General features: G+C 64.2%; 52 protein-coding genes and 1 tRNA gene (2 of these 53 running past the window's edge). 28 read left to right on the forward strand and 25 right to left on the reverse strand.

The genetic code is table 11. The features are described 5' to 3' along the window. Positions 1-732: the 3' portion of an amino acid ABC transporter substrate-binding protein gene (locus tag MH112_RS09615; RefSeq protein ID WP_296567042.1), read on the forward strand. The gene continues 366 nt to the left of window position 1, outside the view; only the last 732 of its 1,098 coding nucleotides appear in the window; its start codon lies off the left edge, out of view; it ends in the stop codon at positions 730-732. On the opposite strand, the gene MH112_RS09620 is transcribed toward MH112_RS09615, so the two are convergent. The 4 genes from MH112_RS09620 to MH112_RS09635 all read right to left on the reverse strand — a co-directional run bounded on the left by MH112_RS09620 (position 729) and on the right by MH112_RS09635 (position 4,381). After that, positions 729-1,199, reverse strand: coding sequence for a GNAT family N-acetyltransferase (locus MH112_RS09620; protein ID WP_296567044.1), 471 nt, complete (start codon positions 1,197-1,199; stop codon positions 729-731). The genes MH112_RS09615 and MH112_RS09620 overlap by 4 nt on opposite strands. A 62-nt stretch (positions 1,200-1,261) precedes the next feature. Beyond that, positions 1,262-2,107 carry a 3-mercaptopyruvate sulfurtransferase gene (gene sseA, locus MH112_RS09625; protein WP_296567046.1) on the reverse strand — a complete coding sequence of 282 codons (846 nt, stop codon included), beginning with the start codon at positions 2,105-2,107 and terminating at the stop codon, positions 1,262-1,264. 2 nt (positions 2,108-2,109) lie between these two features. Beyond that, a complete protein-coding gene (locus tag MH112_RS09630) occupies positions 2,110-3,108 on the reverse strand; it encodes a cysteine synthase A (RefSeq protein ID WP_296567048.1) in 999 nt (332 codons plus the stop codon). Positions 3,109-3,163: 55 nt separating this feature from the next. Beyond that, complete coding sequence (locus MH112_RS09635) at positions 3,164-4,381, reverse strand: cyclopropane-fatty-acyl-phospholipid synthase family protein (protein ID WP_296567186.1); 1,218 nt, start codon at positions 4,379-4,381, stop codon at positions 3,164-3,166. 236 nt (positions 4,382-4,617) lie between these two features. On the opposite strand from MH112_RS09635, the gene kdsA reads away from it, so the two are divergent. The 4 genes from kdsA to MH112_RS09655 are packed head-to-tail and all read left to right on the forward strand — an operon-like array spanning position 4,618 to position 9,166. After that, complete coding sequence (gene kdsA, locus MH112_RS09640) at positions 4,618-5,469, forward strand: 3-deoxy-8-phosphooctulonate synthase (protein ID WP_296567050.1); 852 nt, start codon at positions 4,618-4,620, stop codon at positions 5,467-5,469. Between the two features lie 11 nt (positions 5,470-5,480). Next, entirely contained in the window at positions 5,481-6,935 is a 1,455-nt protein-coding gene (gene rfaE2, locus MH112_RS09645) for a D-glycero-beta-D-manno-heptose 1-phosphate adenylyltransferase (protein ID WP_296567052.1), read from the forward strand. Further along, positions 6,932-7,933, forward strand: coding sequence for an ADP-glyceromanno-heptose 6-epimerase (rfaD, locus tag MH112_RS09650; protein ID WP_296567053.1), 1,002 nt, complete (start codon positions 6,932-6,934; stop codon positions 7,931-7,933). The genes rfaE2 and rfaD overlap by 4 nt, the downstream gene beginning before the upstream one ends. A 54-nt stretch (positions 7,934-7,987) precedes the next feature. Next, complete coding sequence (locus tag MH112_RS09655) at positions 7,988-9,166, forward strand: DUF3089 domain-containing protein (protein WP_296567055.1); 1,179 nt, start codon at positions 7,988-7,990, stop codon at positions 9,164-9,166. A gap of 14 nt (positions 9,167-9,180) precedes the next feature. Here MH112_RS09655 and recG read toward each other — a convergent pair whose 3' ends face one another. Further along, complete coding sequence (recG, locus tag MH112_RS09660; protein ID WP_296567057.1) at positions 9,181-11,256, reverse strand: ATP-dependent DNA helicase RecG; 2,076 nt, start codon at positions 11,254-11,256, stop codon at positions 9,181-9,183. A 163-nt stretch (positions 11,257-11,419) separates the two neighbouring features. Between recG and MH112_RS09665 the strand changes: the two genes are divergently transcribed. Both MH112_RS09665 and mfd read left to right on the forward strand, forming a co-directional pair. After that, on the forward strand, positions 11,420-11,713 hold the full coding sequence (locus tag MH112_RS09665) for a succinate dehydrogenase assembly factor 2 (RefSeq protein ID WP_296567059.1): 294 nt from the start codon (positions 11,420-11,422) through the stop codon (positions 11,711-11,713). 37 nt (positions 11,714-11,750) lie between these two features. Then, on the forward strand, positions 11,751-15,200 hold the full coding sequence (gene mfd, locus MH112_RS09670) for a transcription-repair coupling factor (RefSeq protein WP_296567188.1): 3,450 nt from the start codon (positions 11,751-11,753) through the stop codon (positions 15,198-15,200). 26 nt (positions 15,201-15,226) lie between these two features. On the opposite strand, the gene MH112_RS09675 is transcribed toward mfd, so the two are convergent. After that, entirely contained in the window at positions 15,227-16,543 is a 1,317-nt protein-coding gene (locus MH112_RS09675; protein ID WP_296567063.1) for a diguanylate cyclase, read from the reverse strand. Positions 16,544-16,678: 135 nt separating this feature from the next. Here MH112_RS09675 and MH112_RS09680 point away from each other — a divergent pair, with 135 nt between their 5' ends. From MH112_RS09680 to MH112_RS09690, 3 genes are all read left to right on the forward strand, one after another. Beyond that, entirely contained in the window at positions 16,679-17,452 is a 774-nt protein-coding gene (locus MH112_RS09680) for an SDR family NAD(P)-dependent oxidoreductase (protein WP_296567065.1), read from the forward strand. A gap of 88 nt (positions 17,453-17,540) precedes the next feature. After that, entirely contained in the window at positions 17,541-18,680 is a 1,140-nt protein-coding gene (locus MH112_RS09685) for a CaiB/BaiF CoA-transferase family protein (protein WP_296567067.1), read from the forward strand. Between the two features lie 218 nt (positions 18,681-18,898). After that, complete coding sequence (locus MH112_RS09690; RefSeq protein ID WP_365786836.1) at positions 18,899-19,852, forward strand: YihY/virulence factor BrkB family protein; 954 nt, start codon at positions 18,899-18,901, stop codon at positions 19,850-19,852. On the opposite strand, the gene MH112_RS09695 is transcribed toward MH112_RS09690, so the two are convergent. Further along, positions 19,809-20,057 (reverse strand): sulfurtransferase TusA family protein, encoded by a 249-nt coding sequence (locus MH112_RS09695; protein ID WP_296567069.1) that lies wholly within the window; start codon positions 20,055-20,057, stop codon positions 19,809-19,811. The genes MH112_RS09690 and MH112_RS09695 overlap by 44 nt on opposite strands. A gap of 171 nt (positions 20,058-20,228) precedes the next feature. Between MH112_RS09695 and MH112_RS09700 the strand changes: the two genes are divergently transcribed. The 5 genes from MH112_RS09700 (at position 20,229) to MH112_RS09720 (ending at position 27,916) form a co-directional block, all read left to right on the forward strand. Beyond that, a complete protein-coding gene (locus MH112_RS09700) occupies positions 20,229-22,757 on the forward strand; it encodes an ATP-binding protein (protein WP_296567071.1) in 2,529 nt (842 codons plus the stop codon). A gap of 381 nt (positions 22,758-23,138) precedes the next feature. Further along, on the forward strand, positions 23,139-25,904 hold the full coding sequence (locus MH112_RS09705; RefSeq protein WP_296567072.1) for a YdbH domain-containing protein: 2,766 nt from the start codon (positions 23,139-23,141) through the stop codon (positions 25,902-25,904). A 35-nt stretch (positions 25,905-25,939) separates the two neighbouring features. Beyond that, on the forward strand, positions 25,940-26,134 hold the full coding sequence (locus MH112_RS09710; protein WP_296567073.1) for a YnbE family lipoprotein: 195 nt from the start codon (positions 25,940-25,942) through the stop codon (positions 26,132-26,134). Between the two features lie 9 nt (positions 26,135-26,143). Further along, complete coding sequence (locus MH112_RS09715; RefSeq protein ID WP_296567074.1) at positions 26,144-26,524, forward strand: YdbL family protein; 381 nt, start codon at positions 26,144-26,146, stop codon at positions 26,522-26,524. A gap of 15 nt (positions 26,525-26,539) precedes the next feature. After that, positions 26,540-27,916 carry a deoxyribodipyrimidine photo-lyase gene (locus MH112_RS09720; RefSeq protein WP_296567075.1) on the forward strand — a complete coding sequence of 459 codons (1,377 nt, stop codon included), beginning with the start codon at positions 26,540-26,542 and terminating at the stop codon, positions 27,914-27,916. Between the two features lie 115 nt (positions 27,917-28,031). Here the strand turns inward: MH112_RS09720 and MH112_RS09725 are convergent, their stop codons facing one another. Further along, positions 28,032-29,132 (reverse strand): 2OG-Fe(II) oxygenase, encoded by a 1,101-nt coding sequence (locus MH112_RS09725; protein WP_296567077.1) that lies wholly within the window; start codon positions 29,130-29,132, stop codon positions 28,032-28,034. 237 nt (positions 29,133-29,369) lie between these two features. Here MH112_RS09725 and MH112_RS09730 point away from each other — a divergent pair, with 237 nt between their 5' ends. Both MH112_RS09730 and MH112_RS09735 read left to right on the forward strand, forming a co-directional pair. Beyond that, positions 29,370-30,905: an ATP-binding protein gene (locus MH112_RS09730; protein WP_296567078.1), complete on the forward strand. Its 1,536-nt coding sequence runs from the start codon at positions 29,370-29,372 to the stop codon at positions 30,903-30,905. Continuing rightward, on the forward strand, positions 30,902-31,594 hold the full coding sequence (locus MH112_RS09735) for a response regulator transcription factor (protein ID WP_296567080.1): 693 nt from the start codon (positions 30,902-30,904) through the stop codon (positions 31,592-31,594). Before MH112_RS09730 ends, MH112_RS09735 begins: the two co-directional genes overlap by 4 nt. Here the strand turns inward: MH112_RS09735 and arsC are convergent. Together arsC and MH112_RS09745 are read right to left on the reverse strand one after the other, a co-directional pair. Beyond that, on the reverse strand, positions 31,591-31,998 hold the full coding sequence (gene arsC / locus MH112_RS09740) for an arsenate reductase (glutaredoxin) (protein ID WP_296567083.1): 408 nt from the start codon (positions 31,996-31,998) through the stop codon (positions 31,591-31,593). The two genes, MH112_RS09735 and arsC, sit on opposite strands and share 4 nt — an antisense overlap. A gap of 14 nt (positions 31,999-32,012) precedes the next feature. Continuing rightward, positions 32,013-32,342 (reverse strand): metalloregulator ArsR/SmtB family transcription factor, encoded by a 330-nt coding sequence (locus tag MH112_RS09745; RefSeq protein ID WP_296567084.1) that lies wholly within the window; start codon positions 32,340-32,342, stop codon positions 32,013-32,015. Between the two features lie 103 nt (positions 32,343-32,445). Here MH112_RS09745 and MH112_RS09750 point away from each other — a divergent pair, with 103 nt between their 5' ends. Further along, entirely contained in the window at positions 32,446-33,021 is a 576-nt protein-coding gene (locus MH112_RS09750; RefSeq protein WP_296567086.1) for a TetR/AcrR family transcriptional regulator, read from the forward strand. Between the two features lie 39 nt (positions 33,022-33,060). Here MH112_RS09750 and MH112_RS09755 read toward each other — a convergent pair whose 3' ends face one another. From MH112_RS09755 to MH112_RS09780, 6 genes are all read right to left on the reverse strand, one after another. Continuing rightward, positions 33,061-33,849: a tetratricopeptide repeat protein gene (locus MH112_RS09755; protein WP_296567088.1), complete on the reverse strand. Its 789-nt coding sequence runs from the start codon at positions 33,847-33,849 to the stop codon at positions 33,061-33,063. A 112-nt stretch (positions 33,850-33,961) separates the two neighbouring features. Continuing rightward, positions 33,962-34,399 carry a hypothetical protein gene (locus MH112_RS09760; RefSeq protein WP_296567091.1) on the reverse strand — a complete coding sequence of 146 codons (438 nt, stop codon included), beginning with the start codon at positions 34,397-34,399 and terminating at the stop codon, positions 33,962-33,964. Between the two features lie 670 nt (positions 34,400-35,069). Further along, positions 35,070-35,867, reverse strand: coding sequence for an alpha/beta hydrolase (locus MH112_RS09765; protein ID WP_296567093.1), 798 nt, complete (start codon positions 35,865-35,867; stop codon positions 35,070-35,072). After that, on the reverse strand, positions 35,864-36,829 hold the full coding sequence (locus MH112_RS09770; protein WP_296567096.1) for an aldo/keto reductase: 966 nt from the start codon (positions 36,827-36,829) through the stop codon (positions 35,864-35,866). Before MH112_RS09770 ends, MH112_RS09765 begins: the two co-directional genes overlap by 4 nt. Further along, positions 36,829-37,770, reverse strand: a complete 942-nt coding sequence (locus tag MH112_RS09775; RefSeq protein WP_296567099.1) for a phytanoyl-CoA dioxygenase family protein — start codon at positions 37,768-37,770, stop codon at positions 36,829-36,831. The genes MH112_RS09770 and MH112_RS09775 overlap by 1 nt, the downstream gene beginning before the upstream one ends. Before the next feature lie 456 nt (positions 37,771-38,226). Continuing rightward, positions 38,227-38,316, reverse strand: a tRNA-Ser gene (locus tag MH112_RS09780). 115 nt (positions 38,317-38,431) lie between these two features. On the opposite strand from MH112_RS09780, the gene MH112_RS09785 reads away from it, so the two are divergent. From MH112_RS09785 to MH112_RS09815, 7 genes are all read left to right on the forward strand, one after another. Then, the gene (locus MH112_RS09785) at positions 38,432-39,031 is read left to right on the forward strand and encodes a septal ring lytic transglycosylase RlpA family protein (protein WP_296567102.1); all 600 of its coding nucleotides are present in this window, start codon (positions 38,432-38,434) and stop codon (positions 39,029-39,031) included. A 93-nt stretch (positions 39,032-39,124) separates the two neighbouring features. Next, positions 39,125-39,763, forward strand: coding sequence for a dTMP kinase (gene tmk, locus MH112_RS09790; protein ID WP_296567194.1), 639 nt, complete (start codon positions 39,125-39,127; stop codon positions 39,761-39,763). After that, on the forward strand, positions 39,756-40,760 hold the full coding sequence (locus MH112_RS09795; protein WP_296567104.1) for a DNA polymerase III subunit delta': 1,005 nt from the start codon (positions 39,756-39,758) through the stop codon (positions 40,758-40,760). Before tmk ends, MH112_RS09795 begins: the two co-directional genes overlap by 8 nt. A gap of 9 nt (positions 40,761-40,769) precedes the next feature. Beyond that, positions 40,770-41,555, forward strand: coding sequence for a TatD family hydrolase (locus tag MH112_RS09800; protein ID WP_296567197.1), 786 nt, complete (start codon positions 40,770-40,772; stop codon positions 41,553-41,555). Further along, positions 41,552-42,388, forward strand: coding sequence for an MBL fold metallo-hydrolase (locus MH112_RS09805; RefSeq protein ID WP_296567107.1), 837 nt, complete (start codon positions 41,552-41,554; stop codon positions 42,386-42,388). Before MH112_RS09800 ends, MH112_RS09805 begins: the two co-directional genes overlap by 4 nt. Continuing rightward, positions 42,385-42,993, forward strand: coding sequence for a formyltransferase family protein (locus tag MH112_RS09810; RefSeq protein ID WP_296567110.1), 609 nt, complete (start codon positions 42,385-42,387; stop codon positions 42,991-42,993). Before MH112_RS09805 ends, MH112_RS09810 begins: the two co-directional genes overlap by 4 nt. Positions 42,994-43,103: 110 nt before the next feature. Next, on the forward strand, positions 43,104-43,493 hold the full coding sequence (locus MH112_RS09815) for a hypothetical protein (protein WP_296567112.1): 390 nt from the start codon (positions 43,104-43,106) through the stop codon (positions 43,491-43,493). Positions 43,494-43,743: 250 nt separating this feature from the next. Here MH112_RS09815 and MH112_RS09820 read toward each other — a convergent pair whose 3' ends face one another. Further along, complete coding sequence (locus MH112_RS09820) at positions 43,744-44,022, reverse strand: HU family DNA-binding protein (protein WP_296567114.1); 279 nt, start codon at positions 44,020-44,022, stop codon at positions 43,744-43,746. 187 nt (positions 44,023-44,209) lie between these two features. Between MH112_RS09820 and MH112_RS09825 the strand changes: the two genes are divergently transcribed. The 3 genes from MH112_RS09825 (at position 44,210) to mazG (ending at position 46,525) form a co-directional block, all read left to right on the forward strand. Next, the gene (locus MH112_RS09825) at positions 44,210-44,980 is read left to right on the forward strand and encodes a TIGR00730 family Rossman fold protein (RefSeq protein ID WP_296567116.1); all 771 of its coding nucleotides are present in this window, start codon (positions 44,210-44,212) and stop codon (positions 44,978-44,980) included. A 116-nt stretch (positions 44,981-45,096) separates the two neighbouring features. Then, positions 45,097-45,630, forward strand: a complete 534-nt coding sequence (locus MH112_RS09830; protein WP_296567118.1) for a hypothetical protein — start codon at positions 45,097-45,099, stop codon at positions 45,628-45,630. 82 nt (positions 45,631-45,712) lie between these two features. Then, positions 45,713-46,525, forward strand: a complete 813-nt coding sequence (mazG, locus tag MH112_RS09835) for a nucleoside triphosphate pyrophosphohydrolase (protein WP_296567119.1) — start codon at positions 45,713-45,715, stop codon at positions 46,523-46,525. Here mazG and hflX read toward each other — a convergent pair. The 8 genes from hflX to dusB all read right to left on the reverse strand — a co-directional run. After that, positions 46,522-47,853: a GTPase HflX gene (gene hflX, locus MH112_RS09840; RefSeq protein WP_296567121.1), complete on the reverse strand. Its 1,332-nt coding sequence runs from the start codon at positions 47,851-47,853 to the stop codon at positions 46,522-46,524. The two genes, mazG and hflX, sit on opposite strands and share 4 nt — an antisense overlap. Beyond that, entirely contained in the window at positions 47,850-48,095 is a 246-nt protein-coding gene (gene hfq, locus MH112_RS09845) for an RNA chaperone Hfq (protein WP_296567123.1), read from the reverse strand. The genes hflX and hfq overlap by 4 nt, the downstream gene beginning before the upstream one ends. A gap of 99 nt (positions 48,096-48,194) precedes the next feature. After that, positions 48,195-49,058, reverse strand: a complete 864-nt coding sequence (locus MH112_RS09850) for a D-amino-acid transaminase (RefSeq protein WP_296567127.1) — start codon at positions 49,056-49,058, stop codon at positions 48,195-48,197. Between the two features lie 2 nt (positions 49,059-49,060). Further along, positions 49,061-50,452, reverse strand: a complete 1,392-nt coding sequence (locus MH112_RS09855) for a sigma-54 dependent transcriptional regulator (protein ID WP_296567129.1) — start codon at positions 50,450-50,452, stop codon at positions 49,061-49,063. Beyond that, positions 50,442-52,685 (reverse strand): PAS domain-containing sensor histidine kinase, encoded by a 2,244-nt coding sequence (locus MH112_RS09860; protein ID WP_296567130.1) that lies wholly within the window; start codon positions 52,683-52,685, stop codon positions 50,442-50,444. Before MH112_RS09860 ends, MH112_RS09855 begins: the two co-directional genes overlap by 11 nt. 91 nt (positions 52,686-52,776) lie before the next feature. Further along, entirely contained in the window at positions 52,777-54,198 is a 1,422-nt protein-coding gene (locus MH112_RS09865; RefSeq protein WP_296567133.1) for a sigma 54-interacting transcriptional regulator, read from the reverse strand. Then, entirely contained in the window at positions 54,195-55,310 is a 1,116-nt protein-coding gene (locus tag MH112_RS09870) for an ATP-binding protein (RefSeq protein ID WP_296567135.1), read from the reverse strand. The genes MH112_RS09865 and MH112_RS09870 overlap by 4 nt, the downstream gene beginning before the upstream one ends. After that, a protein-coding gene (dusB, locus tag MH112_RS09875) for a tRNA dihydrouridine synthase DusB (RefSeq protein ID WP_296567137.1) crosses the window boundary here: on the reverse strand, positions 55,307-56,185 show its 3' portion. The gene runs 129 nt beyond the window's last position; 879 of the gene's 1,008 nt are visible here — the last part of the coding sequence; its start codon lies off the right edge, out of view — the gene reads right to left on this strand; it ends in the stop codon at positions 55,307-55,309. The genes MH112_RS09870 and dusB overlap by 4 nt, the downstream gene beginning before the upstream one ends.

The following is a 56,185-nucleotide window of genomic DNA, read 5'->3' on the forward strand; positions in this document are numbered from 1 at the left end:
CTTTCGCGCAACACCTCCTGGACCCTGTCGCGGGATGCCGGGCTCGGCCTCGATTTTGCGGCGATCACCTATTACGACGGCCAGGGCTTCCTGGCGCCGCGCTCCTTGAACCTGACCAGCGCCGACGAGCTGAACGGGGCCCGGATCTGCGTGCAGGTGGGAACGGCCGCGGAGACCAACCTTGCGGACTATTTCCGGGCCCGGGGCCTTGAGTTCACCCCAGTGACCCTGGACGATGAAGGCGCGGCCCGGGCGGCCTATGAGGCTGAGACATGCGATGTGTTTACCGCCGATGTATCGGCCCTCGCCTCAGCCCGATCTCTGATGAGCAATCCCAACGCCCATGTGATCCTGCCCACGGTCATCTCCAAGGAGCCCCTGGGACCCGTGGTCCGGCAGGACGATCCAGCTTGGACTGATATCGTCAGATGGACCGTTAATGCTCTGATTATTGGGGAAGAACTCGGGCTGACATCATCCACAACAGAAGAGGCCCGTGAGGGGGGCGTGGACCCAGAGGCCCGCCGTCTTCTCGGGGTTGAAGGCAACCTGGGTGCCTTGCTTGGGCTGGAGGCCGACTGGGCCTATCAGGTCCTGACCCAGGTGGGGGCCTACAACGAGATCTTCCGCCGCAATCTGGGGGCGGACTCAGGTTTGAAACTTGAGCGGGGCTTGAACGCCCTCTGGAGCGCGGCTGATCCCGGTCTGATCTACGCGCCGCCCGTGCGCTAGAGCCAAAGAACCATGGCGCACCTGCGGGCGGGGTCTAGCCCGCGGGTGGCCTCTCGATCCAGATAGGCCTGCAGGGCGCCGCGCGCATTATCACCCTCGACGATTGCGAAGCCCGCTGAAGCATAGAAGGGGGCGTTCCAGGGGGCGTCGCGGAAGGTGGTGAGGCTTAGGCCTGCCAAACCCTGCTGCCGGGCTTCCTGGATGGCGAAATCCAGCAGGCGGCGCCCGAAACCTCGGCCCTGATGTTCGCGATGGACATCAAACTCCAGGATATGCAGGCGGTTCTCTTCGAGCCGGGCCGCCAAAAAGGCCACTGGCGGTCCACTCGGCTCGGACATGACCCAGAGCAGGCCTTCGGCCATGATGGGGGCCCAGATCTCGGCCGGGGTGAAGTCGATGGCCGTGTCGACCGTCTCGCCCTGAAAGACCTCCAGACCCTCGTCCCGAAACAAGGTGGCGGCTGACATTTCGATCCCGGGTAGTTGGGAAAGATCCTCCGGCCGAGCGGGGCGGACGATCATCTCGCGGCTCACGGCCCGGTCACTATAGGGGTATCTGGCCGGCCGCCCCACTCGCTCCAGGACCCGTCATAGATCGGGACCTCATCCAGCCCCAGGCGAGCCAGGGCCAGGGTCAGGACCGCCGCACTGACGCCAGAACCGCAGGTCGTGATGATCGGACGCTGCAAATCTATGCCTGCCGCAGCAAAGGCCGCCCTCAGGTCGTCTGGGGAGCGAAGGGTCCCTTCAGGGCCGACCACGGCGCTCCAAGGCAGATTGCAGGCACCGGGCATATGCCCTCCGCGGAGGCCAGGCCGGGGCTCTGGGGCCGCGCCTGAGAACCGCCCTGCGGGACGGGCATCGAGAACCTGAATGTCGGGGGCCTCAAGGGCGTCGCGCACCTGGCCAAGGTCGCGAACCAGATGCGACTGGAGGCGGGCCTCGCTCTGAGAAGGGCGAGGGGCAGGATCACCGGTCTCCACCGCATGACCGGCTGCGCGCCAGGCCTTGAGGCCGCCATCAAGCACGGCGACCTGGGTGAAACCCATAACCCTCAAGGTCCACCACACCCGCGGCGCCGAGAAGATCCCGTGGCCGTCATAGACCACGATCCTGTCATCGGGATGTAGGCCGAGGGCTGCAGCTTCCCGGGCGAAGTCGTCTGGGGGGGGCAGCATGTGGGGCAAGTCGCTCGACCGGTCGGCGATCTGGTCGATGTCGAAGAAAACCGCGCCAGGAATGTGGCCGGCCTGAAACTCCGCCAGGCCAGGCCGATTCTCGGCGGGCATGTACCAGGTGGCGTCCACCACCCGGAGATCAGGGTCACCCAGGTGCTTTGCCAGCCAGTCCACGGAGACGATGGGGCTAAGGTGCATGCTCAGAGCCAATGCGGAACAGGCAGGCCTTTTTCCGTCAGGAAGGCCTTGTTGAAGATCTTGCTCTGATAACGCGCGCCCTGGTCGCAGAGGATGGTGACGATGGTGTGGCCCGGCCCGAGGTCCTTGGCCAAGCGGATGGCACCGGCCACATTGATACCCGTGGAGCCGCCCATCACCAAGCCTTCATGCTCGACGAGGTCATAGATCACGGCCAGCATCTCCGCATCATCGATACGATAGGCGCGGTCGACCTTCAGGCCCTCGAGATTTGCCGTGATCCGGCCCTGGCCGATCCCCTCGCTGATCGAGCCGCCTTCGGCCTTCAACTCACCGGTCGTGTAATAGGCATAAAGGGCTGCGCCATGGGGATCAGCCAGGCCGATCTGGACGTCAGACTTCTTTGCCCGCAGCGCCTGGGCGACACCGGCCAGGGTGCCGCCTGAGCCGACGGCGCAGATAAAGCCGTCCACCTTACCCTCGGATTGACTCCAGATTTCCGGGCCAGTGGTTTCGGCGTGCGCCCGGCGGTTGGCGACATTGTCGAACTGGTTGGCCCAGATGGCCCCGTGGGGCTCGCTGGCCGCGAGTTCCTCCGCCAAGCGGCCGGAATAGCGCACATAATTGTCGGGGTTGGCGTAGGGGACGGCGTCAACCTCCACCAGTTCGGCACCGAACAGGCGGATGGCGTCCTTCTTCTCCTGGCTCTGGGTCCGGGGGATGACGATGGTTGCCTTATAGCCCAGGGCCTTGGCGACCATGGCCAGGCCTATCCCGGTATTCCCCGCGGTGCCCTCGACGATTCGGCCACCGGGCCGCAGCAGGCCCTTGGCCTCGGCGTCACGGACGATGTAGAGCGCCGCGCGATCCTTGATCGATTGCCCAGGGTTCATGAACTCCGCCTTACCCAGGATTTCGCAACCGGTCAGGTCGCTGGCCCGGTTGAGGCGGATGAGCGGCGTATTGCCGATGATGTCGAGTACGCTGTGTGCCACGGTCATGCCCGTTATTTAGAGCCGAGCCAGGCAGGCGAACAGGGGTAAGGGCGGCCTGTGCCTAGGTTTTCGTGAGGGCCAACTGAATCACATTGGTGCGTTCGGTGCGGAAGCCTGCCTCGCAGTAGCCGAGATAGAACCGCCAAAGACGCCTGAACCGGTCATCAAAGCCCTGGGCTTCGATCTCGGGCCATGCAGCTTCGAACTCGCGCATCCACTCCGCGAGGGTGTCGGCATAGTCCTGGCCAAAGCGGCTGAGCTCGTCCCACTCAAGTCCACAGGCCTTGGTTTCAGCCCGCAGGCGGGTCTCGCTGATCAGCATGCCGCCGGGAAAGATATAGCGCTGGATGAAGTCGGCGCGGCGGCGATACCCCTCGAAGAATTCGTCCTTGATGGTGATGATCTGAAGCCCAGCCCGTCCACCGGGTTTCAGGGCACTGGCGATCTTGCCGAAGTAGCTGGGCCAGTACTTCTCACCCACGGCTTCGAACATTTCGATGGAGGCGACCCGGTCGTAGGCACCCGTGACGTCGCGGTAATCCACCAGCTTGATGGTCGCCCGCTCAGTCAGGCCCAGGTCGAAAATCCGTTTGGCGGCGAAGTCATATTGTTCCTGGGAAATGGTGATGGCGGTCACCTTTGCGCCCACCTCGCCGGCGGCGAAGGCGGCAAATCCCCCCCAGCCGCAGCCGATCTCCAGGACATGATGATGGGGCTGAAGACCCATGTGCTGGGCCAAGGTGCGATATTTGTTGATCTGGGCTTCGGCCAGGGGTTGGCCTGCATGGGCATAGCGGGCCGCTGAATAGGTCATGGTGGAGTCCAGCCACCGGGAATAGAAGGCGTTGCCCAGGTCATAATGGGCATGGATGTTCTTCTTGGCGCCCGTGCGGCTATTGTCCCGAAACAGGTGCAGGACCCGGTTCAACATCCACATCAAGGGAGCACCCAGGGCCAACCGCTCGATCTTGTCGAAGTTCAGGCTGAAGACGCACAGCAGGGCCGCCATGTCCGGAGTCTCCCACTGGCGGGCCATGTGTCCCTCGGCAAACCCGATGTCTCCGGCCGCCAGCACGCGGTTCATGAAGGCGTAGTCGCGGATGAGCAGGCGGCCCGATGGGCCGGGCTCGGGTCCGACCAGGTCCAGTTCCCGCCCGGTGGGCAGGACGAATGTCAGGGTTCCGACGGTCCAGTTCCTGGCCAGAAGACCAAGGGCGCTCCGGAAAGCGGCTGGTGCCCCCCGCAGCTCTGGCGCCCGGCGAAGCGCCCCCGGCGCCATGGCAAGCTCGACCAGAGATGACGAGTTATGGGCGATGGTCATCGTCGCTTACCCCCCGTGTCGGAACATAAACTAGCAAAAGTGGCCCATGGGCGCGACACTCGCCCGAACCAGACTGTACGACCTTAACGCTGCGCCGGACGCAATCGTCGTGACCGTGACGCGGGATTTCCGGCTTGTGAAGCCGTAAGCCCGGCGCCACTTAGACCCAGGTCTTTTCACCCCAGGGATGCCCCATGGCCGCACTCGAACTCAAGCGCTGGAACCTTCCCATCGGTGCTGGCCATCCCCTGGTGGTGATTGCGGGCCTCAATGTGCTGGAAGATCTGGAGCTGGCCCGGGATGCCGCCCGTCACCTGAAGGCGGTCTGCGGCGAACTGGGGCTGCCCTATGTGTTCAAGGCCAGCTTTGACAAGGCCAACCGCTCCTCCATCCATAGCTATCGCGGTCCAGGGCTCGAATCGGGTCTGGAGGTCCTTCGTCAGATCAAGGCGGAGTTCGACGTTCCCATCTGCACGGACCTCCATGAGATCGATCAGGCCGAGCCCGTCGCCGCCGTGGCCGACCTGGTTCAGATCCCCGCATTCCTCTGCCGTCAGACCGACCTCGTGGTCGCCACGGCCCAGGCGACCAAGGCCGCAGGGGGCTTGCTTCATGTGAAGAAGGGCCAGTTCCTGGCCCCGTGGGACTGCCGCAACATCCTCGATAAGATCAAGGAGGCGGTGGAGGTCGACATGACCATCCTGTGCGAGCGGGGGGTCAGCTTCGGCTACAACAATCTGGTGGTCGATATGCTGGGCATTGCCGAGATGCAGGCCCTGGGTGCGCCTGTGACCATCGATGCCACCCACGCGGTCCAGTTGCCAGGGGCCAACCCCAAGTCCAATGGCGCCTCCACAGGTGGGCGCCGGGCCGGCGTACCGATCATCGCCAAGGCCGCGGTAGCCGCCGGTGCCGACGGGGTGTTCCTGGAATTCCACCATGATCCGGACCGGGCGCTCTGTGATGGTCCCAGTTGCCTGCCGCTTACGGACGCCGCGCCCTTGCTGCGGACCCTGAAAGCCCTTCGCGACGCCGTTCAGGCCTGAGGACCTCGCCGATGGATCTGGCCGCCCTTCAGCACTTGCTGTCCACCCTGCATGGCGTTCGCGTCGCCTGCGTCGGCGATCTGATGATTGACCGTTTCGTCTATGGGGAGGTGACGCGTGTGTCGCCGGAGGCCCCGATCCCCGTCCTGGCGCGGCAGCGAGAGATGGTCATGCTGGGCGCTGCAGGGAATGTGGCGCGCAATGTGGCCGCCCTTGGCGGCCATGTCTGCCTGGTCGGCCTGGTGGGCGGCGATGCGCAGGGGCACGAAGCCCTTCGCCTTGTGGCGGCAGAGTCGGGCGTCGAAGGGTTTGTTGTCACCGATGCCACGCGACCGACCACGCTCAAAACCCGCTTTGTTTCCGGTGGCCAGCAGTTGCTGCGGGTGGACGAGGAAGTCGCCGGTGCTGCAGTGGGCGAGGTTGAGGAACGACTGGTTCGCACCATCCGCGATGTGGCCGCTGATGTGGGACTGATTCTGCTGTCGGACTACGGCAAGGGCGTGGTGACGCCGGCCGTGATCGCCGCCTGCCGGGCGGCCGGTGCCCGGGTGATTGTCGACTCAAAGGCCCGCAGTTTCGCTCGCTATGGCGAGGTGGACATCATCAAGCCCAATGCGGCGGAGCTTGCCCATGCCACAGACATGCCGACCTCCACAGATGCGGAGGTCGCGGCGGCCCTGGCCCATGCGCTGACCCTCTGTGAAGCCCGCGCGATCCTGGTGACCCGGTCAGCCAAAGGGATTTCCCTGGCGGTCCGAGATCAGCCGGTACGCCATTTTCCGGGTACGCCAAAGGAAGTGTTTGACGCCTCTGGCGCCGGTGACACCACCTTGGCGGCCCTGGGCCTGGCCCTGGCCGCAAACGCCACCATTGAGGATGCCGCCGCCTTCGCCATGCTGGCCTCCGGCGTGGCCGTGGGCAAGGCGGGCACGGCGGTGGTCAGTCCTGGAGAGCTGATTGAAGCAGCCCTGGCCGCGCATCAAGCCCCTGCCGAAGCCAAGGTCAGCACGCCTCAGCGCATGGTCGAGGAAGTTGTGCGCTGGAAGGCTCGGGGCCTGAAGGTCGGCTTCACCAACGGCTGCTTTGACATTCTGCATAAGGGCCACGTGGCCTATCTCAACCAGGCGCGGGGTTGGTGCGACCGACTGATTGTCGGCGTCAATGACGACGCCTCGGTGCGCCGGCTGAAGGGCGAAAGCCGGCCGGTCAATGATCTGGAGAGCCGGGCGGTGGTGCTGGCAGGGCTAGGTGCGGTCGATCTTGTGGTGCCCTTTGAAGCAGATACCCCCATGGCGCTCATTGAACTCGCCCGCCCCGACGTGCTGATCAAGGGGGCGGACTATTCCGAGGAACAGGTGGTCGGCGCAGCCGAGGTGAAGGGCTGGGGGGGCGAGGTTCGACTGGCCCAAATCGTGGATGGCTATTCCACCACCGCAGCCTTGAGCCGGATGCAGGAGAAGGCATGAGCCGCCGAATCGTTTTCGTCACCGGCGGTGCCGGTTTCATCGGCTCCAACATTGTCGCCCGTCTGGCGCAGGACCGCAGCCTGGACGTGGTGGTTTGTGATCGGCTGCGAGAGGCTGAGCTTGGCAAGTGGCGTAACATCGCCAAGCATCCGATCGGTGACTTCGTCGCGCCAGAGCAGATGTTCGAATGGCTCGAGAAGCGCTGGCGCGATGTGGAGCTGGTGGTTCACATGGGGGCTGTGTCCTCCACCACCGAGCCGGACGCCGACAAGATCGTCTCCTCAAACTTTGGCTTGTCCCGAGACTTGTTCCGTTGGTGTGCCGACCGGCAGCGAAGGCTGATCTATGCGTCGTCGGCGGCAACCTATGGCGATGGCCAGTTGGGCTTTGGTGACGACAACGACTTTGAAGCCCTTGCGGCCCTGCGCCCGCTCAACACCTATGGATGGTCCAAGGCGCTGTTTGACACCTTTGCGGTGCGTCAGGCGGCCCGAGGTTATGCGCCCCCGCAGTGGGCCGGATTGAAGTTCTTCAACGTCTACGGCCCCAATGAGGGCCATAAACAGGCCATGAAATCCGTCGCCGCGCAGATCTGGCCAAAGGTCCGTGACGGTCAGGGTGTTCAGCTGTTCCAGTCCCATCGGGAGGGGATCGCTGACGGGGGGCAACTGCGGGATTTCATCTATGTCCGCGACGTAGCCGATGTTGTGGCCTGGTTGGCAGCCAATCCGCAGGTGAATGGGGTCTATAACCTGGGTTCGGGCGAGGCGCGGAGCTTTGCCGATATGGCGAGGGCGGTTTTCGCCGCTGCAGGCCGGGCGCCGGAGATTGACTATATCCCGATGCCGCCGGCCATCCGTGACCGCTACCAGTACTTCACCCAGGCGCAGATGAGCCGGCTGCGCCGGGCGGGCTATGAGACACCGTTCACATCCCTGGAAGCGGGGATCGGCGACTATGTGACAGGCTACCTGTCGCAGTCCGACCCCTATCTCTAGGGCGGGGGTTCACGGCTGATTTCTTCGGGGCTCCGAAGGCGCTAAGCTTGCTGCATGGCCGATGTTTCTCGACGTACCAGGCTCTGGCTCATGGGCGCGGCCCTGCTTCTGGTGGGGCTGGTGATCACCAGCGCCGTGGTCTGGCGCGATGACATCCTGCGGACAGGGCTTGATCCCAAGGAGCCCTTTCAAACCTATGAGCCGCCGACTGTGCCCCAGTACGGTCAGAGAGAGGCTTGGAGCTTGCTGCCTGCTCAGCCTCAGACCTGGGGGGATGATGACCCGCCGGCTGACGTCTTCTTCGTGGGGCCAACCAGCTATGATGGCGGTGGCCACTGGAATGGGCCAATTGATGATCCTGGTGCCGACCAGTTCTTCCGGCGCACGGTGGGCCCCAACTATGTGGGGCCTTTCGTCCGGATGGGCCGAGTGTTCGCCCCGCGTTATCGCCAGGCCAGTCTCTATTCCATGCTTACCCTGCGCGATGATGCCCGGGAGGCGCGGCGGTTCGCCTATGGCGATGTGCGTGAGGCCTTCGCCCACTATCTGAGCGCCTATAACCACGGTCGACCCTTTGTCATCGTTGGGGTGGAGCAGGGGGGAACCCTGGCGGCGCGGCTTTTGGCTGAGGTAGTGGCGGACGACCCGGACCTTAGCCGTCGCCTGGTGGCGGCCTATCTGATCGAGACCGCCGTGCCGGCCGACTCGCCGCCGATACCGCTTTGCCGTCGGCCGGAGGAGACGGGCTGCCTGGCGGCATGGGTGTCAGCCTATGAAGGCGATCGGGAGCGCGCTCAGATGCTTCGGGACCGTTCCCTGGTCTGGAGCAACGGGGATCAACTGGTCAATCTGCAAGGACCGGCTGCCTGCTATAACCCTTTGCTGGGCGCGGTGAGTGAGGTTGAGGCACCGGCGCGGCTGGCCAAGGGCGCGACCAATGCGACGAACCTGGAGTGGGGGGCCAGGCCGGCGTTGCAGACCCGTCAGGTTAGCGCAACGTGCGAGGCGGGCATCCTCCGTGTGACTCGGCCACGTTCGGCGGCCTTCCGTCCTACAGGATCCTGGGCAAACCGTAGAAAAATGCCTGGATACAATCTGTTCTATGGGGATATTGAGGCCAGTTATGAGCTACGCCTTAGTGCGCTTCTAAGCGATCCGAGCTTTCCGCGGGCGGCACGTCCCATTCCCAGGGGCGCGGAAGTTCAGACCCTCCCGGTGCGCCGCATCGACTGAGGCTGTTTTGGCGTTCAACCGGCGTCTTGCAGGGTGGACTGGGGTTGCCAGTCGAACAGTGCCTGGAGCACCTTGAGCGCTGCACCCCGTGGCGTCGTCAGTTCAGGGTCCCGGGCCAGGATCAGCCGCGCGTCATCCCCGGCGGCGGCAATCAGATCTCGATGGGCGATGGGGTCGGCGAACACGTAGGCGGGAAACCCACTCTGTCGAAGGCCAAGCGGGTCGCCACCGCCCCGCAGCTCCAGGTCTCTTTCGGCGATCAAGAACCCGTCGTCCGTGCGGCGCAGAATATCCAGCCGCTTTTGGCCGGCCTCTGACAGGGGCGGATCATAGAGCAACACACAGGCGCTTTCGGCGCGACCGCGCCCCACACGCCCGCGGAGCTGGTGCAGCTGGGCCAGGCCGAACCGCTCGGCCTGTTCAATGACCATAATGGTGGCATTGGGAACATTGACCCCGACTTCCACCACGGTGGTAGCCACCAGCACCGACAGCTCACCTTGCGCAAAGCGAGCCATAACGGCGTCCTTTTCGGGGCCAGCCATCTTGCCGTGGACCAGGCCCACACTGGGACCGATCCGGTGGCGAAGCTCCTCGGCTCGACGCTCGGCGGCGGCCAGGTCAGTCTTCTCGGACTCCGAGACCAAGGGGCAGATCCAGAAGGCTTGAGCCCCGGCCCCGACCACCGCCTTCAATCGTGCCTCGACCTCAGCCATACGCCCCATCGGGATGGCGCGGGTGGCGACCGGTGTGCGCCCCGGGGGCTTTTCGTCAATCCGCGAGACATCCAGGTCTCCGAAGACAGTCAATTCCAGAGTGCGTGGTATGGGCGTCGCCGACATGGCCAGAAGGTGTGTAGCCGCGCCCTTGGCCTGCAGGCGCTGGCGCTCAGCCACGCCGAACCGATGCTGTTCATCGATGACCGTCAGGCGCAGGTCCTGGAAGGCGACATCGTTCTGGAACAGGGCGTGGGTGCCAACGGCCACCTGGACGGCCCCACTGGCCAGAGCCTTGAGCTTCTCGGTCCGCGCCGCGCCCTTGTCCCGCCCAGTCAGCAGGACCGCGGCCAGACCCTGGGCCTCCAGCGGAGCGGCCAGAGTTTCAAAATGCTGTCGGGCCAGGATCTCGGTGGGAGCCATCAGGGCGCTCTGCCCCTTGGCCTCGGCGACCGCGGCCATGGCCAGCATGGCCACGACGGTCTTGCCCGACCCCACATCCCCTTGCAGCAGCCGCGACATGCGCTCTCCGCTGGCAAGGTCGGCCCTGATATCAGCCAGAGCGCGTTCCTGCGCCCCCGTCAGTCGAAAGGGCAGGGCGTGCTGCAGGGCGTCTGCCAGGCGTCCAGGCCCGATGGGCGGAGCGGGCTCGGCGCGCCGGTCGGCCCGTCGCTGTCCCATGGCGAGCTGGTGGGCCAGGAGTTCATCGAAGGCCAAGCGCTGGCGGTGGGGCGCCTGAGGGCCAAGATCAGCCTCGGTTTCCGGGGCGTGCAAGCGCGCCAGACAGTCTCGCCAGCTTCCCCACCCTTGCTTGGCCAGCCAGGCCGGGTCCTGCCATTCCGGCAGGGCTGGGGTTCGGGTTAAGGCGTCGAGGGCCAGTCGACGGACCGTGCGGGCTGGCAAGCCGGCCGTGGCGGGATAGACAGCCTCGATCTCGGGGATCTGGTCGGCCTTTTCGGGGCCAACAAGATAGTCCGGATGAGCGATCTGAATCTCTGAACCGAATCGCTCGACCTTACCGCTGACCAGCCGCTGGGCCCCCACAGGATGCTGCGCCTCAATCCGGGCGCCCAGGGCACCGAAAAAGACCAGGGTTAGGAAGCCGGAGCCGTCAAAGGTTCTCACCCTCCAGGGCTGCGAAGGACTGCGTGGCGGTTGATAGGCCTCTATGGTCACAGCAAAGGTCTGCACCGCGCCTTCAAGCGCTGCATCAACCCTGGCGTGGGACCGGTAGATCAGACTGTGGGGCGCGAGGAACGCCACATCCCGCACCAGGGGGCCTGCCAGCTTGACCAACAGCGGCGCAACCCGAGGCCCCACGCCTTTCAGCGTGTCTATGGGGGCGAAGAGCGGATAGAGAATCTCCGGTCGCATGCTCCTGAACATAGCGTGCTGGACGCCCTCAGACCTAAGCGTTGCTGAGGATTGTGGGAGCAGGGGTCAGAGCTTGCCACCTTCTGGGCGTCGGGCACCCGGCGGGTTCCATGTGCCTTGACCCTGGCGCTTCGCTGGCTGGCGCTCTATATCCGCGCTCGCCATGCCCGACACACACGACATCCGACTCAAGCGCCTCAAGTTCCGATCCTGGCATCGGGGCTTTGTGGAAGCTGACCTCATTCTTGGCGGCTTTGTTGATCGCTACGCCAAGGACCTCAGCCCCGCGCAATTGGATGTCCTGGAACACCTGCTCGATCAACCCGACCATGACATCTATGGCTGGATCGTTGAGCGTGGGCCAACACCACCTGAATTCAACACAGAAATCATGTTGATGATCAGGCGGTTCCGCGACGAAGCTCACACGACGATTGGCGGCGCCCGTGGCGGCTGACGGCGTCGTCGCCCCCAGCGCCACCCAACTCAAGCGCATCAATACCGACCCTGAGCGCATCGATCTTGTCGGTGCGCCAGAAGGGTTTGACGCTCTGGTCATGTCCGACATCGTGCGGGCGCGGGGGGGCTTAAGCGTCTTCATCGCCCGGGATACGGCCCGGATGAGCGCGTTTGCCGACGCGTTCGCCTTTTTTGCCCCGGACGTTGAGGTCATGCGCTTCCCGTCCTGGGACTGCCTTCCCTATGACCGGATCGGGCCCTCGCCGGGTGTAGCGGCGCAGCGGATGACGACCTTGGCTCGCCTGGCCAGTGGCGGGTTTGCACCGAAAAAGCCGGCCCTGCTGGTGGCCGCGATTCCGGCCATGATCCAGCGCGTGCCGCCCAGAAGCGCGGTGGAGGCCGCGTCCTACAGCGCCCGTGTGGGCCGCCAGGTAAAGATTGCTGACCTCGAACGCTACTTTGCCGTCAATGGCTATCAGCGGGCCTCCACAGTTTCGGAGCGGGGCGAGTTCGCTATCCGAGGCGGGGTGATTGATGTCTTCCCGCCGTCGGCCGATGAGCCCGTCCGGTTGGATCTGTTTGGCGACATCCTGGAGTCGATCCGCGCCTTTGATCCGGAAACCCAGCGCTCTACCCGGCAACTCACTGAGGTTAGCCTGCTGGCGGTGAGCGAGGCGCTTTTGGACGCCGAGGCGATCTCGCGGTTCCGCACCGGCTATGTGGCCACCTTCGGCGCAGCGGGTGATGATCCGCTCTACGCCACGGTGAGCGAGGGCGGGCGGCGGGCAGGGATGGAGCACTGGCTGCCGCTCTACTATCCCCGCCTCGAGACCGTCTTTGACTACCTGCCGGTCGACACCTTGATCGCGGTGGACCACCTTGCGGCGGAGGCGCGGGACGAGCGTCTGAGCATGCTGACCGATGCCTTTGGCGCCCGGGCTGAAGCGGGACGCAAGTCCAACTACCGCCCCCTGCCGCCGGACCAACTCTACCTTACAGCCCAAGAGTGGGAGCAGGCGCTCTCAATACGACCCAACCGTCATTTTTCGGCGTTCAACGCCGTCGAGGGTGAGCAGGTCATCGACCTGGGTGCCCGGGCCGGACGCAGTTTCGCGCCGGAACGTCAGCGCGACAGCGTCAATCTGTTCGAAGCCACAGTCGACCATGCCAAGGCCCAAAGCGCTGCGGGCAAGCGGGTGCTGTTCGCCTCCTGGACCGAGGGGGCATCTGAGCGCCTCGGGGGCATGCTCGCCGATCACGGCCTGTCACGGATCGCCCTGGCACCCTATTGGCAGGCGGCCAAGGCGGCCGACCCTAAGGTTCCTCAGCGGGTGGTTCTGCCGCTCGAGGCGGGCTTTGAGACCGACCGGCTGGTGGTCATCTCCGAGACCGACATCCTGGGCGATCGCCTCGCCCGACCGCGAAAGCGCCGCCGGGCCGCCAACTTCCTGGCCGAAGCCTCCGCCCTGACGCCGGGCGATCTGGTGGTGCACATTGAGCACGGGATCGGGCGCTATGAGGGGTTGAAGACCCTAGACGTCCAGGGTGCCCCGCATGACTGCCTGGAATTGCAGTACGGCGGTGAGTCCAAGCTCTATCTGCCCGTAGAGAACATCGACCTTTTGACCCGCTACGGGGCGGAGTCCGAGGGGGTGACCCTGGACCGCCTGGGTGGCGCAGCCTGGCAGGCGCGCAAGGCCAAGGCCAAGGAGCGGCTTCGGGAGATGGCCGGGGGCCTGATCCGCATCGCTGCTGAGCGGGCAATGAAGTCCACACCGGGCATTGATCCGCCGCATGGGGTCTTTGACGAGTTCTGCGCCCGGTTCCCCTATGAGGAGACCGAAGATCAGCTCAACGCCATCGGCGATGTGCTCACCGACCTGGGATCAGGCCGGCCCATGGACCGGCTGATTTGCGGCGATGTGGGCTTTGGCAAGACAGAGGTCGCCCTGCGCGCCGCCTTCGTGGCGGCCATGAGCGGTCAACAGGTGGCTGTGGTCTGTCCGACGACACTCTTGGCGCGCCAGCACTTCAAGACCTTCGAGGCGAGGTTCCAGGGTTGGCCCGTTAAGGTCCGGCGCCTGTCGCGCCTGGTCCCGGCCAAGGAGGCCGCCGAGACCCGCGAGGGTTTGAAGTCGGGTGAGATCGAGATCGTTGTCGGCACCCATGCGGTGCTGTCCAAGCAGGTCGGGTTCAAGGACCTGGGTCTGGTCATCGTCGATGAGGAGCAGCACTTCGGGGTCAAGCACAAGGAGAAGCTCAAGGAGCTTCGCGCCGATGTGCATATGCTGACCCTGACGGCCACCCCGATCCCACGTACCCTGCAGATGTCACTGTCTGGCATCCGCGAGATGTCGATCATCGCCACCCCGCCCGTCGACCGGCTGGCCGTGCGGACCTATGTGACGCCCTGGGATCCAATCACGGTGCGCGAGGCGCTCCTGCGTGAGAAGTACCGTGGCGGTCAGGCCTATTTCGTGACCCCCAGGATCGCCGATCTGCCCAATCTGGAGCGCTTCCTCCGCGAGCAGGTGCCCGAAGTCCGGTTTGTGGTCGGCCATGGCCAGATGCCGCCGACCCAGCTCGAGGAGGTCATGTCGGCCTTCTATGACGGGCAGTATGATGTCCTCTTGTCGACCACCATCGTGGAGTCAGGCCTGGACGTGCCCACGGCCAATACCCTGATCATCCACCGGGCCGATATGTTTGGCCTGTCGCAGCTTTATCAGATCCGGGGCCGGGTAGGCCGGGCCAAGGCGAGAGCCTATGCCTACATGACCACCCCAGAGGACAAGGTGATCACCCTGTCCGCAGAGAAGCGCCTCAGAGTGCTTCAATCTCTCGATAGCCTTGGCGCAGGTTTCCAGCTGGCCAGTCATGACCTCGACATTCGTGGTGGGGGCAACCTGCTGGGTGAGGAGCAGTCGGGCCACATCCGCGAGATCGGCGTCGAGCTTTACCAGCAGATGCTGGAGGACGCGGTCAACGAGCTGAAGGAGCTGGTCGGCGCAGAGGGCGTGCAGGATCGGGGCTGGTCGCCGCAGATCAACACCGGCGCGGCGGTGCTCATTCCGGAGGCCTATGTCCCCGATCTCAATGTGCGACTGTCGCTCTATCGCCGGCTGTCAGAGGCTGAGCAGGCGGCAGATCGTGAGGCCCTGGCCGCCGAACTGATCGACCGCTTCGGCCCCCTGCCACCCGAGACGGACCAGCTTCTCAAGGTGGTGGCGATCAAGGGCATGTGTCGTCAGGCCAATGTTTCCAAAATCGACGTAGGCCCCAAGGGCGCGGTCGTCACCTTCCGCAATGACGCCTTCCCAAATCCCGGCGGCCTGATCGAATTCGTGCATCGCAACCAGATGGGCTGGCGTCTGCGCCCCGACAACAAGGCCGTGGTCAAGGGCGAGTGGGAAAGCCCTGAACAGCGGCTCAACGCCGCCGAACGCATCCTGACCGAGCTGTCGCGCCTGGCTCTGGCCGTCTGAGCCCTGAGGGCCTGTGGCCCGGCCTCTCAGGTGGCCATGGCCCTGCGGGCGGCTTCTTCCAGCGCCCGGCCTGGTCCGTGGGCACCGGTGACTTCGGCCACCCCGATATCAAACTCGACCACAAAGGGCGGTCGGTTTTCGCCTGCCTCAAAGGCTGTGCAGCCGATCACGGCGGCAATCCGCTCGCCGGCTGCCCGGGCAGCGGCCGCCGGCGTGGCGGGCAGGGCCAGGGCAAAGACCTCGTGGCTCAGCCGGGCGGCTGTGTCCTCAACCCGCACCAGACGACCGATCATGCCGCCGATCTGCGGTATCGCCCGGTCGAGCCAGCCCTGGGCGCGGGCCTCAGTGACATCTTCCCGCTCCGAGACCTTCAGGACGCAGACGCTTAAGGGGCGATTGCGGATCCGGGAGGCCTGGGCCAGTCGGCCCAAATGGGTGGCGAACAGTTCCCGGGTAAATAGCCCCGTGGCCGGGTCCATAAGGCCGGAACTGCGGGCCCGTTCCAGGGCCTTGCGGGTCGCGGTCTGTTTTCGATAGGCCCGGGCCAGTTCGATCACTCGCCCGGCGGTTTCAGACTCGGCTGAACCAGGCGAAGCCACGTCGGAGATGCCACGGTGATAGGCCTCCGACATGGTCAGAAAGCTCTCTTCCTGCATGTAGAGCATGGCGGGCACATGATAGAGGCGCGTATTGCGGCGCATGCCTGCGGCGATGGACAGGGCTTCGTGGGGGTTTTCCCCGGCCCAGAGCACGACGGTGTCAAAGGGCCGCTCATGCAGATAGTCAAAGGCCGTGTAGGCGGTGAAGGCCCCCACCACCTCGGCTCCGCCCCGCGCCAAAGCGTTGGATAGGGCGAGAAACTGTGGCGCAGGCTCCCCGATGGCCAGGATTCGGAAGGGCGCAGGATCGGACTCCGCAGAGTCCAGAGCCCTGTTCCTTTCGGCGAAGGTCTGTTGGCGGAGTTCGTACTCCTCCTCAGCCACCGCCATTCGCACCAGATTTTCCAGGCGAAGGACGGCCTGGGCCGGATGAAGTGGCGGCGCCAGGATCAGATCAAAGTCCTGCGCGCCGTCCTCAGGCTCACCAATGGCCACCACCGGCAGACGGCGAGGGGCGCAGGCGGCCTTCAGTCGCCGCGCCAGGGTCAGGGCTTCGGGCCCGCCGCTGCGGAGGTCGACAATGGCCGCCTCGATCTGCAGATCAGCAAGGGCGGCGATCCCTGCATAGGGTCCCCGCGCTGTGATGGTGCGCCAGCCAAGACGATCCAGCCCTTCGGCCAACGGTCCCGCCAGCCCGTCGTCTCGCGCGACGATAAGAACCCGCGCCTGGACGCCTGCGGCCATTCTCTGCACCTTTGACGCTACAAAATTTCCCCGGCTTGCGCTCAAGGCGCCAGAATCGGGCGTCCGCGAAGATATCCCGCTGGGACGTCGCGGGCGAGGGATGAGGCGTAAAGCCTCATGGGGTAGGAGGAATTCATGGTCGCTGAAACCACGCTGAAGGGCAAGGTTGCCCTGGTCACAGGCGCCTCGGGAGGACTCGGGGCGCACTTCGCCCAGGTGTTGGCTGAGGCTGGTGCCGAGGTGGTGCTCGCCGCACGGCGATTGGACATGGTTCAGGCCGGGGCGGCCCAGATCATCGACGCCGGAGGCTTGGCCCATGCCCGAGCCCTGGATGTGGCCAAGGTTGAGCAGATTGGACCCCTGTTCGACGAGGTGGCGGCCTCCATCGGTCCGGTCTCGGTCCTTATCAACAATGCCGGCGTCGGCGGCGAGGGGCGGGCGTTGGAGCTGACCCCGGAGGCCTGGGATCAGGCCTTCAACGTCAATGTCCGTGGCGTGTTCTTCTGCGCCCAGGCGGCCGCACGGCAGATGATCGCTGCTGACCTTGCGGCGTCTGGCGGCGGTCGCATCGTCAATATCGCCTCCATTGCCGCCCACACGGTGCTGCCCGGCCTGAGCGCCTACAACGCCTCAAAGGCCGCGGTGGGCATGATGACCAAGGCCCTCGCCCGGGAATGGGCGCGGCACCATATCGCCGTTAACGCCCTGTGCCCGGGCTATGTGGAGACCGATATCAACAGCGCCTGGTTTGCCACCGAGAACGGGCAGAAACAGGTTCGCGGGTTCCCCCGTCGGCGGCTCATGGAGGCGGCTGACCTGGACGCTGCGCTGTTGATGCTCGCCGGTCCTGCGGCAGCGGCGATCACAGGAACCTTGGTGACTGTCGATGATGGTCAGTCTCTGCCCTAGGACGTCTTCGCCCACATCGTCTTGGCTGACGGCGCGTCATGGCGCCTAGGTGGTCGAAAGACAGATCAGAACTTTGGAGGATCGCGCCATGCGCCAGGGACCTTTGAGCGGACTGAAGGTGGTGGAGTTCGCCGGCATCGGGCCAGGCCCGTTCTGCGGCATGCTGCTCTCGGATCTCGGTGCCGATGTGGTGCGGATTGATCGCAAGGGGAAAGGCCGCGCTTCGCCGGCCGATGTGACCAGCCGTGGCCGTCGGTCCATTGGCATGGATCTGAAGTCGCCCGATGCCATCGAGGCCTGCCTGAAACTCATGGAAGGCGCCGATGCGATCTTCGAGGGTTTCCGGCCTGGGGTTATGGAGCGTCTTGGCCTGGGCCCCGAGGTGGCGCTGAAGCGCAATCCAAAGCTGGTCTATGGGCGCATGACCGGCTGGGGCCAGACGGGGCCTTACGCCCATGCGGCGGGCCACGACATGAACTACATCGCCATAACCGGCGCGCTGGAGGCGATCGGGACCGAGGAAAAGCCAGTTCCACCTTTGAACCTGGTGGGCGATTTTGGCGGCGGAGCCCTCTATCTGGCCTTTGGCTTGCTGGCCGGCGTCATCCATGCCCGCGAGAGCGGCCAGGGCCAGGTGATCGATTGCGCCATGAGCGATGGTGCGGCCTCGCTCATGGCGATGTTCTACGGCTTCAAGGCCTCTGGCATGTGGCGTCCTGGCCGACGTAACAACATGCTTGATGGGGGCGCGCACTTCTATGACACCTACCAGTGCAAGGACGGGCGCTGGGTCTCCATCGGGTCCATCGAGCCCCAATTCTACGCCCTCCTGCTGGAGAAGACGGGCATCACCGATCCCGCCTTCCAAAAGCAGATGGACCGTGGGGAGTGGGAGGGTCTGCGCCTTAAGCTTGCCGAGGTGATTGCCGGAAAGACCCGCGACGAGTGGACGGCGATTATGGGCGGCACAGATGTGTGTTTTGCCCCTGTGCTGGACATGGACGAGGCCCCGGCCCACCCGCACAATCAGGCCCGCCAGACCTTCGTGGAAGTGTCAGGTGTTGTGCAGCCGGCGCCTGCGCCGCGCTTTTCAGCAACGCCAGGGGCCATTCAGGGCCCGCCGCCAGCGATTGGTGCCCATGATGATGAAGCCCTGAGTGATTGGGGGTTCACAGGCGACGAGATCTCGGCCCTGCGAGCCGCCGGCGCGGTCTCGGAGGAGGCATAAGGGTCTGAACCTAATGCTGAATTGCTGTTCAGGTCGCGTTCAGCGGGGACTTCATAGCCTGGCTGAAGGTTATGGGCTGCGCTCTCCCGTCCCTCGAAGCGGCCCTGACTTGATGGCGGACACGCCCATCGACGACGCGTCTCCGGTGATCCCGGCGACGCGTCGTCACCCCTTGGTGGTGCTTGCGTCGCCGCGGTTTCCTTGATCAACCTGCAAACATGTCGATCCACCAGGAGCTGGGCCGCTTGGGCATGCGTCGATGGGAGCCGCTCCGTGCGGCGCGCCTTGGCCTGTCGACGGTGGGGCGGGCGCTGACCCGCCTGTGGGGCCGCGATGTGATGCTCTATGTGGGCGGCACATCGTTCTTCATCATGCTCGCCATTTTTCCGGCCGTTGCCTTGTTGATCGGGGCCTACAGCCTGCTGGCCGATCCGGCCCAGGCGGAGTTCCAGGCTGAAGCCTTGGCCAGGCTGATGCCAACCGGTGCCCGTGATCTGTTTCAGGCCGAACTGGAACGCCTCGCCCGGGCCCCTCGGGACGCTATTTCCGCCCAGAGCGGGGTGGCCCTTGTGATCGGTGCCTATGCCGCCCATCGGGGATTCAAGGCCTTGCTGGCCGGATTGTCCTTCATTCACGATGAGCCCGATCCCAGGGGGTTCGTCGGATTCAATCTGATGGCCCTGATCGTCCTTTTGGCTGCGGCGGCCATGATGGGGATCGTGTCATCCATGTTCCTGGGGTTGCGAGTGGCCGCGGCCACCCTGGATCTGCGGCCCCTGGCCGGGGTTTCATGGCTCTACAGCGAATGGACCTGGGCCAGCGCAGGCCTGACCCTGGGGATGAGCCTGATCTACCGGTATGCCATGTCCCGGCGCACGGTGGCTTGGGCGGCAGCGGTTTGCGGGGGATTTGTGGCCGCCATCCTCTGCCTTTTTGCCTCCTGGGCCAGCGCCTTCTATGTCGAGCAGATAGCCCATCTCGGCGCGACCTACGGATCGATCACCGCCGTGGTGGTGTTTCTGATCTGGCTGTCCTGGAGCGTGAACGCCGTATTCTTTGGCGGTGCCTTGGCGACGGAAATCGAGATCCGCCTGGATGAGCACCGCCGACAGGCCTTGCTGGCTGACCTCAGGCCAAAGAGCCCCCAACTGCCTTCTCGACCAGAAAACTGATGCCGTCGGGCTGATCGACCTGCTCGATCAGGGTCATTCCAGCGCTGTTGACGAAGTGGGGGACGTCAATCCGCGCCAAGGGGTCATCGGCCAGCAAACGGACTCGTTCCCCAGGCTGAGCAGTCTCCAGCGCCCGGCGCAGACGCAAGGTGGGGACGGGGCAGCGGTGGCCACGGCTGTCGACCAGGATCTCAGGTAAAGACATGGTGCCCCATAACGTTCAGTCGGTCTCAGAGGAAGTCCGGGACCAAACCGACAGCCCCTGACCAGCGCAACCTTGCCAGGCCTGCGGCTCAACGCCGCACGGTTTGATCTTAAGGCGGTTTATGGAACAACGGCGGTACGGCTAGGGAATCCCCATGGAGCCGACGCGTTCATGAAGTCTATCACCCGCCAGTTCCTGATCAGCACGGGGCTGATCACTTTGGGCCTCACCCTTGTGGCGACAGTGGTGGTCGCGGCAATCTTCCAGAATGAACTGGCCCACCGGCAGGTCGCTTTTCTGGGGGACTATGTCCGCGAGCGAAGCCTCAATCTCGATCGGCGGTTCGCTAATCTCACAGCGCTGCAGGCTACAGCCGGGGCGGAGCTGAGCCGTCGCACCTTGGCATTGGCACCTGGTGAGGCGGAGCGTCTGGCTGATCGTTATTTTCCGATGAGGGCCGACGGCACGCGCCGTAGTAGGCCGGAGTATTTCGACGGCGTCCGGCGCCCCAATGGCGGATTATTCTACGGCATGGGCGTTTTTATCGCAGAGGCAGAGGCTACGCCCCCAGACGAACTTGCGGCCCTGGTGGCCAGTTTCAGCGTGGTGTCCGAGCTTGGCCAAGCCGGTGGCGCAGATGTCGACAACTTCTATTTCTTCACCCCGTCCACCCGGCTGGTGATGTTTGGTCCTGATCGCCCAGACCGGCTGATGTTCTTCCGCGAACTGGCACCTGCCACCTTGGATGTGAGTGGCGAGGAAATGACGCAGATCTCTCTGCCGGCCAACAATCCGAAGGGCGAAACCCGCTGCACGCGTCTGCAGCGGCTGGTCCAGGAAACAGTCGATAGTCCGCGCATGGGCTCGGCCTGCGTGACGCCCGTCTATATCGATGGGAAGTTCGTTGGGGCCTTCGGCTCCTCTATCGAGCTGTCAGGCCTGTTCAAGAGCGCGGTCAGTGAAACCCTGCCAGGCGCGGTCGCCATTATCATGACCCGGGACGGGGAGATCATTGCCGACCCTGCCTTTGGTCCTGAAGGTCTTGCATCAAGGGCTCAAATTGAGGCGCTGGAGCTGGAGAACGGCACCAGGGCCATCGCCGCTGCGATCAACGCCCATCCTGAGCGCTTCGGCGTCATGGATAGCCCCGATGGTTCAGCGATCATCGCCTTTGGGCGCCTGATGGTGGCCGACTGGAATCTGTTGTTGGTCTATCCCAAGCGCGCGCTGTTGATCAGCGCGGCGAAATCCGTGGCTTGGGTCCCAATCATTGGCCTTCTCGCGGGCATGCTGCACGCCCTGTTCATGGTCTACATGGCGCGCCAGCACATCACCGGGCCCATGCGCCGACTGGCCGATTCCTGTGATCCAGAGCTGGGGCCGGCAAGCCCTTCGCGCTTGGCTGAAGATGAGTCGCGGCAGGATGAGGTTGGTCTTCTAGCCCGCGCCCTTGCTGCGGAGCGCGCCAAGGCTGAAGGGGCCAGGGCGACCTTGGAGGAGCGCGTCCTTGAGCGAACGGCTGAGCTTGAACAGGCCAATGCCGAGAAGTCCCGCTTTCTGGCGAATATGAGCCATGAACTGCGGACGCCGTTGAATGGCGTGATCGCCATTTCACAGACCCTCAAGGCGCGGCAGTCCAGCCCAAAGGACCAAGAGCTTGCCGAACTGATCGTCTCCTCCGGGCGATTGCTTGAGCAGGTGCTCACCGACATCCTCGATTTTTCCAGCATTGAGGCTGGCCGCATCCTGTTGGCGTCGGAACCGTTCGACCTGGACCTTCTGGTTGGGCGGATTGCCGAACTGCACAGGGCCTCTGCCGAGAGCAAAGGCCTGTCCCTGGAGTGGACCGTCGAGCCGGCAGCGCGGGGGGGCTATCTCGGCGACCCGGTCCGGCTGACCCAGGTGTTGTCCAATCTTTTGAGCAATGCGGTGAAATTCACCCAGACAGGGGGCGTAAGACTGACGGTCCTCAGGACTGACGGACGGCTGGAATTCTCCGTCGTCGATACCGGGATCGGATTTGACGAGGCGGTCCGCGCCAGACTGTTTCGGCGCTTCGAGCAGGCTGACGATTCGATCCGGCGGCAGTTCGGTGGAACCGGCCTTGGCCTAGCCATCAGTCGTTCCCTGGTGGAGTTGATGGGGGGAGAGATTTCAGCCTCATCCACACCCGGGCAGGGGTCTGACTTCCGGGTTCGCCTGGAGCTCCCGGAGGCACCGGTGTCGCGCGACGGCCTCGCCGCCACGCCAGATCTTGGCGCATTGGTGCCGGACTTCGCCCTTCGGGTTTTGCTGGCGGAAGATCACCCCACCAACCAGAAGGTCGTTCAGCTGATCCTGGGGTCGGTCGGGATTACTCCAGTGGTGGTGGAGGACGGTCAGGCCGCCCTGGATGCGCTGGAGAGCGCCGACTTTGATGTCGTGTTGATGGACATGCAGATGCCCGTGCTGGACGGGCTCAGCGCCACAGTTGAACTCCGCCGTCGGGAGCTCGCCCAGGAGCGGCCACGTACGCCCGTGATCATGCTGACCGCCAACGCCCTGGAGGAGCATGTCCTGGCGGGCAAAGCCGCCGGAGGTGATTGGCATCTGACCAAGCCCATTCGTGCCAGCGATCTGCTCTCCGCCATCGCAGCTGTCACCGGCGAGGAGGATGGTGCTGAGTTTGCTGAACGAGCGCCGGAGAAGGCTGGAGCTTAAGTCGACCTCTGCGCATTATGCCGGCGGCTTCCTGTGACTCATCCCAACCCGCCAGATTCTGTTGCGGAGTTTTCCGCGCCCCGGACCGCGCCCTCAGTTGGGCGTGGTCGGTGGCTGCCATGGGTCACCGGGCTCTTGATCTTCAGTCTGATCCTGGCATTGGCAGCCAGCTATTTTGCTCGGCGTGTCCTGGCGAGGGAGGCCTTGATCGGGTGGCTGAACGCCCGTGGCGTCGAAGCTGATGTCAATTTCGAGACCCTGGAGCCAAGCGGCCTGACAGGGACGTTGCGCATTGGACCGCCGCAAGAACCTGTGATTCTGGCTGAGAGGGCCACCCTGTCATATCGGCTGACGGGCCCTTGGGTTGGACGGCCATTTGGGGTGGAGCTGGATGAAATCGCCCTGTTCAATCCGGTGATTCATGCGCGGCTGACGCCTGAGGGACCAAGTCTCGGGGCTCTCGACCCCCTGATCGCCGAGTTTCGCCGCAGGCCGTCCAGGCCCGAGACCCCTTCACCCGACATCATCATCCACAATGGGCTGCTGAAGCTTGAGCATAATGCTGGCTTGGCTGAGATCCAGGCCGACGCCCTGATGACAGCAGGCGTTCTGGTGAAGCTTTCAGGACGACTGGCGCCCACACGTCTGTTTCTAGATGACCTGACCTTGGACATTGGCGGAGCGCGCCTGGGGCTGGTCACGCGCGATGGCGGTACCAGTGTCAGCCTTGCAGCACAGCTGGTCTCAGGGCGGTTCGGCGCGCTGTCGGTTGGAGCTGGAGACGTTTCGCTGGCGCTCAATGCCCCTTATCCCACGGCTGAAACTCCCCTGGGGACCGGGCCGTTTGCCATGGCTGTCACGGCGAGCAGCGCAGAGCTCAATCGGCATGAAGTGGAGCTGAAAAACTTCGTTCTCTCCGCGCGTTTTCAAGGTCGATCGGCAGGGGGTCTGGCGGACCTGACCTTGCGTGGCGGGGGGGATATTCGTTTGGACGCGGGGTCTGGTCGGGGAGCCGGCTTCACTTTTGGCGCGGTTTTTGGCTCTGCCCAGTCTGCCAACCTTACCTGGCGTCGAGGCCCGAACACCGAGAGCTCTGGCGATGTCAAGATCCGTGTGCGGGGCAGGGACCTTGACCGCGAAGATCTGGCCCTGTCCAGGGTGTCTCTCGATCTCATCGGACCCGTGCGGCAGGCTGGCGGCAGTCTGACGGCGGACCTTGTGGGGCCGCTGAGCCTTGCGGGTCGCTGGGGCGGGCTTGGGCCTGTGCAGCCCGAGGATCTCGACACCGTTGGTGCCGTGAAGCGCGCCGCCCAAGCCTTTGCCGGCACGGCACCAGCCGTTCAAGTGGCCTATGGCAAGGACGGGGTTCGGCTCAGTCTGACCGCCCCGGCCCGGATCGTCTCAGCCTCGAGCGGTACGGTCAGTCTGGCCGCCCGGGGCGGGACGGCGATCTTTGCTGATGGTGGCGGGGCGTTTGATGTCGAGGCGTCTGGCGGCGGTCTGCCGAACCTGGACGCCGAGGTTGTCCGCTACCAGCTGGACCAGAATGGCTTCGAGGCCGACACACGGGTGAGTGTGGCGACGGACTTGGGCCCAATCCAAGGCCTGGAGAGCCAGGCATCAGGTCGCCTGCGTGTGGGCGATGGCGAGGTGACCTACGTGGCCACGACCTGTGTGCCCGTCGCCTTCTCCCGGTTCGAAGCTGGCGAGACGAGCGTTGAGGCCATCAGCCTTCGCCTATGTCCCGGTGCCGATCCTTTGTTTGCCCTGAAGGACGGACGGTGGCGGATCAGTGGCCGGGCGCAGGGGGTGTCAGCCCAGGCCCCGTTCCTGCAAGCCGGGCTGGAGCGTGGCCGGGCGGACGTCGTGTTTGGCGTCAATGCCGGCGGCCTGTTCAGCCAGGCGCAGATCCTGAATGGGCAGGTTGTGGATCGGGCGACCAGCCCCCGCTTCAACCCCCTGGATGTGACCGGTCGCGTGGCGCTCAATCAAGCGGTGTGGGGGGGAGACCTCAAACTCTCGTCCAGTGGCGCTGCGGTGGCCGACATCCGCCTGGATCACGATGGCAGTGACGGTCGGGGGGCTGCTCAGGTGGACACTGGTCTGCTGTTGTTCACCGAGGGGGGGCTTCAACCGTCCGAGCTCTCGCCCTTGGCCGCCGCCATCGGCGCGCCGGCCGTGGGTTCACTACGTTTTGCTGGAGGCTTTCAGTGGTCACCGGCAGGTCTGACCAGCTCTGGGCTGTTGTCCGTGCCCGGGTTAGATTTTGCCAGTCCAGCTGGGCCGGTTCGCGGCCTGACCGGTGAGATCGCCTTCAATAGTCTTGCGCCGCTGCAGACTGCGCCTGGGCAGCAGCTCAAGGCTCAGGACCTGCAGCTCCTGACTCCGCTGACCGCACCGCGCGCAACCTTTCAACTGCTCGGTGAGAGCCTGACGGTATCGGCGGGGGCCGTGGACGTGGGCGGCGGAACGGTGCGTCTGGAGCCCATGATCATTCCATTGGACATCCATAAGTCCTGGCGGGGCGAACTGGTCATTGAGGGTGTGCAGTTGGCGGACATTGTCAGTGCGACGCCCTTTGCTGACCGGGTTTCCTTGTCGGCCAGGGTCAGCGGACGCCTGCCCTTCATCGCGGGCCCTGACGGGATCAAGTTCGTTCAAGGGCGACTGGAAGCCATTGAGCCTGGACGCCTGTCCATCCGCCGGGCCGCCCTGACCGAGATCAGCGCCTCGGGTGGGGGCACCCGTGCCGATCTGGAGGGTCTGGGTGCCGAGTTGGGTGAGCAGATCGCCGCAACACCCCCGATCACCGAAGCCAATACGGCTGTCGAGTTCGCCTATCAGGCCATGGAACACCTAGCCTTTGATGTCCTGAATGCTGAGGTCAACAGCCTGCCCGGAGGCCGTCTCGGGGTCTTGTTCAATATCCGGGGTGCCCATAGCCCGCCGGAGCCGCAGGAGATACGACTGACCCTCGGCGAATTGATCCGGCGCGACTTCATGAACCGAGAGTTGCCCCTCCCTTCAGGGACAGAAGTTGATTTGACGCTGGACACGTCCCTCAACCTGGATCAGCTCTTGGCCGACTACGCTGACGCGCAGACCGTGCGTGGTTCAGGTGAGGTTCAGCCGCCTGAGCCAAGATGACCGTCCAAGCCGCAACCCCAGGAGCCGCCAACTTGATGACCTCAAAGCGACAGATCACTGGCGCGATCCTGGCCGCCGCCGCCCTGGCCACGGGGCTGAGCGCCTGCGCCCCCACCATTCGGGTCCAGGTGGATCCGATCACCATCTACGCAAAGTTGGACGCCGATGTGCGTGTGCGCCTGGACGAGGATGTCCGGGCCCTGATCCAGCAGAACCCGAACCTGTTCTAGGGGATGATCATGACCCGTTTTAAGTCTCTGGCTCTCGCGGCTGTCATACTTGGTGCGGCTGGCGTGGCCACACTTGGCCTGACCGTCGGCCCGGCCTTGGCGCAGACCGCGCAGGCGAAGGCCACAGTCGACGCCGCTAAGGCCCAAGGGGTGGTGGGCGAACGCAATGATGGTCTTTTGGGCTTTGTGATCTCGTCCTCCGACGCCGCCCTCGAGGCAGCCGTCAACGAAATCAATGCTGGCCGTGCGCAGCTCTATCGTCAGGCGGCGGCGCGAAATGGCGTCACCGCTGAGGCCGCCGGTGCGGCGGCCTTTACAGAGGTGGTCAGCACTCGACTGCGGCCTGGGGAGTATTATCAGGCCTCCAATGGCGCTTGGGTCCAGAAGTAAACGCAGGCCTGAGTTTTGAAGTCGATTGAGACGACCCGCGTCCGGACCCTTAAGGATGCGCCCGAGCAGTCCGATGGCCACTATGTCCTTTATTGGATGCAGTCATCCCAGCGGGCTGACTTCAACCCGGCCCTGGAGTTCGCTCTCGAGGCGGCCAACCAGCGTAATCTCCCGCTGCTGGTCGCCTTCGGCCTGACCGATGGCTATCCTGAGGCCAATGCCCGCCACTATGCCTTCATGTTGCAGGGGTTGGCCGAGGTGCGCCGACGCCTGCTCGCCCGCGGCATTAGTTTCGTCATTCGGCTGGGCGACCCCGACGCTGTGGCCCTGGAGCTCTCCTGGCAGGCAGCTTTGGTCATCTGTGACGCCGGCTATCTGCGGGTCCCGCGACTATGGCGGCGCAGGCTGGCGGATGGCCTAGATCGCAGGTTCATCCGAGTCGAGGGCGATGTGGTCGCCCCCATCGCCCAGGTTTCGAACAAGCACGAATACGCTGCGCGGACCATTCGGCCACGGATCCAGCGGATCATGGAACCCTTCATCGCGCCCCTGCACGCCCAGCCCGTGGCGCGGCCTGTCGATCTGGGTTTGCCGTCGGATATCGACCTGGACAACGTTGCCGCAGAGGTCAGTCGGCTCCGGCTCGATCACAGCTGCCCCCCGGTCGTGCGTTTCAAAGGCGGGGAGGGCGAGGCCCGCGCACGCCTGGCGTCCTTTCTTGCGCGTGGCCTGGCCAACTATGGTGCTGCCCGGGGCAAGCCTGAGGCAAAGGCCGTGTCCTATCTCAGCCCCTATTTGCACTTTGGCCAGATCTCGCCCGTGGAGATCGCCCTGGCGGTCCGGGCTTCAGGCGTCGGCCCGGAGGACTCCCGGGACACCTATCTGGAGGAGCTGATTGTTCGACGGGAGCTGGCGATCAATCACGTCTGGTGGGCGCCGGACTATGACCAGTATGAGGGCCTGCCCGCCTGGGCCAAGGCGACGATGGCGGCCCACGGCTCTGACCCGCGTCCCTTCCTTTATAGCTACGAGCAGTTTGACCAGGCCGCCACCCACGATCCCTACTGGAACGCCGCCATGACCGAGATGAAGGTCACGGGCTATATGCACAACCGGCTGCGCATGTACTGGGGCAAAAAGATCCTTCAGTGGTCCGCCACGCCTCAGGAGGCGTTCGCAACCGTTCTCGCCCTGAATAACCGCTATCTGCTCGACGGCCGCGACGCCAATTCCTACGCCAATGTTGGCTGGATCTTTGGCCTGCATGACCGTCCCTGGCCCACCCAGCCCGTGTTCGGTACGGTGAGATCCATGGGTCCCAACACCTTCAAGAGCTTCAATGCTGAGGCCTATGTGGCCCAGGTCGCTAGCTTGGTTGCAGCGGAAGGATAGGCTGCAGGACGCTTCTGCGAGACCTCGGGTCCGGGGGCCACACTCAGCGGAAGCTGAGCTCGTTTTCGCTCCGACACCCCGTCGAACTGATCGGAAGATCCTCTCGCCCTCGCCCTCAGGCGCGTTCGGACTCGGCTTCGCCTTGAACGGCAGGTGTGGTGCCGGCCGTCGCGCTGTCTGCCTTCAACGTGTTGAGGTAAGTGGCCCGGATCCGGGCACCAGCCTCGTCATAGAAGAACGGTAAGAAGCAGTAGCGCCGCCCTTGGGTCACCGGGGTGGCCTCGTGCAAAAGGGAGCAGGAAAAGATCACTGCCCCGCCCGTGGGGGGGCGATAGGTCTTCGATCCGAACTCAGGGAATCTCAGCTCACCCCCTACGTGGCCTTCGGTGTTGAGGTTGATGGAGCAGGCGAAACGGCGGTGTGCGGTACCCGCGGTCGTGTTGTCACGGTGAGGTTTGAAGAAGCCCCCCCCTTCGCTGTCGTAGCAGGCCACCATGTAGCGTTCGATCCGGCTGGCCTCGAACTGGAACGTCTTCTTGATCTCCGGAAGCAGGCGGGTCTGGAGTTTGTGACGGACCAGAGCCTTGAGACTTTCGTCTTCAATGACGGCGTCGCGACGCCGCTTGGTGGAATCCATGACCGGAACGGTCTTGCCAGCGATCTCCCGCATCACACCGGACGGCTCGCCCCCATGCCCTTCATAGAACCCGATGAGCTGGCGACACATATCCGGCTCAAAGACGCGCGGGACGATCAGCACGGGTGCATGTAGCGGTACGCCGGCATGGTCGTCTGGCTTTGGCAGCCGGGCGACCACGGTCATGAGGGCGTCCGTCTGATCGATTCCCGCCACCGCATAAATTCTCATAGAAGGGTCGATCAGGACCCAATGCGGGTTAGGAACGCCTTCCGCGCTCAGGGCATGGTAGCGCCGACTGACCGAGCCATCAGGATCAAAGAACCATTGGAGTCCAGGCTCGTCCTTGGCGGTGGCAATCGTCGCATCATCCCGAGCCACGGCGAAGGCTGGAATGTTCTTTTGGGCTCTAAGCTGCGTGGTGGCTCTCAGCTGATCCAAGGCCCTGGCTCTGGCCTCGACGTCCTCAGGCAGAAACAGCAGAAGGAGGAAGTAGCCGCCCAGGCTTCCAAAGGCGAACTCAGGATTGACGGGGGATCCTGTAATGAACCAAGGGGCTGGCTGTCCTGGACGCAGCATAAGGCGCTCTAACCGGAGGCGCAGGCCAAGCCTGCCGTTGAGGGCCCAGAGTCGCCCTTAGGCTCTCCGGAAACTCAGGTTAGAGAGCCGCCTGCTTGCCGTCGGAGCAAGCGCGGGGGCCTTATAAGAGCGGCATAATGACCCCATAATTGACCCCCCGACCTGCAGGCCTCAGCGTCAGTTCCGGCCGGCCGCTACCGGCCCGGTTCGCCGGCGCCCAATTGATCCCCCCAGATCATGCCGGCGTCGGCGAGCTTCAATGTCATCGGCCCTGCGGGCCGCCAGGGGCCCATGCGCGCCTATACCCAGTCCGTGATCCGACGCCACCCGCGTCTATCGACCTATGGCGCAGCCGTGGTTGTTGTGGTGATCGCCAATCTGGTCGCCTTGCCTTTGGACCATTGGCTTGGCTATGCCCGCGTCTCGATGATCTTTCTGGCCGCCGTGCTGATCAGCGCGGTCAAGCTGGGCTCAGGTCCGGCCTATCTGGCCTCAATCCTGGGCTTCTTCAGCTACAATTTCTATCTGGTTGAGCCCCAGTTCACCCTCGGAATTGAGTCTGAAGACTATCTCATTCTGTTGGTTTTCATTGCCGTGGCCATGCTTACCGGGGGGCTGGCCGGCAGGGTGCGTGACGAAGCCAGCCGGTCCCTCAATCGAGCGCGGACCACGTCGGTGCTGTTTCAGGCAGGCCGCGATTTCGCGGCCTTGGGCGATGAGGCCCCCATCGCCGAACGTCTCGTCGAAGGACTTGCTGAGGCGGCCCAAGGGGAAGCGGTGCTTCTGATCGATGGTCGGGTTCGACAGAGTCAGAGCGTAATGACGCTGGAGCCGGCCCTCATCGAAGCCCTGGAGGCATGCCAGACCACCGGCGTTCTGGCTCCTGGACCCGATGGCTGGCGCCTGCGGGCCCTATTGGCCGAGGGCCGTAGGCTTGGGGCGGCGGCCTGGAGGCCCACCATCGTGACGATCGAAGAAGCCGATCAGAGCCGCCTGATCCATGTGCTGATCGACATGGGCACCACCGCCATTGCCCGATCTCGTCTCAGCCAGGCCTGGGCCGAGATTGAAGCTCGGGAACGTACCGAATCCCTCCGAAACGCCCTGCTGTCCTCAATCTCTCACGATCTTCGCACGCCGCTTGCGGCCATTCTTGCCTCAGCCTCCAGTTTAAGGACCTTTCGCGGGGTCTTTGAGCCGGAGGTTCAGGATGACCTGCTGGATACGATTACCGAAGAAACCGAACGTTTGAACGCCTTCGTCGGCAACCTGCTCAGCATGACCCGGCTGGAGGCCACAGCGCTTTCGCCCCAGTCTGCTGCCTTCGACGTATCTGAAGCGCTCGACCGCACCTTGCGTCGCTATGAGCGCCGTAAGGGGAGCCGCCAGCTGGCCATGACACCCTCGGCACACCCCTTGATTGCCCTGGGTGATCCGATCCTGTTCGAGCAAGTCCTCGGCAATGTTCTCGACAATGCCCTTCGTTTCAGCCCCGAGGACGGCGTTGTCACCATCGCCGCCCGGTATGAGGGGAATGTTCTGGCGATTGACGTGATGGATCAAGGAAGCGGGGTTCCTGAAAACGAACTCGAGCTCATTTTCAACAAGTTCTACCGATCCAGTACCACGCGAGAAACGCTCCAGGGGGCAGGCCTTGGTCTGTCGATTGTCAGGGGATTGATGGAGGCGATGGGCGGCTCAGCGGTTGCCCGGCTGGGGGAGCAGGGCCGCGGGCTCATTGTGCGGCTGCAGTTGCCCAGGGGGGACTCATGAGCGCCGGCGCACATCTTCTGTTGGTGGACGATGAGCCGCAGATTCTCAGGTCCCTGCGACCAGCATTGATGGCGGCGGGCTATGGCGTGGCGACCGCCGAGACTGGCGCGGGGGCATTGAGTTACCTGGCTGGAGAGCCCTGTGACCTGGTCATTCTGGATCTGGGGCTCCCCGACATGGACGGCAAGGATGTGATCACCCGTCTGCGGGAGTGGTCCGAGATCCCGGTTATCGTCTTGTCCGCTCGCAATCTCGTGGAAGAGAAAATCGCTGCCCTCGACCTCGGGGCCGATGACTTTGTCCATAAGCCATTTGCGGTTGACGAGTTGCTGGCCAGGGTGCGGGCGACGCTCAGGGGCCGAGACCTGCGTCTTGCCGGCCGCGCCAGTTTCCGCAGCGCTGAACTGGAAGTCAATTTTGCGGCCCGCCGGGCCTATATCCAAGGTGAAGAGGTGCGCCTGACCCCCAGGGAGTACGACCTAGTACGCACCCTGGCGCGCCATTCCGGGCGGGTAGTCACCCATAAGCAGATCATTGCCGCTGTGTGGGGCCCAGACGCCTCTGTGGACGCGCAGTTTGTCCGGGTGCTGGTGGCGCAGTTGCGGCAGAAACTCGAAGAGAACCCATCGGCACCCCGCATTCTGCTTACCGAAACCGGCGTAGGTTACAGGCTCGCTGGCGAAGACTAAGGCCGAGCGCGCACCACCTCTCCATCCTCCTTGGTGAAGGGGGAAAAGGCCGTGGGGGGCAGGAGATCCAGGACCGCTTCGGAAGGCCGGCAGAGCTTCACCCCCTGCGCGGTTACGACAACAGGGCGGTTCATGAGGATCGGGTGCGCCTCAATGGCGTCCAGCAGGGCTTCATCGCTCAGGGACTGATCGTCGAGGCCAAGGTCTGAATAGGGCGTACCCTTCTCCCGGAGGATGCCGCGGACCCCAATCCCCATGCGTGCCACGAGGCTGGCGACGAGGGTCCGGCTCGGCGGTGTTTTAAGGTATTCAATGACATGAGGCTCAAATCCTAGATGGCGGATGAGCTCTAGAGTGTTCCGCGACGTGCCGCAGGCCGGGTTGTGATAAATGATGATGTCCATGACGATCAACGCCCTCAGCAGGTGGCCAGTTCAGAAACCAGCGGGCCGCAAACCTCAGCGCGGCCTTGGCAACAGTCTTTCAGTAGGAACAGGGTCAGGGCCTGAATCTGACCCAGCTCAACCCGGTAGATGATTGAGCGGCTGCGGCGTTCGGCGCTGACCAAGCCGGCGCGGGCCAGAACGGCCAGGTGGGCTGACATCGTGTTGGCGGGGGCGCCGAGCGCCTGGGCGATGTCACCCGCCGGCAGGCCTTGTGGCATGTTCCGCACGAGAAGCCGGAACGCCTCTAGCCGGGTGGGCTGGGCGAGGGCGGACAGGGCGATGATGGCGGCATCAGGTTCCATAGTTCCAATATGATTGAACTGTCTGAGCAGGCAAGGTCCCGGGGGCAAGGGATGCCGACGCTGCTCGGCTTGCGTTGTGGAATGCGTGGTCCATAATTGCGCTATGGCGCGTCCCCTTGAATTTGACCGTACCCTGGCCGTTCAGAAGGCCCTGATGCTGTTCTGGAGCCGTGGCTATCAGGCCACCTCCCTGTCGGATCTGACAAACGACCTGCAGATTAGTCGGTCGAGCTTTTACGCGGCCTTTGGAGACAAGCGTGGCTTGTTCCTGGAGTGTTTGGATCAGTTTGCCGCCCGCAGCATCGCCATCCTGGCCGAAGCGCGCGCCCGTCAAGCGCCCCTTGAGGCGCTCCGCGCCTTTTTTGACCATGGCTTTGCGATGTCTGTTGAGGATCGCTCGGCATGGGGCTGCCTCTTGGTCAACACGGTCCTGGAAATGGCCGATGTCGACGAAGACATCTGTGACTATGCCCGCCGGCGGCTCTCCGAAGTCGAGGACGCCTTTCATCTGTGTCTGAAGGATACGGGCTGCGGCCCTGAGAAGGCGGCGGAACTCTCTTCATTCCTGATGCTGGTCAATGAGGGCCTGCGGGTCTCCAACCGGCGCGCCCTGCCTGAAGCGATCCAGCGCCAACAGATCGACACCACCTTCCGTCTGCTCGTCACTGCCCTGGCCTGAGGCCGTGCTGTTCAAGAGCTGAGGCGGGGCACCCTAGACCTAGGAGCCAGGCAAGGGGGCGGGGGTCAGACCGCCCAGGTCGCAGGCCTCGTGAATGCCCAGATCGCAGGGGCGCTGGAGCAGTTCGAGGGCGATGCCGCGGTCCTGGCGCACCCCTTTGCCCTCAAGGTAGAGCTTCGCCATTTCCACATAGCCGGCCTGTGACCCCATATCGATCATCGCCTGGAAGGCGGACTCAGCGCGGGTGTAATCCACCGGGCCGCCACGCCCGTCCTTGGACATGAGTCCCAGGGCCCAAAGCCCCGAGGAGTTGGGGGCCTGTTCCGCCTGACGTTCATAGAGCGCCCTGGCCTTGACCTCGTCCCGGGGCCAGCCAAAGCGTCCTGTCTCGTAAAAATGGGCGAGGTTGCCCAGCGCGCTCCCGTCCCCCAGCTCGATCCCGAGATTGTAGTAGCGTTCGGCTGTGGACAGGTCGCGCTTGCGGGCGGCGTCAAAGGCCATGTCGCCCAATTCCCGCAGCATGGCCTCGCGCTGCGTCCTGGCCTCTTGAACGGTGTAGGCCCGGTCTGACGCGGCGATGACCTGATTGTAGTAGCTGGCCGCCTTTCGGAAGTTCCGGATGCCGGTCCAGCCATAATGGTAGCTCTGCGCCGCCAAATGGGCCGCGTCGGCTAGCCCCAAGGCTGCCGCCTTCTCGTAAGCGATCAATGCCGGAGCCTCCTCGCCCATGACGCTGTGGTCCTTGCCGGTCTGGAACAGCTGCTGGGCGCTTTGGGCCTCAACAGCCTGTGGCCAAGCCAGGAGGGCCACTGCGCAGATCAGCCCCATGGTTTTCATATTCCGCTGAGAGTCCCCGCCGTTTGAGCCAGTGGTCGCTGATCATCAGGGCTGCGCAACTTATCGGAAGTTAGCGTCAGCCTGCTCGCCGTGGCGTCACCGCTCAACTTCCGCCGCCCCGCAACCAGATTCGACCGCTTTCGTAAGCGGTACGACAGTCGGTGGCGTCCCGCCGGGCATCAGCTTCCAAAAGCGTGCTCTGGGTCATCCCGGGTCCGATAAAGCGTGGATCGTCACATTCCCCATCAAAGGCCCAGGTGCTTGTGTCATCGCCGAACTCAATTGTCGGCACCCCTCGGCCATCCCGCGGCCAGATCCGGCCGTCTTGAAAGGCTATGCGGCAGTCGGTTGCGTCGTGCCGTACATCGGCTTCTAAGAGGGTGGTCTGGGTCATTCCAGGTCCGACGAAGCGAAGATCATCGCACTCCCCGTCCAGGGCCCATTCGCTGCGATCATCGCCAAAATCGACCGGCTGGGCCACCGCCGTTGGCGGCAACGCAAGGGTCAAGGCCGTCGCCAAGCCGGTGAATAGCCGTTTCATGATCCCCCGCCTTGGCACCCATGGGCCAACAGTACCCGCCGGTCTGGACTTGTCAAAATGGCGGCACCTATACCGTGACCCCGTTCAGCAGGGCTTTGGCTCTTCAAGACCAAGGGCCAATTCATCGATCATCCCCCGGCTTGCGCTCTTGTTTGCGCTGCCCCCCGGGCCGGGGAAGAAGCAGTCTTTCTCAGTAATTCCCCTTGAAACGCCCCGGAAACAGGCCTGACCGCACCCGTGCGCCCATGGCCAGACCAGGGCAGGCCGGTCCCTAGAGGGCGCACGGGTGCGGCTGCTAGTGGACTGGCAAGATGACGATGGGGCCTTTAGGGACCTGCTCGCCGCGACGGTGCTAAGCCGTTGGGGCGCTCCGATGTAGTCTACGCCCGAGGCCATAAAACGCGGGACATGAGGTCTGCGATGGGGCGGCGTTTCATCAGGGCTTTCTGGCGCTGTCGTTTCGAGCGCGGCAACCGCTCAAGCCGCTGACCCCTTTGCGCTGGGCGCGGCCACCTACCGCGCTGGAAACCACGCGGAGGCGCTCGAGCATTTTCGTATTACCGGCGCGCAGACGTTCCTCGGCACTCTCTACGCCACCGGCAGGGGCGATCCGAGCGAGGCCTGTAATAATCATTTAATTCAATGTGATAGTGACGGCTTTGGCGGAGGCCTAGGGCTCGGCCACAAACGTTCTCACCGCCGCCAAGTATGCTTCGAAGTTCTCCCGCCGCAGGTTGTGGCCGGCTCCGGGGATGTAGGCGACCTGGAGTCGGGCGTTGAGGGCGGCGGCCTCTTCAGCGAGAGCCGGGGTGACCATTCCGCCGGCCTCGGCGTCGCCGCGGATCAGCAAGGTGGGGCAGGTTATCGCCGCGAGTTCGTCCTGCCAGCGTGTGGCGTAGGCGGGCATGGCGTCTGGATCAACCTGGCGCTTTGAAGCCGCCCAGGCGGGGAAGTCGTCGTCATGCCATAGCGGCGACTGAGCGCGGCCCATGGCGGTGATCTCGGCTTCGGTCATGGCGTGGAAGCGTTCGACCTGTTCGCGGAACCGCTGGGCGCGGGGCTTGATCGAGGCGGGTTCGGTCGGCGGGACCAGGGGCGGGTCTTCCAGGATTACCTTGGCGGCGAGGCCGGGACGTGCAGCGGCGCAGGCGGCGGTGGCGCGGGCACCCACTGAGTGGCCCATCAGGATGGGCGCATTGAGGCCAAGGGCGTCGATGGCTTCGGCTAGGTCGCGGGCTGGATCGCGAACCTCCACGCCTTCGAAGCCGGAGCTTTCGCCGTGGCCGCGCGCGTCGAGCATGATCACATCGAAGTCGGGCGCTAACGCCTTGGCGAGCCTGGACCAGCACAGGCCGTTGTCGGTGAGGCCATGCGACAGCACCAGGGGCGGTCCGTCGCCGCCGGTGCGGTGAAGGGCCAGATGGCTGCCGGCGACGGTCACGAAGTCTTTGCGCCAAGTATTGGTCACCAAGCGTAGGCTTCCGGCGCTGGCCCGCAAGGTGGGAAGATGGCATCGATCTCAGCCAGGGTGGCACCATCCAGCGCCAGGTCCGTGGCGTGCAGCGCCGAGGTCAGTTGTTCCCGACGGCGGGGGCCGATGATCGCACTGGTGAGGCCCGGCTGGTGCAGCAGCCAGGCCAGCGCCACGGCGCTCGAGCTCTTGCCAAGGGCTTCACACAGTGCGGCGAAGCGGGCGAGCTGATCCGCGCGCGCGTCTGCCTCCAGGATGACGCCGTCGGCGCTGCGTCGGCCATCTGTGTCGGCGGAAGCGCCGGCGAGGAGGCCGCCAGCCAGGGGGCTCCAGGCGATGACGCCCATGCCGTAGGCCTGACAGGCGGGGATTACCTCCAGCTCGGCGCGGCGTTCGATCAGATTGTAGAGGCTCTGTTCGCAGACCAGCCCCAGCCGAGTTGTCGCCATGGCCCGCTCGTTGGCGCGCGCGATGGCCCAGCCCGGAAAGTTGCTGGTTCCAACATAGGTGATTTTTCCTTGGGCGATTAACCGATCCATCGCCTGCCAGATTTCCTCAGGCGAGGCGGCACGGTCGATGTGGTGGAATTGGTAGAGATCGATGTGGTCCACCCGAAGGCGCTTCAGGCTTGCGTCACAGGCCATCTGGATGTGGCGCGCGGAAAGGCCCCGGTCATTGATGTCGTCCGACATTGGCTCATGGACCTTGGTGGCCAGCACGATCCGGTCGCGCCGGGCGCGGTCTTCGGCCAGCCAGCCGCCCAGAAGGGTCTCGGTGGCGCCGACGCCGAGATGGCCGCCGTACTGGTTGGCGGTGTCGATGAAGTTGATCCCGGCCTCAACGGCGTCATCGAGGATCGCAAAGCTCTCAGTTTCTGAGGTGCGCGGGCCGAAGTTCATGGTCCCCAGGCAGAGGGCGCTGACCTGAAGCGCAGTGCGGCCTAGCCTGCGATAAATCACTAGGGTGCCCTCAAAGTCGGTCCGGTCACCAGGGTCTCGCTGGAGTCGGCCACGCAGTGGCGGACCATCCTCTGGGCGCGTTCCGACAACGTCTTGTAGTCCGCATAGGTGATGCCCGGCACGATCGGTTCCCGGAACCAAGGGGCGTAGAATTCCAGGTTCGGGATGGATCGGATCTGATCGGAGACATTGGGCGTGCCGCCGTGCCAGGCGCGCACGTCGCGGATCATCACCGCGCCAGCCGGGGCGGGACAGACGGTGGAGAGGCGCATCCACTCGGGTTCCTGGTCCAGCGTAGGGATCGGCGTACGGGAATGCTGGGTGCCGGGGATCTGTCGGGTGGGACCGTTCAGCCGCGTCACATCCTGGGGAAGGAAGTTGGCGCAGACATAGGGGCAGGGCAGGTCGCGGATGGTCAGCTGCCGGCGCGGGTCGTAGAAGGCGCTGAAGGGCGTAGTGGTGGTGTCGCGCCAGTCGCGGACATCGGAGTGCAACGGCTGATAGCCGACCGCGCCCGGAAGGCAGAAGTCGCCGCTCGCCGCGCGTAGCACGTAGTCTTCGGACTGGAAGATCCCGGTCACCACATCGGCGACGACCGTATTGTCGAGGAGCATCTGCCACTCGGGGCGGTGCAGTTGGCTCCGCGTCAGGCTGGAGCCGCCGAAGGAATAGCGGTGCGAGCCGCGGTTACCGGCCCTGTCCGAGTCCAGCGCCAGGATCTCGTCTATCGCGGTGGCGCAACCCCGCGCCAGGATCTCGGTCTGCTCGGAGTCGAGGGCGTCGGCGATGACCACAAACCCGTCACGTCGGAACAGCTCGACCGCATGCCGCGTGTCGGCGGGCGTGAGGATCTCCAGACCTTTGATGCCATTCTGGGCTTCCAGATAGGCCCGCAGGGCGAGGACCTCAGGCGTGACCCATGAGCCTTGAGTACCGTCCATGGTGTTCCTCCTGCGCCGCCAGGACTATTATATTAAACGTCAATAGTATTCGATGTGACTTGAGCGTGCAACCGTGCGGCGCGAACCTTGCGGTCACGTCTAGTTTGTGGGCTGGCCGCGCCTGCGGGGAATAAAGCCGGAAGCGTTGGCGTCACCGCCAAACTGGGCAATCCCAAAGCCGGCTTCGTGCTGATCGACTTCAAGCTGAACGGCGACCCCCGCTCATAGCGGATTGAGGCCTAGGCCGCCTTCAGGATGCGCGCCACCTGAGCCGGGGGACTCGTGCGGAGCGTGACCTCGCGTCCAAGCCTTTCATAGTATCACCACTGTTTAGGGCTTGGCGTACCGTCTGAAGCGATCGAACCGTTTATCCCAGCAAGAAATTAGGGCGCGGGTTGGGGTGATCCCCGCAATGCGCAAATTAAATGATTTATTCTAATAACTTAATGCCGGGGATGGCGGACGGGGTGGGATTCGAACCCACGGTGGGCTTTCACCCACGGCGGTTTTCAAGACCGCTGCCTTAAACCACTCGGCCACCCGTCCGGAGGGGCGGCCTATAGCAGGGCCTGGGCTGATCTTCCAAGGGCTCAGACGGGCTTAACCTCCTCTCAAGGCTCCCGGTTCATCATCCGCTAAGGATGTGCACAGGAGGCCGGCCATGCTTGGCCAGCGGCGGAAGCCCACCGCAACGATCCGGACCCTGGTAGGGGTCAGCCTCGGCGCCCTGGTGGTCACCGCCTGCGCGGCGCCCAAGCCCAAGCTGGCCAGTCGGCTACCGCAGGATCCTTCCGCGTCCAGTCAGGCACCCAGCGGGGCAGGGGGAACCTATAAGGTGGGTAAGCCCTACCAGGTGGCCGGCGTCTGGTACGTGCCCAAAGAGGACCCGAACTACAACCGGGTGGGGGTCGCCTCCTGGTACGGGGCCCAGTTCCACGCCAAGACCACGGCCAATGGCGAAACCTTCAATATGGACGCCATGACGGCGGCCCACACCACCTTGCCCATGCCGAGCCTGGTGGAGGTCACCAACCTGGAGAATGGCCGCAAGGTTGTGGTCCGGGTCAATGACCGCGGACCGTTCGTGGGCGACCGGATCATCGACATGTCCAGGGCCGCGGCCCGGGAGCTCGACTTTGAGTCCAAGGGACTGGCCCGGGTTCGAGTCCGCTATCTCGGGCCAGCGCCCCTTGGGGGTGGCAGCGACCCTGGCGTGCGGCGGGCGAGACTGTCGATCGGCCCCTTCTCATTGGGACGTTGAGCCAGCTGGCGCCTGCTGGCCTAGACCCGGCGATGCCCGCGGACGGCGCCAGTATGGCTGGACTTACGCCGCGAAACGGCCAATTTGAGCCCTGTGACCCAGGGCCATTTCATCACATTCGAAGGCGGGGAGGGGGGCGGCAAGTCCACCCAGCTTCGCCTGTTGGCGGAGCGTGTCAAGGCGCTGGGCCTGGAGGTCATCGCCACGCGAGAGCCAGGTGGCTCGCCGGGGGCCGAGGCTATCCGCGACCTGCTGGTGCGCGGGGAGGCTGACCGCTGGTCGGCTATGACCGAGACCCTATTGATGTATGCCGCCCGGCGCGATCATGTGGAGCGGGTGATCCGTCCCGCCCTGGCGCGGGGGGCCTGGGTACTGTGCGATCGCTTTGCCGATTCCACCCGGGCCTATCAGGGGGCGGCGGGCGGAACCGACGAGGCTTTGATCGCAGCCCTAGAACACCACGTCTTGGGTGATGTCCGCCCCGATTTGACCCTGATCCTCGACCTTCCCGCCGAGGTGGGCCTGTCCCGCGCCGCCAGCCGGGCGGGGGCCGAGACCCGCTTTGAATCCAAAGGTCAGGCCTTTCATGCAAGGCTCCGTCAGGCCTTCCTGGAGATCGCCGCTCGGGAACCGGCCCGGTGCCGCATCCTCGATGCCAGCCAGCCGCTGGAGGTGGTCAGCGCCGAGATCTGGGCAGCGGTGGCCCAACGTCTGGAGGCCCCGCTTGGCTGAGCGTGTGGCGCCGCCCCATCCCCGGGATGTCTATGATCTTACTGGCCATGAAGGCCCAGAGGCCGCCTTCGAGGACGCCAGATCCAGAGGCCGGCTGCACCATGCCTGGCTGCTCACGGGACCGGAAGGCGTCGGCAAGGCAACCTTCGCTTACCGCGCCGCCCGGCGTCTGCTCGGCGCACCGGCCGCGCCGGGGCACGGGGTGTTGGGGGTCGATCCCGACCATCCGGTGAGCCGGCAGGTGGCGGCAAGATCGCACCCCGATCTGCTGGTCATCGAGCGGATGGGCGAGGACGGCAAGCTGCGCAAATCCATTCCCGTGGATGAGGCGCGCAAGCTGTCGGATTTCTTCTCCAAGTCCCCGGCCAGCGCCCCGCACCGGGTTGCGATCATCGATCCCGCCGACGACCTGAACGTCAATGCCGCCAATGCCGTGCTGAAGACCTTGGAAGAACCCCCGCCAAGGGGCGTGATCTTCCTGGTCTCCCATGCGCCGGGTCGACTTCTGCCCACCATCCGGTCCCGCTGTCGCCGGCTGCTGTTTCGTCCCCTGGGCCTGGAAGCCACGGCGGCCTTTGTCCGCGACCATGCCCGGGTCAATCCCGAGGAGGCCCTGCGGCTGGCGCGGATGTCGGGGGAGGCACCAGGGCGGGCCCTCACCCTGGCGGCGGGTGCCGCCTTAGCGCTGGATGACGCCGCCCGGGAGATCCTTGCCGATCTGCCGGACTTTGATGAGGCCATAGCCTTGGCGCTGACAGACCGGTTTCGAGGCGGGGAGGGGGCTGCCAACTTTGCCCTGTTCATGGAGCGCCTTGGAGAGCGGGTCCACGTCCTGGCGCGGGAGCGCGCGGCTGAGGGGCGGGGCGGCCTTGATCCTTGGGCGCAGGCGTGGGAGAGGCTGACCGCCCTGCCGCGCGAGGTCGAGGGCCTCAATCTCGACCGCGCCGACGCCCTGTTCACGGCGCTTCGCGAGTTGCGGTCCGCCGCCCGCACCTGACCCATCGACATTGATCCCATGCTCATCGACAGTCACGTCAACCTGCACGCCCCCCAGTTCAATGAGGACCGTGCCGAGGTCATCGCCCGGGCGCGGGCAGCCGGCATCGCCCTGATGGTCAATATCAGCGACAAGGTCTCGGGTTTCGCCGCTGTGCGCGCTGTCGCCGAGGCACCGGACATCTGGTGCACTGTGGGCACCCATCCCCATGAGGCTAAGGAAGACCCAGACCTCTCGGCCCAGACCCTGATCGATCTGGCCGCCGATCCCAAGGTGGTCGGGATTGGTGAGACCGGTCTCGACTTTCACTACGACCTCAGTCCGCGAGACATTCAGGCCAAGGTATTCCGCGCCCATGTGGCGGCCGCCCGGGAAACCGGCCTGCCTCTGGTGGTCCATACCCGGGAGGCAGATGCCGTCATGGGGGAGATCCTGGAGGAGGAGTACGCTAGGGGCGCCTTTAGGATGCTGATGCACTGCTATACCAGCGGGGCTGATCTGGCCCGGCGGGCTGCAGCGCTAGGTGCCTGGTTCTCTGTCTCGGGGATCGCCACGTTCAAGGCCGCAGAAGACGTCCGGCAGGTGATCTCCGAGATGCCGCCCGAGCGGATTATTGTAGAGACCGACTGCCCCTATCTTGCACCCATTCCCTACCGGGGACGGCGCAATGAGCCGGCCTATCTGCCCCACGTCCTGGCCAAGCTGGCAGAGGTGCGGGGCTGGTCTCTGGCTGAGGCAGAGGCCAGGACCGAGGATGCCTTCTTTGCCCTGTTTGACCGGATCCCTCGACCGTGAGCGCCAGGCTTGAGTTCACGATTCTTGGCAGCGGATCGTCCGGCGGCGTGCCGCGGGCCGATGGGGACTGGGGGGCCTGCGATCCTGGCGAGCCGCGCAATCAGCGCTCCCGCTGCTCCCTGCTGGTCCGCCGTAGGGGCAGCCCCCAGGAGGCTGACGGCCAGCCCGTCACCACTGTGCTTGTGGACACCTCCCCAGACCTGAGGCTGCAGACGGCGGCGGCCGGGGTGAAGCGCCTGGACGGGGTCCTGCTGACCCATGATCACGCCGATCAGGTGCATGGCATTGATGACGTGCGCGCCTTTTTCATCCGTCAGCGGGCTAAGATTCCTTGCTACATGGATGCCGCAACCTGGGCGACGATGCAGCGCCGCTTCGGCTACATCTTCGAAGCTGAAGGGGGGTATCCGGCCATCTGTGATCCGATGACCCTCCCGCCGCTAGGGCAGGGGTTCAGCATTTCAGGGCCCTCAGGGATCATCCCGGTCACGACCTTTGACCAGGATCATGGGGGGGTGCGTTCGGTGGGATACCGGTTTGGGGATGTCGCCTATTCCAGTGATCTGGTGGACCTGCCAGAGGCGTCATTTGCAGCCTTGCAGAACCTGGATGTCTGGATCGTGGATGCCCTGCGGTGGCGTCCGCATCCGACCCATGCCCATGTGGATCTGGCCCTGTCATGGATCGAACGCCTGGCACCCCGCCGCGCCATCCTGACCAATATGCACATCGATCTGGACTACAAAGACCTCGTCTCCCGCCTGCCCAAGGGGGTTGAGCCGGCCTATGACGGTCTTACATTTTCACATGAATTAGAGGCAGGTTTTTCGTGAAGGAACAGCCAATTAGGCTTGGTTTTCTGGCAACGAAAAATGGCACATCCATGCGGGCAATCCTGGCCGCCATTCAGCAGGGAGCGCTTCTGGCCAAGCCTTGTCTGGTGGTCAGCAATGTAAGAGACGCCCCGGCCCTACACCATGCCGCCGCCGCCGGGGTTCCCACGGCCGTCATCCCCACCAAATCTGATCCTGAAGCCGCCGACCGCGCCCTGGCAAAGGCCATGGGCGAGGCACAGGTCGATCTGGTGATCCTGTCAGGGTATCTCCGTCGGCTCGGACCGGTGTTTCTGGACCGCTTCCGGGGCAGGGTTCTCAATATCCATCCCGGACCTCTGCCAGAATTTGGCGGGGAGGGCATGTATGGGCGGCGGGTCCACGAGGCCGTCATCGCCAGCGGTCTGACGGAAAGTGCTGCGGTCATCCATCTGGTCGACGGGGAGTATGATCACGGGCCAGAGGTGGCGCGAATGACCGTTTCTGTGGACCCTGGTGAAACCGCCGAGAGTCTCGAAGCCCGCCTTACAGCACTTGAGCCAGCCTTCTATCTTCGCACCTTGCAGGATATCTCAAGTGGCAGGCGCGCGCTACCACACGTGTGAGTAGATCTTGGCGGCGTCATCCCGACCTAGGGGGCGACGTTTCGCCGAACGTCATTCATTTGCCTTTAAGCGGCGCAGGAGCAGGGTGCCCCGACCTAGGGGAGTGATTCATGTCTGCAGCCGCCGCCACGATTATGGAACGCGTTCGTATCAGCCCGGCGATGGCGCTTGATCTGCTGGCTGGCGAGATCGCAATGGCCGGTCACGCTTCGCAGCATTTGGACGACACCCTGGGCAAGATGCTGGAGCTCATCGCGCCGGACGAACGGCTGAAGGTGATGCAGGACCTGCACGCCATTGACCTGTTGAACCAACATCTCACGGCGCTGGCGAATTTCGCCCGGGACCTTGGCCTGCAGGCCAGTGAGGAAGCCGCCGTGGATCTGACCTCGGCACTGAGCCACATTACCCTTGGGGATGTGGTCAAGCGCATCGAGGGCGCGGCCACGGGCGTCAGCTATGGCTCTGATGATGAAGACGGCGATCTCGACCTGTTTTAGGATTTCACCGGTCATCCGCGTGGGTTTCATTGGTGGCGGTCAGCTAGGCGCCTTTCTGGTCGTCTCATATTTCTGATAATATATCTTAGGCGAAGAATTGAAGTGGTCTGGAACGGCTAGCAGGCCATCAGGCTCCTCGTGGTCACTTCCCCTAGCGATCGCCCATGACAAAGGCCGACGTCGAAGACGCCGGCCTTGATCATTGCGCCGCCTGCGTGCGGCAGGCGGAACGACATGCGCGAGCGACGGCTTAGCCGTTGACCGCGTCCTTCAGGGCTTTGGCCGGTTGGAACGACACCTTCTTGGAGGCAGCGATCTGGACGGCTTCGCCGGTCTGGGGGTTGCGGCCCGTGCGCGCCGGCTTGTTCTGCACCTTGAACTTGCCGAAGCCTGGCAGGGACACTTCCTCGCCGCTGATGGCGGCATCACGGATTGCGGCGAAGACGCCGTCTACCACCTGCTTGGCCTGAGCCTTGGTCAGCTTGTCGTCGGCCGCGGCGACGCGATCGATGATGTCGGAGGTGTTCATGGATGGCTCCAGGTTGGGAATCAGCTTTCGACACTGCCAAGGGGCGATGCCGGTGTCACCTGAGCAAATGGTCCAATGGCCTTCGATTCAAGGGAATTTTTCACCTCGACGGTGAATGACGCTACACCATTTGGGTTTGAGGCGGACGTGGTGGACCGTGGGTGGCGACTCCCGGCAGGCTTGTGGGATGTCGAGCCCCCCTTCCCCGCCACCGACCCTCGGTGCCCATTTGGCCTCTCCCTCGTATCGACCGGCCGCCCTGGACCAGGACTTCCTGTTGGGCGACTCCATGCGTGGGGTGAGGTTCCAGCTCGAGTTCGCCAAGGCTGAGGAAGCTTTGCGTGCCTGGGGCATCCTCTCCACAATTGTGGTGTTTGGCAGCGCCCGGGTCGCCCTGGACGGACCAGGCCGCCAGAGCGGGTGGTATGATTCTGCCCGCCAGTTTGGGCGGCTGGCCTCAGAGTTGGGTGGTGCCCTGCTCGACGGGGGCCAGGGACGGCACAATGTCATCGCCACCGGCGGCGGCCCCGGGATCATGGAGGCGGCCAATCGAGGCGCGTTTGAAGCTGGGGCACCTTCGATCGGTTTCAATATAACCCTGCCCCACGAACAGGTCCCTAACCCCTACTCCACCCCTGATCTGACGTTCCAGTTCCACTATTTCGCCATGCGTAAAATGCACTTGGCGATGAGGGCCAGGGCCTTGGTGATTTTTCCCGGAGGCTTTGGCACGCTCGATGAGCTGTTCGAGTTGCTGACCCTTCGCCAAACCGAGAAGAGTCCGCCCATACCCATTGTCCTGTTCGACAAAGCCTACTGGTCGGAAGTGATCAACTTTGAGGCTTTGGCCCAGCACGGCATGATTGCGCCGCGGGATCTCGAACTCTTTGGCTTTGCCGAAACCCCACAACAGATCTGGGGTCTGCTCAAGGCCAAGGGCTTGCAGGGGCTGGACTAGGCAGGACGGCCCTGTGCCCAGGGCCGCATGGTCTTGGCTTGAAGCTTGCCGTGGTCGCGGGCCACAGTCACGCCACGGTTTCGCTGCAACCTTTGGGTGATTCACTGGAGGCTCTCATGCGCATCGTCCAAAGCAGTCTGCTGGCCGTGGCCCTCTCCTGTGGTCTTGGACTGGGGGGCGTCACGGCTGCGCCCGCCCACGAGCCTCAGATCAATGCCGCCGCTCCACCACAGGTTAGCGTCGAGGTGGATCCCAAGTTCGCCGCTACAGCCTTCAAGACCTATGGCAAGGCTGAGCTCGAGGCTCAGGCCGAGCGGCTGCGCAGATTGGTGGCCGATGATCTTCAGAGGCTGGGGGTCATGGCCGGGGGGCGGGTCGAGTTAGTTCTGACCGATCTTCGGCCCAGCCGTCCGACCCGCCAGGAATTGATGAGCCGCCCAGGCCTTTCCTTTCGCAGTGCGGCCTTGGGGGGCGCATCAATTGAGGGTCGTACAGTGGCCTTTGATGGGGCGGTGACCCCGGTGAGCTTTGCCTGGTACGCCTCGGACATAAGCGACTCCAGTCGCCAATCCGTATGGGGCGACGCCGAACGGACTTTCGAACGGTTTAGTCACCGGCTCAGCCGAGGCCAGCTTTACGCTCTCCGCTGAGCCTGGCTTGTCAGGGCGGGCAAGGCGGGGTCTGATCGCCCTCGCCCAGACCCCGAAGGTCGAACCAAGGTCTATTGCCCCCATGCCTGCTACAGCCCCGCCCAGTGATCTGCCACCGCTGGAGCGTCTTCTGGCCATTATGGCGCAGCTGCGCGACCCCAAGAGCGGCTGTCCGTGGGACCTGGAGCAGACCTTCGCCAGCATCGCCCCCTATACGGTGGAGGAAGCCTATGAGGTGGCTGACGCCATTGAACGAAATGATCTCGCCGATCTGAAGGATGAGTTGGGCGACCTGCTGCTGCAGGTCGTGTTCCATGCGCGGATCGCCGAAGACCAGGGGGCCTTCGCCTTTGACGATGTGGCTCGTGCCATCAATGACAAGATGATCCGCCGGCATCCTCATGTCTTTGGCGAGGAAAGCTATGCTTCGGGGGAAGCGCAGACCTCAGCTTGGGAGGCCATGAAGGCGCAGGAGCGCGCCAGCAAGGGGCGCAATGTCAGCCTTCTGGACGATGTGCCGGCGGGCCTTCCGGCCATGACCCGGGCCGTGAAACTGACGAAACGCGCCGCCCGCGTGGGATTCGACTGGCCCGATGTCTCCTTTGTACTGGAAAAGCTGCGGGAGGAGATCGGCGAGATGGAGGCTGAGATCGTGTCCGGCGATCGGGACGCCTTGCGCGGTGAGATCGGCGACGTGCTGTTTGTGATGGCCAATCTGGCCCGCAAGCTGGACATCGAACCTGAAGATGCCCTGCGGGCCACCAATGCCAAGTTTGTCCGCCGTTTCCAGTTCATTGAAGCGGGTCTGGCTGAACGTGGCCGCACGCTTCAGGAGTCCGATCTGGACGAGATGGACGCCCTCTGGGACGCTGCGAAGGTCGCCGAAAAGCGCTAAGGCACCGAAGCCGAGACTGCGCCGAGCTCGATCCTTGGGAACAGCTGTTCAAACTGTCCCAGGGCCTTAGGCGTTAGCCGGACCGCCATCCGGACCCCGCCTTCATCGTCGGCATGCCGGTCAATCACCCGACCATTCTGATAGAGCCAGGCCATGGCAGCCCCCTCACCGGCGGGCAGATGCGCCTCGACCGGGGGCGATTCGTCCACCATCCCAGCCACGGCCTGAAGCAGGAGGGTAATCCCCTCCCCCGTGACGGCGGAGACCAGCAGGGCTGGTGGATGGGCGCGTCGGGCATCGCCCTCAAGGATCGGCCGGTCTTCAGCTGGGGTCAGGTCAATCTTGTTCCAGACCTCCAGCACCCGGCGCTCGTCGATTTCCACGCCCATGCGTTCGAGCACTTCACGCACATCGGCAGCCTCAGCAGCACTGTCAGGGCTGGCGATGTCACGGACATGCAGAATGACATCGGCCTCCTGCACCTCTTCCAGGGTGGCGCGAAACGCCTCCACCAGTTCGTGGGGCAGATCAGAGATGAAGCCGACGGTATCGGACATGATCGCTGGCCGCCCATCGGGCAGGTGCAGCATCCGCAAGGTGGGATCGAGGGTGGCAAATAGCATGTCCTCGGCCATCACCTCGGCATTCGTCAGGCGATTGAACAGGGTGGACTTGCCAGCGTTGGTATAGCCGACCAGGGCGACCACCGGATAGGGCCTGCGCTTGCGGGCGGCGCGTTGCAAGGTGCGTGTCCGGCGGACCTCAAGCAGCTCTTTCTTCAGCCGCCCGATCTTATCGGCCAGCAGACGCCGATCGGTTTCAATCTGAGTTTCCCCAGGCCCGCCCATGACACCGAACCCGCCCCGCTGTCGTTCCAGGTGGGTCCAGGTGCGCACCAGCCGCGACCGCTCATAGGACAGTCTGGCCAGTTCAACCTGCAAACGCCCTTCCCGGGTCCGGGCTCGGCGGGCGAAGATCTCCAGGATCAGCCCGGTGCGGTCCATGACCTTCACCTTCCAGGCCTTCTCCAGGTTTCGCTGCTGTACCGGAGTCAGGGCGTCATCAACGACGGCCACATCGATCTCGAGCTCTTCGCAGAGCGCTCCGATTTCGGCGACCTTGCCCTTGCCAAACAGGGTGGCGGGCATGCGCTTGCGCACCGGGGCGACCATGCCCCGGCGGATTTCGAGATCGAGGGCGAGAGCCAGGCCCTCAGCCTCTTCCAGGCGAGCCAGGGACGAACGTGCCCCGCCTCGCCCATCGCGTTCTGGATGGATGATGAGGGCGCCTTGGACGGGCGCCTCATGGTCGATGGGTGATGAACTCAATCGTTCTCGTCTTCCGCCGGCTCATACAGCTGCACAGGCTGAGCGGGCATAATGGTGGAGATGGCGTGCTTATAGACCAACTGAGACTGGCCGTCACGACGCAGGAGCACGCAGAAGTTGTCAAACCAGCTGACCACACCCTGCAGCTTGACGCCGTTCACAAGGAAAATGGTCAGGGGTGTTTTGGCCTTGCGGACGCTGTTGAGGAAGGTGTCCTGCAGGTTCTGCTTTTTTTCGCTCATGGCTTTTCGCCCTTTTCTCCGTTTGAGGGGCCACACGCCCCCACACACATAAGGCAAGCTAGTCCAACCTTTAGCCGCCGTGCAATCACAGTCGGCGTCCTAGACAGCAGTCTGCTTGGCCCGCTCGATATAGAGGCTCCGGAGCCGCGTCGCCACAGGCCCAGGCGTGCCATCACCGATTGGCCGACCGTCAATGGCCGTGACGGCCAGGACCAGAGAGCCCGCTCCCGTAATAAAGGCCTCCCGCGCCTGAGCCATGTCCTCAGGGGTGAAGGGGCGCTCCTCGACCTTGAGGCCAGCCTCAGCGATCACATCGAGGAGGGTGTTGCGGGTGACACCGCGCAGGATGTTGGCCTGAGTGTCGCGGGTGCGAAGGACGCCGTCGCCGTCCAGTATCCAGGCATTGGCCGAGGCGCCTTCGGTAATTAGGCCGAGATCGTCAACGAACAGCGCCTCGCCAGCGCCCTGCGAGCGGGCCGCCTGACGGGCCATGACATTGGGCAAAAGCCCGACGGTTTTGATGTCACACCGACCCCAGCGATTCTCTGGCGTGGTGATCACCTTGATGCCCTGGGCTGCCTTGGCCTCTGAGGCCACGCGATCAAGGGACTTGGCGGTTATCACCATCGACGGGCTGAGGGGGCCATCTGGAAAGGCATGATCTCGTGGCGCAACGCCCCGACTGATCTGGAGATAGATCAGACCTTCGCGGACATGATTGCGCCGCAGCACTTCGCGCAGGACAACGGTCAGCGCCGCGCGGGACATGGGCTCGGGGATCTGCAACTCGCCAAGGCTGCGCTTGAGGCGGGCGAAATGTCCCTCCGCATCGGCGAGCTTGCCGCCGAACACCGACCAGACCTCATAGACCGCATCGGCCAACTGATAGCCGCGGTCCTCGATATGGACGGCGGCGTCAGCATGGCGGCCATATCGACCGTTCACATAAGCGATGCGTCCCATGACTAATCCACGCCCTCCTCTACGGCTCGGGCCCCTGACAGGCCCAGGGACTTCAATTTTCGATGCAGCGCCGAGCGCTCCATGCCGATGAAGGCGGCGGTCCGAGAAATGTTCCCTGAGAACCGCATCATCTGCGCGCTAAGGTATTCGCGCTCAAAGGTTTCCCTCGCCTCCCGAAGAGGCAGGGCAATAATCTTGTCGGCGCCTAGCAGACCCCCGCCATCGGCCGGTGGGGCATCGGACGGCACCATGTCGGCGGTGATGGGCTCCCTGGGATCGCCAGAGCTGAGGATGAGCATCCGCTCGACCACATTGCGCAGCTGCCGGAGATTGCCTGGCCAGGGACGGACCTGAAGTGCGCCTATGGCGTCCTCTGACAACACCCGTCTTGGCATGCCGCTGGCTTCGCAGATGCGCTCAATGAAGTTCTCGACCAGTTCCGGAATGTCCTCTCGGCGCTCGGAGACACCTGGAACAGCGACCGGCACCACGTTCAGACGGTGGAACAGGTCTTCCCGGAACCGGCCCTCGGCGATCTCCTCCCGCAGATTTCTCGAGGTGGAGGAGATGACCCGGACATCCACCTGCACATCGCCATCGCCATTCACTCTGCGAAAGCGTTGCTCCACCAGCACCCGTAGGATTCGGCTCTGGGTTTCCCGAGGCATATCGGCGACTTCATCAAGATAGAGGGTGCCGGCATGGGCACGCTCGAAGACCCCGATCTTGCCGGGCCGTCCGCCCTCCCCTTCGACGCCAAAGAGCTCGACATCCATCCGCTCTGGGGTCATTCCCGCCGCGCTGATCGCCACGAACTCCCCCCTGGCCCTGGGGCTTGCGCTGTGAATGAGACGGGCGACCGTCTCCTTGCCTGATCCCGGCGGACCGGCAATCAGCACACGGCTGTTGGCCGCCGCCAGCTTGGCGATCATCTGGCGCAGATGCTGGGCGGGCATAGACTTGCCGATCAGTCCCTCGGGCATGATCGCCTGGGTTCGCAGGCGACGGTTCTCACGCCGCAGATTGGCCGCCTCCAGAGCCCGGTCTACGACCAGCAAAAGTCGGTCGGACTTGAATGGCTTTTCCAGGAAGTCATAGGCACCACGCTTGATGGCGCTGACGGCGGTTTCGATGTTGCCGTGGCCGGAGATCATGATGACTGGCAAGTCGGGATCGAGGGCCTTGAGCAGGTCCAGAAGCTCCAGACCGTCCATCCCGCCCCCCTGCATCCAGATGTCCAGGATCAACAGGGAAGGTCGGCGGGCGCGAACCGCCGCAAGGGCGCTCTCTGAATCTGAGGCTGTGCGGACCTCATAACCCTCGTCGGAGAGAATGCCGGCCACCAGGTCGCGGATGTCAGCTTCGTCATCCACCACAAGCACATCAGCGGCCATGGGCTTCTCCTTCGAAGATCAGTGTAGGGTCTTGGACGAGGCTGGCTGGGCGATGGGCCATCGGAAGGGTCAGGATCACCCTGGCCCCCTGTCCTCGGGCCGCGTCGGTCAGCAGCAACTCGCCGCCATGGTCTTCTAAGATCCGCTTGACGATGGCCAGACCAAGGCCTGTGCCCTTCTCGCGGGTCGTGACATAGGGCTCAGTAAGGCGATCGCGGTCCTTTTCGGGGAGGCCCACGCCATTATCTTCTATGGCGATGGTCACGATTTCGGCCGCTGCCGTCATATGAACAGTGATGCGCCCGGCGGGACGGGGGGTGGTCTCTACCCGCGTGGTCACCGCCTCGGCGGCGTTCTTGAGAATATTGGTCAGAGCCTGGGCCAGCATTCGCCCGTCGGCCATGACGGTCACGTCCGGTGTCGGATCGGTGAGAACGATCTTGAGATGGGGATTGGCCACGCCCTGGGCGAAAACCTGGGCACGGAGCAGCTCAGCCAGGTCCTGCTGCGAGAACCGGGGGGCGGGCATCCGGGCAAAGGCTGAAAACTCGTCGACCATCCGACCGATATCGCCCACCTGCCGCACAATGGTGTCGGTGCAGCGGTCGAAGGTTTCGAGATCGGCCTGCGCCACGTCCTTGCGGAATTTTCGACGGATCCGCTCAGCCGAGAGCTGGATCGGCGTCAGAGGGTTCTTGATCTCATGGGCGATGCGCCTGGCGACATCTTTCCAGGCGGCATTGCGTTGGGCGGCCACCAGGCGCGTGATGTCGTCAAAGGTCAGAACAAGTCCGCTCTCGCTGCGGCTTGCCCGAACCCGCAGTCTATGACTTTCCCGCGCCCGCTGGATGTCGACCTCAGCCTCAGCCGCTCCCGAGATTGCAGCCTCCCCGGCCACGGCGCTGAGTTCTGGCGCAAGCTCAGCCAGGGTCAGCCCCTCCACCGGGCCGCTACCCAGGCCCAACAGCTGGGCGGCCTGGCGGTTCAAGGCCGAAATCCGACCCTGGCTGTCGAGACCAATCACGCCGGCACTGACCCCCGACAGTACGGTCTCAATGAACTCCCGTCGCCCTTCAGCCTCATCGCTGGCTCGGCGCAGGGCTTCTTGCTGCGCCTGAAGATCATGAGTCATGCTATTGAAAGCACGGGAAAGAACGGCAATTTCTTCAGGGTCATTTCCGGACTCGACCCGCGCGCTCAGGTCTCCCGCAGCCACACGACCGGCGGCCTGAACGAGCCGCGCGACGGGGCCTGAGATGGCGTTGGCCGCCGACATGCCAAGCCAGACCGCACCCACCAGGACCAAAAGAGCGGTCTCCACATAGCTGAGGACGAATACCGTCTGAATCCGGGCCCGGCTCTGAGCGGCCTCCCGATAGGAGATCAGAGAGCCTTCAGCCTCGATCAGGTGGGTGATGATCCCCGACTCTACGGGTCTGGCCACATAGAGATAGGCATCGGGATAATCCTTCAGCCGGTAGAGCGCACGCATCAGGTCCGAAGAATCAAAGGCTGGGACCGAGATGTCGCCCTCATCAGCCGCCTGGAAACTGGACTCTGGGGGCATGACGAAAGGCGGCGCATCAGGTGCCTCGACCCGCGCCAGAACCCGGCCCTCCCGGTCTATGAGATAGGCGGCTGGAAACCCATGATAGGCCGCCTGATAGGACAGGAAGTGGGTGAAGGTGACCGGTGAGGTCGCCAGGGCAGGTGCCGCACGGTTGAGGTCCACCGCCATTGGGGCCACGTGCTCGCCGATGTAACGCTTCTGGTCCTCTACGTAGGAGCGCGCCACGGTGGCGGAGTTTTCCACCACCGTCTGCACCCGCTCGCTGAACCAGTTGTCAAAGCCTCGGTTGACCAGCACGCCGTAGAACAGTGCGACCACCACGGCCGGAGCGACGGCCGCCACGGCGAACAAGGTGACGAAGCGCAGATGCAACCGGGCTCCGGCATCTACCGATCGGGCATCCAGCAATGCCAGGAGTCGGAACCCAACAATCGCCGCCAGGAAGAGGATCAGGACGAGGTTGAGGCTGAGGACCGTCAGGATGGTGGTCGAGGCGGGCCTCAGGGGGCCGGCTTCAGGTGGCGAGGCCGCCAGCAGGATCGCCACCGCTGTCAGGATGGCCGCCAAGATATAGCCACCGCCGAGGGCATAGCGGGACTGAATCGCCCGCCACAGGATGGCGGTCGGTCTGGCGGCCTCAAAGCTCCTGATTGACAGCGTCATGAGAGCCTAGCCTAGGCGCAACTGTGTCTGGAACTCAACACAGATGTTGCTTGATTACGTCAGGTTGACCGCCCGGCAAAGATCGCTCGGATCAGCGGCGCCCGCGGGTCAGATCCACCCCAAGGTCCTGGATTTTTTTTCGCAGGGTGTTCCGATTCAAGCCGAGAATTTCCGCCGCACGGACCTGATTGCCCCGGGTCGCGGCCAGGGTCAGCTGGATCAGTGGACGCTCCACCTCTTCCAGCACCCGGTCATAGAGCCCCACTGGGGGCACGCCGTCGGGCTGCTCAGCAAAGTAACCGCCCAGGTGCCGCTCAACCAACTGGGCCAGCGTCAAGGGCCCCTCCTGCCCTGGCTGGCTGGGCTGTTGATCGGCCAGTTCCTTCTCGACGATCCGGGCGGTGATCAGTTCCTCGGCATAGAGCGCGCAGACCCGGCGGATCAGGTTCTCCAGCTCGCGGACATTGCCGGGCCAGCCGTGCAGCTTCAGCCGCTCCAGGGCCGCCTGGTCGATGGTCTTTGACGGCAGCCCCTCACGGTTAGCCCGCAGCAGGAACGAGCGAGCAAGGTCGGGGATATCCTCAGTCCGGTCCCGCAGGGGCGGCAGCCGGATGGGCGCCACATTCAAGCGGAAATAGAGGTCTTCGCGGAACAGGCCCTGGGCGATCAGAGCCCGAAGATCGCGGTTTGTGGCGGCGATCAGCCGGGCGTTGGGCCGTCGCCCGGTCTTTGGATTCAGGGCCGGCTCTGACCCATCGATCACCCGAAGCAGCCGGGTCTGGGCGTCCAGGGGCATGTCGCCGATCTCGTCGAGGAATAGCGTACCCCCATCAGCCTCCACCAGCTTGCCGCTATCCCCATCGGCCCGACCAAACAGCTCAGCCTCGACTCTTTCCCTGGGGGTCGCGGCCAGATTGATGACCACGAACTTGCCGTCCTTACGGCGCCCCATGTCGTGCAGGGCGCGGGCCACCAGCTCCTTGCCCGTCCCCGATTCCCCGAGGATCAGCACGGTGAGGTCTGCCCCCACCAGCCGGGCGATCGTGCGGTAGACCTCCTGCATCGGTGCTGAGCGGCCGATTAATGGCAGACGTTCGTCACGCACGGCCCGGGCCTGGGCGCGGGAGGCTTCAGGGTCGGCAGGGCGTGCCAGAGCGCGTCGCGCCAGGGCGGTCATGTCGTCCAGGTCGAAGGGCTTGGGCACATAGTCGAAGGCGCCGATCTCGGCCGCGTTGACCGCTGTCAGCAGGGTGTTCTGCGCACTCATGATGATGACCGGCAGCTTGGGCCGCTCTTTGCGAATGCGCGGAAGGACATCGAACACGTTCTCGTCGGGCATCATCACATCGGTGATGACCAGGTCGCCCTCCCCCTCGGACACCCATTTCAGCAGGGTGGAGGCGTTTCCCGTGGCGCGGACCTGATAGCCCAATCGGGTGAAGGACTGAGACAGAACCAGTCGGATGGAAGCATCGTCATCGGCGATCAGGATCTTCTTGCCGGCTGCGCTCATGCCGTAACGTCCTTTTCAGTCACTATGGGAAGCAACACCCGGAACACCGTCCGACCGGGCTCGGATTCGAAGTCGATCAGTCCGCCGTGGCCGACCACCAGCTTGGAGACCAGGGCAAGGCCAAGCCCTGCCCCATTGGGTTTCGTGGTGACGAAGGGCTGAAACAGCCGTTCACGCAGGTGAGCCGGGACGCCAGGGCCATTATCCTGAATACGGATCTCCAAGGGAGCACCGCGAAGCTGGCGATCCTTGGTTGATCGCACGCGGACCCCATGCCGATAGGCCGTGGTGATCAGCACCTCTCCGCGACCATCCCCGCGCATATGGGCGGCCTCTGAGGCATTCTTGACCAGGTTGAGAAACACCTGGATCAGCTGATCCTCGTCCCCTGGCGTGGCCGGCAATGAAGGATCGTACTGCTCTCGCAGCAGGAGGCCGTCGGCCACCCCATTGGCTGCCAGGGCGCGGACACGGTCCAGAACCTCATGGATGTTCACCGGGTCACGGGCCGGCGGGGCGTCGTCGGCGAAAACCTCCATGCGGTCGACCAGGCGCTTCACCCGATCGGTCTCATCGACGATCAATTGCGCCAAAGGCACGTCGTCGGCCCGGGCACCGGCCTTGAGGAGCTGGGCGGCGCCGCGGATGCCTGCCAGGGGGTTTTTGATCTCGTGGGCCAGCATTCGACCTAGGCCCATGATCGAGCGCAGACCGGCTGCGTCGCCGCCAAACTCGGCAAAAACGCCGCCCTTGACCTGTAAGGAGAGCAGGATGGAGCCATCACCCAGCGGGGCGGCCACACCGTCAGCCTCAAATGTGGGCTGACCAAAAAGGCTGATCTCCAGGCCCCGTTGGCGGACAGCACCGCCTTCCTGCTGGACCCGGTTAAGGAGCGCGACCAGGGGAGACTCCGGCGGCAGAGCCGCGCGAAACCGGCCCCGGGCGAGCAGGCCTAGCCCCTGACCAAACAGGGCTTCGGCCGCCTCATTGACAGCAACCAAGGCCCCGCGCCCATCGATCACCAGGGCCGGCTCAGGGCTGAGGTCAAAGGCGGCCGACTTCAGAGCGTTCAAATCAAGCCCCGGATGGGTGGTTCTGGTCCGACTGTTCATGCGGCCAACCTCGTCTCAGGATCGCGCCACAGCGCGATCAGCTCCAGTTTCACCTGTGACGGATCCTCAAGTCGGCAGATCCGCCCGCGGGCGGCTCGCCTGGCCTCGGCCTGCATGGGCCAGGGCGTGTTTTCGATGTAGGCGGCCAGGTGCTTGCGGAAGATCCGCAGCCCCAGGCGTTCGCCATAAAATTCCAGGCTGTCGTCGAGATGGGCCTGAACCAAGGCCAGCCGCGTCTCGACATCGGGCGCCGCGAAGGCGAGCCCAGAGAGAGCTGCCTCGATTTCAGCGGCGATCCAGGGTCGCCCATAGACCCCGCGGCCGATCATGACCCCGTCAGCGCCGGACTGATCCAGAGCCTGGCGAGCGGTTGCGCCATCAACAATGTCGCCATTGACGATCACCGGCACCCTGACGGCCGACTTTACCGCTGCCACAGCGCGCCAATCGGCCGCCCCGCGATAGAACTGGCTGCGGGTACGGCCATGGACCGTGATTGCCTGGGCACCTTGATCCTGGCAGCGGGCGGCAAGTTCGGGGGCGTTGAGGGACGCCTCATCCCATCCTAGACGCATCTTGACGGTGACCGGGACCTCTGCGGCCTCGACCACGGCGCCGACGATGGCTTCGGCCAACTCCGGCTCACGCATTAGGGCTGAGCCACAGGCTACCCCAATGACCTCCCGCGCCGGGCAGCCAAAGTTCAGGTCAATGATCTGCGCCCCCGCGCGCACTGCCAGACGGGCCCCCTGGGCCATGGTCGCAGGATCGCGTCCCACAAGCTGAACGACCATGAGCGGCAGGCCTTCGCCAACGGCAGCGCGTCGGACCACGTCAGGACGCCCCTTGGCGAACTCGTCCGACGCCACCATCTC

It is taken from the genome of Phenylobacterium sp., from assembly GCF_022402485.1.
Taxonomy (GTDB): Bacteria; Pseudomonadota; Alphaproteobacteria; order Caulobacterales; family Caulobacteraceae; genus Phenylobacterium.

What these genes read in the sequence shown, in the direction of transcription:
- MH112_RS09655 (WP_296567055.1), top strand. Translation starts at nt 7,988, where the DNA reads ATGGCCGATGTTTCTCGACGTACCAGGCTCTGGCTCATGGGCGCGGCC.
- MH112_RS09730 (WP_296567078.1), top strand. Translation starts at nt 29,370, where the DNA reads ATGCCGGCGTCGGCGAGCTTCAATGTCATCGGCCCTGCGGGCCGCCAG.
- MH112_RS09735 (WP_296567080.1), top strand. Translation starts at nt 30,902, where the DNA reads ATGAGCGCCGGCGCACATCTTCTGTTGGTGGACGATGAGCCGCAGATT.
- sseA (WP_296567046.1), bottom strand. Translation starts at nt 2,107, where the DNA reads ATGCACCTTAGCCCCATCGTCTCCGTGGACTGGCTGGCAAAGCACCTG.
- MH112_RS09675 (WP_296567063.1), bottom strand. Translation starts at nt 16,543, where the DNA reads ATGGCCGCAGGCGTCCAGGCGCGGGTTCTTATCGTCGCGCGAGACGAC.
- MH112_RS09620 (WP_296567044.1), bottom strand. Translation starts at nt 1,199, where the DNA reads ATGTCAGCCGCCACCTTGTTTCGGGACGAGGGTCTGGAGGTCTTTCAG.
- MH112_RS09680 (WP_296567065.1), top strand. Translation starts at nt 16,679, where the DNA reads ATGGTCGCTGAAACCACGCTGAAGGGCAAGGTTGCCCTGGTCACAGGC.
- MH112_RS09715 (WP_296567074.1), top strand. Translation starts at nt 26,144, where the DNA reads ATGACCCGTTTTAAGTCTCTGGCTCTCGCGGCTGTCATACTTGGTGCG.
- recG (WP_296567057.1), bottom strand. Translation starts at nt 11,256, where the DNA reads ATGCGACCGGAGATTCTCTATCCGCTCTTCGCCCCCATAGACACGCTG.
- MH112_RS09785 (WP_296567102.1), top strand. Translation starts at nt 38,432, where the DNA reads ATGCTTGGCCAGCGGCGGAAGCCCACCGCAACGATCCGGACCCTGGTA.
- MH112_RS09870 (WP_296567135.1), bottom strand. Translation starts at nt 55,310, where the DNA reads ATGAACAGTCGGACCAGAACCACCCATCCGGGGCTTGATTTGAACGCT.
- MH112_RS09815 (WP_296567112.1), top strand. Translation starts at nt 43,104, where the DNA reads ATGTCTGCAGCCGCCGCCACGATTATGGAACGCGTTCGTATCAGCCCG.
- rfaD (WP_296567053.1), top strand. Translation starts at nt 6,932, where the DNA reads ATGAGCCGCCGAATCGTTTTCGTCACCGGCGGTGCCGGTTTCATCGGC.
- kdsA (WP_296567050.1), top strand. Translation starts at nt 4,618, where the DNA reads ATGGCCGCACTCGAACTCAAGCGCTGGAACCTTCCCATCGGTGCTGGC.
- arsC (WP_296567083.1), bottom strand. Translation starts at nt 31,998, where the DNA reads ATGGACATCATCATTTATCACAACCCGGCCTGCGGCACGTCGCGGAAC.
- mazG (WP_296567119.1), top strand. Translation starts at nt 45,713, where the DNA reads ATGCCTGCTACAGCCCCGCCCAGTGATCTGCCACCGCTGGAGCGTCTT.
- MH112_RS09635 (WP_296567186.1), bottom strand. Translation starts at nt 4,381, where the DNA reads ATGGCGCCGGGGGCGCTTCGCCGGGCGCCAGAGCTGCGGGGGGCACCA.
- MH112_RS09760 (WP_296567091.1), bottom strand. Translation starts at nt 34,399, where the DNA reads ATGAAACGGCTATTCACCGGCTTGGCGACGGCCTTGACCCTTGCGTTG.
- MH112_RS09850 (WP_296567127.1), bottom strand. Translation starts at nt 49,058, where the DNA reads ATGGGACGCATCGCTTATGTGAACGGTCGATATGGCCGCCATGCTGAC.
- MH112_RS09855 (WP_296567129.1), bottom strand. Translation starts at nt 50,452, where the DNA reads ATGGCCGCTGATGTGCTTGTGGTGGATGACGAAGCTGACATCCGCGAC.
- MH112_RS09825 (WP_296567116.1), top strand. Translation starts at nt 44,210, where the DNA reads ATGTCGAGCCCCCCTTCCCCGCCACCGACCCTCGGTGCCCATTTGGCC.
- MH112_RS09750 (WP_296567086.1), top strand. Translation starts at nt 32,446, where the DNA reads ATGGCGCGTCCCCTTGAATTTGACCGTACCCTGGCCGTTCAGAAGGCC.
- MH112_RS09860 (WP_296567130.1), bottom strand. Translation starts at nt 52,685, where the DNA reads ATGACGCTGTCAATCAGGAGCTTTGAGGCCGCCAGACCGACCGCCATC.
- MH112_RS09820 (WP_296567114.1), bottom strand. Translation starts at nt 44,022, where the DNA reads ATGAACACCTCCGACATCATCGATCGCGTCGCCGCGGCCGACGACAAG.
- MH112_RS09725 (WP_296567077.1), bottom strand. Translation starts at nt 29,132, where the DNA reads ATGCTGCGTCCAGGACAGCCAGCCCCTTGGTTCATTACAGGATCCCCC.
- MH112_RS09745 (WP_296567084.1), bottom strand. Translation starts at nt 32,342, where the DNA reads ATGGAACCTGATGCCGCCATCATCGCCCTGTCCGCCCTCGCCCAGCCC.
- MH112_RS09775 (WP_296567099.1), bottom strand. Translation starts at nt 37,770, where the DNA reads ATGGACGGTACTCAAGGCTCATGGGTCACGCCTGAGGTCCTCGCCCTG.
- MH112_RS09755 (WP_296567088.1), bottom strand. Translation starts at nt 33,849, where the DNA reads ATGGGGCTGATCTGCGCAGTGGCCCTCCTGGCTTGGCCACAGGCTGTT.
- MH112_RS09830 (WP_296567118.1), top strand. Translation starts at nt 45,097, where the DNA reads ATGCGCATCGTCCAAAGCAGTCTGCTGGCCGTGGCCCTCTCCTGTGGT.
- MH112_RS09700 (WP_296567071.1), top strand. Translation starts at nt 20,229, where the DNA reads ATGAAGTCTATCACCCGCCAGTTCCTGATCAGCACGGGGCTGATCACT.
- MH112_RS09865 (WP_296567133.1), bottom strand. Translation starts at nt 54,198, where the DNA reads ATGAGCGCAGCCGGCAAGAAGATCCTGATCGCCGATGACGATGCTTCC.
- MH112_RS09630 (WP_296567048.1), bottom strand. Translation starts at nt 3,108, where the DNA reads ATGACCGTGGCACACAGCGTACTCGACATCATCGGCAATACGCCGCTC.
- MH112_RS09695 (WP_296567069.1), bottom strand. Translation starts at nt 20,057, where the DNA reads ATGTCTTTACCTGAGATCCTGGTCGACAGCCGTGGCCACCGCTGCCCC.
- rfaE2 (WP_296567052.1), top strand. Translation starts at nt 5,481, where the DNA reads ATGGATCTGGCCGCCCTTCAGCACTTGCTGTCCACCCTGCATGGCGTT.
- MH112_RS09685 (WP_296567067.1), top strand. Translation starts at nt 17,541, where the DNA reads ATGCGCCAGGGACCTTTGAGCGGACTGAAGGTGGTGGAGTTCGCCGGC.
- MH112_RS09665 (WP_296567059.1), top strand. Translation starts at nt 11,420, where the DNA reads ATGCCCGACACACACGACATCCGACTCAAGCGCCTCAAGTTCCGATCC.
- MH112_RS09690 (WP_365786836.1), top strand. Translation starts at nt 18,899, where the DNA reads ATGTCGATCCACCAGGAGCTGGGCCGCTTGGGCATGCGTCGATGGGAG.
- hfq (WP_296567123.1), bottom strand. Translation starts at nt 48,095, where the DNA reads ATGAGCGAAAAAAAGCAGAACCTGCAGGACACCTTCCTCAACAGCGTC.
- MH112_RS09710 (WP_296567073.1), top strand. Translation starts at nt 25,940, where the DNA reads ATGACCTCAAAGCGACAGATCACTGGCGCGATCCTGGCCGCCGCCGCC.